This is a genomic window from Deltaproteobacteria bacterium (assembly GCA_026388415.1).
Classification (GTDB): Bacteria; Desulfobacterota; Syntrophia; order Syntrophales; family JACQWR01; genus JAPLJV01.
Map to the genome: position 1 here is coordinate 57672 of JAPLJV010000012.1, position 40478 is coordinate 98149.

A 40478-nucleotide genomic window follows, 5' to 3' on the forward strand; every position below is an offset into this window, starting at 1 on the left:
TCCATCCTGATCACCAGGGGCAATTTGACTTCCACCTCGGCAATGGCTTCAATCAATCCCTTTGCCAGGGTGTCGCAACGCAGGATACCGCCGAAGATATTGATGAAGACAGCCTTCACCTTGGGATCGGAAATGAGAATTTTGATGCCGTTTTTGACCATATCGGAGGTAGCGCCGCCGCCGACATCGAGAAAGTTGGCCGGTTCACCGCCGGCCAGCTTGATGACGTCCATAGTCGCCATGGCCAGACCGGCGCCGTTCACCATGCAGCCCACATTGCCGTCTAACTTGATATAATTAAGGTTGTGCCTGGCGGCTTCCACCTCCAGCGGTTCCTCTTCCAGAACATCGCGCAGCTCGGCCATTTCCTTATGCTTATATAGCGCATTATCATCGAAATTGATTTTCCCATCGAGCGCCACAAGCTGCTCTTCTTTCGTGATGACGAGCGGGTTAATCTCGACCAGCGAGCAGTCCTTCTCGACAAATATTTTATAGAGGGCCGCGATAAGCTGGGTCATCGGCTTTCTCAATCCGGCATCCAGATCCAGGGCAAAGACGATCTTGTTGATTTGAAAGGCGCGCAGCCCGACACTGAAGTCCACACGTTCCTTGATAATCTTTTCCGGTGATGTTCTGGCCAGCTCTTCGATCTCCACACCGCCTTCCCGGCTGGCAATAATGACGGGGCATTCGTTGGCGCGATCCACGGTAATACCCAGGTAGATCTCCCGGGCAATGTTCACTCCTTCCTCAACCAGCACCTTATTGACCTGCTTTCCCCCGGCGCCCGTCTGCGGCGTTATCAATCGCATACCGATCAAATCCTTGGCGATTTCTTCCACTTCGGCCGGCGTCGCGGCAGTCTTGATTCCTCCGCCCTTGCCACGGCCCCCCGCGTGCACTTGCGCTTTCACCACCAAGACACTGCCGCTGATGCCGGCTGCCACCTTTCCTGCCGCCGCCGCCGTATCTGCCACACCGCCGTTCGGGACAGGAATATTATAATTCCTCATGATTTGCTTCGCCTGATACTCGTGGATTTTCATTATATCCCCCCCTAATTAACCATTATTTAAGCGATTACGCCTTCCTTGACCAGACGATCGTATTCTGCCGCCGGAAAACCAGGAAATTCCTTGAAAACCAAAATTATTGTCAAGCAATATTCAGCCGGGGCCGACAACCTCAGGACATCAGCTTCTGCTTCCAGTTGCTCAACCACTGCAGCGCTTCCAGCGGGGTCATATTCATGATGTTCAATTCCCTCAGGGCAGTGAGGAGCGCCCCTTCATCATCCATAAAAAGGCTCAACTGGGCCTTGCCCTTGGCCGACCCCTTTTTGCCCTGGGCAATTTTCGGCATCCCCAGCTCGTCCAGCTCGCCCTTTTCCAGATTACGCAGGATTTCCCTGGCGCGCACGATCACCTCTTCCGGAACCCCGGCCAACTGCGCCACCTGGATACCGTAACTGCGGTTGGCCGATCCTTCTACAATCTTTCTCAAGAAAATTATCCGTTCTCCCATTTCCTTGACCGCGACATTGTAATTTTTCACCCCCTCCTTGGTGCGGGAAAGGTCCGTTAATTCATGGTAATGGGTGGCAAAAAGCGTGCGCGCCCCCAACTGTTTGGCATCGTGGATATATTCCGCCACTGCCCAGGCAATGCTGAGACCGTCGAAGGTGCTGGTCCCCCTGCCCACCTCATCGAGAATGATCAGGCTGCGGGAGGTCGCATGCTGCAGGATATTGGCCACCTCGGTCATTTCCACCATAAAGGTGCTTTGTCCTTTGGCCAGACTGTCCGCCGCGCCGATGCGCGTGAATATCCTGTCCACCACGCCAATCGAGGCCTTTACGGCCGGCACAAAGCTGCCCATTTGCGCCATCAGGACAATAAGCGCCACCTGCCTGATATACGTGGATTTCCCCGCCATATTGGGACCCGAGATGATCAGCAGCCTGTTACGATGCGCGTCCAGAGAGATATCATTCGGAACAAAGCCGTGCGAAAGGGGCATCCTTTCCACTACCGGGTGCCGGCCATCGGTGATGGTGATAGCATCCTCTTCATCAATATGGGGACAGGTGTACTTGTGACGTTCGGCAACATCGGCCAGCGAAGCGATGGCATCGAGATCGGCAATCAGGGAGGCCGTGTCCTGGATTCTTTTTATCTCGCCGGCAATTTTGCTTCTGATGGCGATGAAGAGGTCATATTCCCTTTCTTTCCTGCGGTCTTCGGCATGCAAAACGACATCCTCATATTCCTTCAGCTCCTGGTTGATATATCTTTCGGCGTTGACGAGGGTCTGCTTCCGGATATAACTGTCCGGGACCTTGTCGGCATTGGCCTTCGTAACTTCCAGATAATAGCCGAACACGCTGTTAAAACCGACCTTGAGAGAATTGATTCCCGTTTTTTGCCGTTCCTTTTCCTCCAGCAGCGCTATCCACTGCTTGCCATCCCGCATGGCGGCAATAAGCTTGTCCAACTCCTGATCGTAGCCTTCCTTGACAATGCCCCCCTCCCGCAGCGTAAAGGGCGGATTTTCGGCGATGGTTTTCTCGATCAAGTCGGCAATATCCAACATCTCGTCCAGGCCGGCGTTAAGCGAACAGAGACGGGGGGCCGAGAATTTTTGCAGGATCGTCCGGATACCGGGCAGAACCAGGAGGGAATTTTTCAGGGCGATCAGATCGCGCCCGTTGGCGACGCCCAGGGCAATGCGTCCGGCAAGCCTTTCCAGATCATAAATTGAGGATAAGTTCTTGCGCAGTTCTTCACGGAGCAGATGACTTTCCTTAATCTCGCCGACGGCCCCCAGCCTTTGCCTGATTTTGCCCGGTTCCATGAGCGGGTAGTTCAACCACCAGCGCAGGCGACGCGAACCCATGGCAGTTACCGTCGCATTAAGGACATGAAAGAGCGAGCCTTCCCGGCGGTTGTCGGCAATCGTGGTAAAAAGTTCGAGATTGCGCCTGGCAATGTCGTCGAGGACTAAGTAGCCGGCCGTCTCATACCACTGGATCATGTTGATGTGGGGGGGATGAGTTTTTTGCGTCTCCAGCACGTAGCGCAGCACGGCGCCGGCCGCAGCCGCGGCCGCCGGGCGCCTGTCAAAAGCCATTTTTTCGAGCTGCGGCCCCGGAAAATGTTGCGAAAGCAGAGAAAAAGCCTGATCGTGATCGAAGTAAGATTCCGGGACAAAATTCAGGCGGCGCTGTTTTCCGGCCTGGGAAAGGGCGTCAACGAGCGGCTGATCGCGCCAGGCCTCCGGCAGCAGAATTTCCCGAAAATCGAGGCTGGCCGCCTGGACCAGGAAAAACTCCCGATCCTCTCCTTGAGCGACCCGGAATTCACCCGTAGAAATATCGAGAAAGGCCATCCCCATCTGTTCCTGCACCAAAGACAGGGCTGCCAGATAATTGTTCTCGCCGGCCTGAAGATTATCAGTATCCACAGCGAGACCGGGGGTAACCACGCGCGCCACCTCCCTTTTTACCACTCCCTTGGCCAGTTTCGGGTCTTCCACCTGCTCACAGATGGCCACCTTGAAACCCTTTTCGATAAGCTTGGTTATGTAGGGAGACGCCGCATGATAGGGGAAGCCGCACATGGGGATACTGTCTTCCTTGCTCTTGCTTCTTGACGTCAGGGTAATATCCAGTACCTTGGCGGCCGTCACGGCGTCTTCAAAGAAGATCTCGTAGAAATCCCCCATCCGGAAAAAAAGGATGCAGTCCTCGTAACCGGCCTTGATCTCTACATACTGGCGCATGGCCGGAGGCAAACTCGCGAGCTCCATTATCCCCATTGATCATTCCTTCGTTTCAATAACAACATCATCTGTTACTTCCATGACCGTCTCGTATTCCGGAATGACAATGCCGCGCCGCACCATGATTTGGTAGATGATTTCACTGCGCTTTTCCAGATACTTAGATGTCCTAAACTGCTGATATTTAAGGGGACTGGGCAACATCACCGCTAGTCTGGCCGCCTCGGGCGCCGTCAGAGATAACGCCGGTTTTCCGTAATAATGGCGGGCCGCCGCCTCAACTCCGAACAGGCCGTCACCCCATTCCGCCACATTTAGATAAAGTTCGATAATCCTCTTCTTGGACAGCTTTCGCTCGATCCGCCAGGTGATGATCGCCTCCTTCATTTTGCGGATAATGCTTTTCTCCGGCAGCAGATAGAGATTCTTCACCAACTGCTGGCTGATGGTACTGCCGCCGACCCGGAACTTTCTCTTTTCTATGTCCTTGGCCAGGGCTTTTTGCATCGCCTCAAAATCGAAGCCCTCATGGGACCAGAATTTGTCATCTTCCGCAATGATCACGGCTTTTATAACATAAGGAGAAATTTGCGGCAAACTAACCCAGGTCTGTTGTATTTTTTTCTTCCGGCTCTGCTTTTCCCACTGTTGCAACCGGTATTCCATGAAAGACGTCCGGGGAGGATGCCACTTCTTCAGTCGGGCCACATCGGGGACAAAGAAATAATAGCCCACATAGCAAAAAGGCCAGGCCAGAACAATAAATAACATGATGCGCAAATATTTTTTAACCATCGCTATTCTTTCTTATCTCATCTCGCCCTTTTTTAAAAGTTTTTACCGTCGGCAAACGTAGTTTTTTATCACACTCCCGGCCCCTAAAAAAATGTTTTGACTTCGCGCCACATTTCCGGTAAAGGAGACAAACATTTCAGTGTACAGTTTGTCATCCCTCGTCAAAATCTGTGCACCGTTGCAGTAGTGGGGCAACCCCCGATTAAAAAAATGAGGAGGTACTTCATGATGAAACGGCGGATTTTTCCGTGGATGGGACTGATTGTCCTGTTCTTGTCGTTTGGCCTTGGCCAGGAAATACTTGCCAAGGAGGTTTACACTGTAAAACGCGGTGATACCGTGGCGCTGATTGCGGAAAAGTTTGCTGTCAGCCAGGAAGCATTAAAAGAAATCAACCATTTGCGCGGGAACAGCATCAAGAACAAGCAAGTTCTCACCATTCCTGCTACCGGAGCAAAACAGGGAACCAGACAAAGCACAGCCAAAGCTATAACAGCCTCTGCGCCTTTGTCGTCCTATACGGTCAAAAAAGGTGACAGTCTCTACAGCATTGCCAAAAAAACGGGTATTTCCGTTAGTGCCCTCAAAGAAGCAAACCACCTGCGCAGCAACGCGCTGAAACCCGGGCGAAAAATCATGCTGGCGAAAGCCGGTCCGACGCTGGAGAAGAAGGTTCAATCCGCGCAACAGTCCGATCTCGATGAAGAAGATGACGGCTTGCTCGATGAGCCCCTCGCCGCTCTTTCCCCGGTCGAAGCGGAAAACGCTCTCGCCTCCAGCGCCGAGCTGCTGGGTAAATGGCATAACCCTGAGGAAAAGAAACTCTTTGTGAAGGTAGCCACGGCGTTTCTGGGCGCCCCCTACCGCTGGGGCGGTGTTTCCCTGAAGGGTCTCGATTGCTCGGCCTTCGTGAAAAAAATATATGAACTTTTTGATGTCACTCTGCCCCGCACGGCCCGTGAACAGGCCTATGTGGGGGCCACTGTAGCCAGGGAGGACATGATCGAAGGGGACCTGGTTTTCTTTAATACCAGACGCTCTTTCGGCCACGTCGGCATCTACATCGGCAATAACGAGTTTGTCCACGCCTCATCTGGCAACAGGATCGTAAGAATTGACAACCTGAATGAATCCTACTTCAATAAACGCTTTGTGAAAGCCGTCCGGCTGAAGGGCCTGGACGAAGTTTTATAAAACTCCCGGCACGTTTTAAGTATTATCTTTGGCGTCTTTTTTCTTGCTTTATCCACCTGTTTTTTTAGCGCGACTGCTTCGCTATTCCCCACTGACGAAAAGAAGTTTATATGTCTTTCAGTAATAAAATCAAGGTAGGAACCCCCATCGTGGAGATGGACGGCGATGAAATGACCCGCATCATGTGGCAGATGGTGAAGGATAAGCTGCTCCTGCCCTATCTGGATATTAAGCTCGATTATTATGACCTGCACGTCAAGCATCGCGACGAAACAGATGATCAGGTTACCATTGCTGCCGCCGCTGCGATTAAAAAATACGGGGTCGGGGTAAAGTGCGCCACCATTACGCCCAACGCGGAGCGGGTGCAGGAATATCATTTGAAAACGGCTTGGAAGAGCCCCAACGGCACGATCCGGGGCATTCTGGACGGCACGGTATTCAGAAAGCCGATCCTCACGAAAAACGTCCGTCCCGTTGTCTCTGCCTGGCAGAAGCCGATCATCATCGGTCGGCACGCCTACGGTGACATGTACAGCAATGTGGAAATGCAGGTCGCCGGAGCCGGTAAGGCGGAACTTGTTTTTACACCCGCCGGCGGCGGGACGGTGGTACGGAAAATCATAAAGGAATTCCAGGGACCGGGCATAGTCCAGGGCATTCATAATACCGACGCTTCCATCGAGAGTTTTGCCCGGGCCTGTTTCACCTTTGCCCTGGATCAGAAGGTTGACCTCTGGTTCAGCACCAAGGACACCATCTCCCAGACCTATGACGCCCGTTTCCGCGACATCTTCGCCCAGGAATTTGAAAATAACTGGCGGGACAAGTACCACGCAGCGGGCATAACGTATTTCTTCACCCTGATAGATGACGCCGTTTCCCGCCTCATGAAGCATGCAGGCGGCATCCTCTGGGCGCTCAAAAATTACGACGGCGATGTGATGTCGGATATGGTGGCCTCGGCGAGCGGCAGTCTGGCCATGATGACTTCCGTGCTCGTTTCCCCGCAGGGATATTTCGAATATGAGGCCGCCCATGGCACGGTGCAGAAGCACTACTACCGGCATCTGGCGGGAGAGCGGACCTCTACCAACTCCATGGCCCTCATCTTCGCCTGGTCGGGTTGCCTGCGGAAGCGCGGCGAGCTGGACCGGACACCGGCGGTGGTCGAATTTGCGGACAAGCTGGAAGAGGCGGCCATCGCGACCGTTGAATCGGGCGTCATGACGGGCGACCTCCTGACGGTTGCCGAAGACGCTCCGGGTAACAGGAAAGTAGATACGGAGGCCTTTATTGACGCGATTGCCCGGAATCTGCAACAAAAGCTGTCATGGAAAAAGTAAATCTGCACAATCTATCTCTGCAGGAGATCGAAAATCTCATCCTGAGCCTCGGCAAAGAAAAATACCGCGCCCAACAGATCATGAAATGCCTGTACCACCAGGGGGCAACCTCTTTTGACGGGATGACCACGCTCGCCCAGGATTTTCGCAGCAAGCTCGCGGAGATCGCCGATATCGTGCAGCCGGAAATGGTTAAGGTCCAGACCTCCCGGGATGGCACTCAGAAGGTCCTTTTCGGGCTGGAGGACGGCTGTCTTATCGAAAGCGTACTCATCCCAGGGAAGAAACACTGGACGGCCTGCCTGTCCACGCAGGTCGGCTGTCGCATGGGGTGCAAATTCTGCCTCACGGGCGGTCAAGGGTTCAAGCGCAATCTGCAGCCGGCGGAAATAACCGGTCAACTGACCTGCCTCAAATTTAAAACCCCGGCCGGGCCGGATATCAATAACATCGTCCTCATGGGCATGGGGGAGCCGCTGGACAATTACGCCAACGTCCTGAAGGCAATTGCGATCATCACCTGCGACCCGGGGCCGGGCTTCTCCAATCGGAAGCTGACCCTCTCCACCTGCGGCTTCGCCCCGATGATCGGGCAACTGGGCCAGGACATCTCCATCAATCTGGCCGTTTCTCTGAATGCGGCCGACGACAAAACAAGAAGCTCCTTAATGCCGATCAACAAGAAATATCCGCTCGCGGTGCTGCTCTCTGCCTGCCGCGACTACCCCATGCCCGGCCGCAGGATGCTGACCTTCGAATACATCCTGATGGCCGGCGTAAATGACTCCCCGGCGGATGCAGAAAAGCTGGCCCGTCTTCTGCAGGGCATCCACTGTAAACTAAACCTGATCGCCTTCAATGAATTCCCGGCCGCAAAATTCCAAACGCCAAAGATTGATGACATCCGCAAATTCCAGCAGGTGCTGCTCAAGCACCATTACACGGTCATCCTGCGCGCCAGCAAGGGCAGCGATATTCTGGCCGCCTGCGGCCAACTGAGCGGCCAGGCAAAAGAACGGTTATAGCAAATTATTTGCATTTATTAGTTTTGCAACATATACAGCCGCATAAAAAGGAACAATTATGCCCATAGACAAGGAATTATTGGCTATTCTGGCCTGCCCCCGGTGCAAGGGAAAGATTTATATAAGTGAGACGGGAGACGGGATCATTTGCGACCATTGCCGCCTGCTCTATCCGATCAGCGACGATATCCCGGTTATGCTGATCGAAGAGGCAAGAAGATTGTAGGTACCAACCTAGGACCAATAATGGGTTAGTTCCTCGATAGAATGCTGGCGGCGTTTTGGCAAATCTTTTGCGGCGCTGTGCCGATTAAAATAGGAACAAAACAAACATGCACCCACTTCTTTTTTCGTTGAAGAAACGATACAACAAAGAAAAATTGCCCGATCCGTTCGCATACCTCTTCAAATGGTTTGGTCGCACCCCCACAGGGGTTTTCCAAGTCGGTGCTAACTCCGGGCAAGAGATCAAAGGCTTTATCGAACAAGGAATTAAAGCGGGAATTTTGGTCGAACCATTGCCAAGCGCCTATAAAGAACTAGAAAAAAGGGCTTCTTCCCAGCCCGGATATTTCACCGTAAAGGCCGTTTGCACGGATGTAGCAGGAAAGACATGCAATTTTTATGTTTCGAAGGGAGGGGGAGGCAGTTCCAGTCTGCTTAAACCGAGCGGCCATCTTGTGGCTCACCCGGAAGTGGATTTCGATTCGGCACCCATAACCCTGGTATCGACAACTGTTGACCAGATCGCAGCCGATTTCAAAACCAATGGGCATGCGGATATGGTTGCGCGCATAGATCTACTGTACATCGACACCCAAGGGGCCGAGCTAAGGGTCCTGAAGGGGGCGAATGCGTTTCTTAAACAGGTGCGCTACGTCTTTACCGAGGTCAGCAACAGCGGATTATATGAGAATGATGTGAGCCACAAGGAACTGACGGAGTATCTCGATTCGCATGGCTTCTCGCTTGTTTTCCTTTACATAAACAAGACCCGCTGGGGAGATGCCCTGTATGTTCACAACTCGATTTTTGATGCATAATGTCTGTGTCGAATAACCTGATACTCATAGATGGGGGCAATCCTTTGACTCTTGAGATATTCATTATTTGCCATAACCGCCCCGAACAGGCCAAAGAAGCAATTCAGTCGGTTTTAAACCAGAATTCTTCCGACTATCAGCTCATTATTTCAGACAACTCCTCCGATGACACCGTTGGGGAAATGGCGCGGACCCACTTCCCCTCGGTTGCGTACCGGCGGCGATCCTCCGCTCTACCAGCCCTTGCCCATTTCAACGCCTGTATCAGTGAGGCTGCCGCCGATTATTTTTGCCTGTTTCACGATGATGATACCATGCGGGAGGGTTTTGTCAGCAACGTTGCCGAGGCAATTGCCCTGCACCCGACAGCAGTGGCTTTTGGCACTAATGCGTGCGTTGTAAATATCCCAGCCAATACAAAGGAGCTGTCATTTTTATGCCTCGGCCGGTTTGAACAGATTTCTTCCCCGGAAGATCTGTTTCGCCGCTATTATGGCCGCTATCATACCGGCATTGCCCCTTTCCCCGGGTATGTTTACCGGACAGTAAAAATTGAGGGGAAACGCATCCCTGAGGATGGCGGTAAATATGCTGACGTCAGTTGGCTACTGACCATCGCTGCTTCCGGAAGGATTGTCTGGATTACAAAACCTTTAATGGATTACTACCTGCATGGCGGCAATGACGGTTTGCAGGAATCCCTGCGTGACCGCCGACGTCTCCTCGGTTTCTTGGAGCAAAACAAAACATTGTGCGGTAGCGCCGGGTTGGCCGATTACCGGTATTTCATCCACAAACAACTTGTTGCCTCGTTATCTGCCGTCCGATATGCGAAGCGCCTGAAAATCATAAAAAGGGAAATGAATAAACACCGCCTCTGCCGTTTATTCCGCGGTAAGGACTACTTTTTTATGATCAAGCGCGCTATCATTACAAACCTCATGAAACAAAAGGAGTGTGGGTGATTCGCGCCAGCATTTATCAAGAGGGGCATTCCAATAATTCTTTATTTTGTGCGGAAGATCCTGTTCACCAATACAATCCCACGTATACTCCAAGATTACTCCGCCAGGAATTCGCTGCGGTGGGTATCGAAATAAATACGGCAGACCTGCATAAAAGCGAAAAAATCGCCTTTGAATTACATGTCGAAGGCCGTCCACTGGCCGCAAGTTCAGTCCACCGCTACCTGATCGCCACGGAAAATCCCTACATCAACACCTTGAATGCTGATCCTGATTATCTTAAACAATTTAAACAGGTCTTCACCTGGGACAAGAGATTCTTTGGTCTGCCCAACGTCACCCCGGTTATGGTTCCCAATGAACTTTCGTGGGAGTCTTTTCCCAGCTTTGACCAGCGTGATATCTTTGCCTGTTTAATCAATGCCAACAAACGTTTCCCCAGAGAGCTGAATGTTGATTTATATCAGGAGCGCCTGCGGGTAATACGCTGGTATGAAAAAAATGCGCCGGGACTGTTTTCACTTTACGGCAGGGGATGGCATAAACCGCCGGCCGGCATTGATCTGGCCGGTAAACTGGCTCGCCGCCTGGGACGCTTGCGCACTCAACTGTACGGCCATAAACCATTCCCCAGTTATCGAGGCGAAGTGCTTGAAAAGAGAGCGGTAATGTCACGGTCTAGGTTTTCCTATTGCTACGAGAATGTTTGTGACCTCTCCAATTACATCACGGAAAAGATTTTCGATGCTTTTTTGTCGGGTTCAGTCCCCGTCTATTGGGGTGCAGATAATGTAACTGAGCATATCCCGGAGGAATGCTTTATTGACCGGCGAAATTTTTTCGATATGGAAGGGTTACACAACTACCTGATATCAATTGACCAAAAGCAATACCTGCGTTATCAGGAAGCAATTGAAAAATTCCTGCTGAGCCAGGAGGTACGGAAATTCAGTTCTGAGGCTTTTGTCAGTACCATTGTAACCGGGATAATTTCATTGGAAAACGGAGGCCATTGAAGCTTGTTTATGGTGCAATTAAACCGGGACTTATTCTTTTCTGGGACGTCCCAATACCGTCCTTGCTTTGGAGACGGATTTGAAATCTGTCCCCAAACTCCTTGCTTTTTTTGAGGACGGACGTCATAATAACTCACATGCCCTTATCGGACACAACGAAGAATGAAAATAATCAGCAACTTGGATCTGTTTTCATATAAACGAATGGTAATAAATGAGATGACTGAAGCAGAATTACGAGAACAGATTGCCGCGCTGGTTGCCGAGTTTCACCAGGTGAGAAGTGCAAATCAGACCTATACCCCCGGGAAAACTCCCGTCAGATATGCAGGACGAGTCTTCGATGAAAAGGAGATCCAGGCGGCGGTTGAGGCATCTCTGGACTTCTGGCTTACCGAGGGTCGCTTCACCGAGGAATTCCAGGCAGAACTTGCCGCCAGGGTCGGTGTCGAATATGCCATTCTGACCAACTCCGGCTCCTCGGCGAATCTTCTGGCCATCACCGCCCTGACCTCGCACCTTTTGGGAGAGCGCCGTCTCAAGCCGGGTGACGAGATCATTACGGTCGCCGCCGGTTTCCCTACGACAGTGAACCCGATTATTCTAAATGGGCTCATTCCCGTCTTCGTTGATGTGGATATTCCCACCTACAATGCCAGTACCGATCAGATCACTGAGGCAATCAGCCCGAAGACGCGCGCCATCTTCATAGCTCACACACTGGGCAACCCTTTCAATTTGGCGGAGGTCCTGAAAATCGTCAAAAAGCATGACCTCTTTCTCGTCGAAGACTGCTGTGACGCACTCGGCTCAACGTATGAAATCCCGGGGAAGGCGCCTGATTCACCGGCTGGCTGGGTCGGTTCCTTTGGCCACATTGCCACCTGCAGCTTTTACCCGGCTCATCATATCACTTTGGGTGAGGGCGGCGCCGTCTTGACCTCGGATGCTATACTGGCCCGAGCCGTCCAATCACTCAAGGATTGGGGCAAAGACTGTTACTGTGGCCCCGGAGAAAACAACGCCTGCGGCCGTCGCTTCTCAGGGAAATATGGCGATCTCCCGTATGGTTACGACCACAAATACGTCTATACCCATATCGGCTACAATCTTAAGGCGACGGACATTCAGGCTGCCATTGGTGTGGAGCAGTTGAAGAAACTGAATCGTTTCTGCTCCGCCCGGCGCGAGAATTTCAAGCACTGGACGGCTGGATTCCATAATTACGAAGACCGCTTCATCCTGCCCCAGGCCACGGAAGGAAGCGACCCCGCCTGGTTCGCCTTTCCGGTAACCGTCCACGCAGCAGCAGGTTTTGCCAGGACAGATTTGACCAATTATCTGAGCAAACATCTTGTCGAAACCAGGAACCTGTTTTCAGGAAATATTCTCCGCCAGCCAGCCTATGTGGACATCCCGCATCGCAAGATAGGGAAGTTGCCCAATACAGACCGCATCATGAATGACACCTTCTTTCTGGGGACATACCCCGGCCTCGGCAAAGAACAAATCGCTTTCACGATGCATGTCATAGACGAATTCCTAAAAACAAAATAATTGTACGCCCCTGAGCTTGTCGAAGGGTGAGGGAGAGATAGTTCAAAAATGTTCAATAATTTCTTCAAAAACAAATCCGTTCTCGTCACTGGTCATACCGGCTTCAAGGGGTCCTGGCTGTCACTTTGGCTCTCTGAAATGGGTGCCAGGGTTACCGGCCTGGCCTTGCCGCCGAATACCGCACCATCCCATTTCGAGCTTATACACCTGCCAGACCTGATCACCCACACGGAAGGCGACATCAGAAATGGTGGGATAGTCAAAACGGTCTTCGAAAAAGCAAACCCGGAAATCGTCTTTCACCTTGCTGCCCAACCCCTGGTCCGGGATTCCTACGATGATCCCAAAACAACTTTCGATACCAATATCGGAGGCGCCGTCAATGTTCTGGAAGCCATCCGCAGTTGTCCTTCCGTAAAGGCAGTGGTTGTTGTTACCTCGGACAAGTGTTATGAAAATAAGGAGTGGGTCTGGGGGTATAGGGAAAATGACCCCATGGGTGGCCATGACCCCTACAGCGCCAGCAAAGGGGCGGCGGAAATCGTCTGTGCATCGTATTTTCAGTCCTTCTTCGCCAAGCAAGCCCTTGGCCCTCACATCGGCTTTGCCACCGCCCGTGCGGGCAACGTCATCGGCGGCGGCGACTGGGCGAAAGACCGCATCATCCCGGACTGCATCCGCGCCCTGTCCAATGGCGAACCAATTGGCGTTCGTAATCCGCATGCCACCCGTCCTTGGCAGCATGTCCTTGATCCCCTCTCCGGTTATCTCCTGCTGGCGCAGCGTCTTCTTGAAGACCCTGAACGTTTTTCCGGATCATGGAATTTTGGACCGATGGAAAATGGCCATATAAGGGTGAACGATCTGGTAAATAAATTCATCGCGGCTTGGGGAGATGGGAAAACATTTGCGCTCCAATCCGGGACAAACGCTCCGCATGAAGCACATCTGCTGAGGCTTTGTATTGACAAGGCAATGAATGAGTTGCAGTGGATGCCATTATTGGGCGGTGGTGATGCCATCGATTGGACGGTGGGCTGGTATCAAGCCTGGCATACGAGCAATAAGGATTTGCGAAGTTTATCTCTGCGTCAAATCAGAAGCTTCAACGAAATCGCCGCAAAGAAAGGTTCCTGAATGACACAAAATATCCCCGTCGTAATTCTGTGTGGTGGCATGGGTACGCGTCTCCGAGAAGAGACAGAGTACAAACCCAAGCCAATGGTCGAGATTGGTGGAAAGCCGATTATTTGGCATATCATGAAGATTTACGCACATTACGGTTTCAATGATTTTATTCTCTGCCTTGGCTATAAAGGAAGCATCTTAAAAGAATATTTTTTCAATTATGACCTGATGTGTAATGACTGTACTGTTCAATTAGGTCAGGAAAGCAGGATTGCCTTTCAGAATAACCATCCGGAGCAGAACTTTAAGATAACGTTGGTTGATACCGGCCTTCATACCATGACGGGAGGCCGAATAAAAAGAATAGAACAATACATAAATACGGACACATTCATGGTTACGTACGGTGATGGTCTCGCAGACATAAATCTGGAGAAATTAACAACTTTTCATCACTCACACAATAAAATAGCTACACTTACTGCAACGAGGCCACCATCGCGATTCGGTATTCTTGATTTGGGTGACAATGGGAAAGTAAACCGCTTTCGTGAAAAAGTAGGAACCGAATGGATCAATGGAGGGTTCTTTGTTTTTGATCGAAAAGTATTTGATTATCTAGAACAAGATTCTACGCTGGAACAAGCGCCCCTGGAAAAAATGGCGGATGGGGGGCAACTTATGGCGTATCGTCATGAAGGGTTTTGGATCGGAATGGACACCTATCGCGAATACGAGATGTTGAATCAGATGTGGGATTTGGAAAAGGCGCCGTGGAAAGTCTGGTAAATTTTCTCTCCTGCGCCAATGAAATCAAGGGATAATTCATGAAGGTATCCGATTATATTATTCACTATTTGCATGAACAAAAAGTCAGCCATATATTTGAGGTCATTGGCGGGATGACTACCCACCTCACTGATTCGGCCTGTAAACATGAAAGAATGAACCTGATAAGCTGTCATCACGAACAAGCGGCTGCATTTGCCGCTGACAGCATGGCACGGGTTACGGGCATTCCCGGCATAGCTATGGCGACGAGCGGACCGGGGGCAACAAATTTGCTAACCGGGATTGCCGCCTGTTACTTCGATTCTTCACCAGCTATCTTTATTACCGGACAGGTGAATTTAAACGAACAAAAGCAAGACCGCCCTATCAGACAACTGGGGTTTCAAGAGACGGATATAGTATCAATGGCGCAATCAGTTGTTAAGGCTGCCTGGCGAATTAGTTCAGCCGAAGAAGTGCCGATGGTATTAAAGCAAGCCTTTTTTACAGCACTTTCAGGAAGACCCGGGCCGGTTATCATTGATATACCAATGGATATCCAGCGAGCAGATCTCAATAATGATGATTTTACTAGTCAGCCCCTGTTGCTTGGGAGTGTAGACGAAACATTGGTGGAAGAGCTTCTTTACGATCTCAGTCAAGCCAGGCAGCCGCTGATATTAGCAGGAGGTGGCGTAAATTCGGCACAGGTACGAGATTTGTTTAGAATATTTGTTGAGGCAGTAAACATACCTGTGGTGAATTCGCTGCTGGCAGTAGATGTATTGCCCTGTAATCATCCGCTACGGGTAGGAATGATTGGGACGTACGGTAATCGCTGGGCTAATCTTGCCATTGGAGAATCCGACCTATTATTGGTGTTGGGCAGCCGTCTTGATATCAGGCAAACAGGTGATGATACCAATGCCTTTAAAGGGCGCCGCAAAATTTATCATGTGGATTGCGAAAAAGGCGAGATGAACAACAGAGTAACGGGCTGCAAAGAAATATTGGCCCATTTACGACCTTTTTTGATATCGGCAATGAAAAAAATGCCCAAACAACAATCAAAGGATTACTCACGGTGGGTATTAAAAATAAATCAGTTGAAAAAAAAATGGGCAGATACGGCTGAGTTAAACAATTGTAAAGGCATTAATCCAAACAAGTTTATGCATCAACTATCTGATAAATCTAATTTATCTTCCGCATTTATTGTTGATGTCGGTCAAAATCAGATGTGGGCAGCACAATCATTGGACTTAAATGCTGACCAACGCTTTTTAACCTCTGGAGGGATGGCTCCCATTGGTTACGCGTTACCGGCAGCAATTGGAGCATGTATTGCCTATGACAAAAGGCCGGTCATTATGATATCAGGCGATGGTGGTTTTCAGCTCAATATTCAGGAGCTGCAAACTATCGCCAGCAACAATTTACCCGTTAAAATGGTTATATTGGATAACAAGTGTTACGGCATGGTCCGTCAATTTCAAGAAAGTTATTTTGAATGCCGGTATCAATCCACGTTCTGGGGATATGCGGCACCTGACTTTACCAAAATTGCCAAGGCCTATGGGATTCAATCACTCACTGTACAGAATGACGCAGAAATCGAATTTGCCTTGAAAAAAATGTGGGGTGATCCCCGAGCACCTTTCCTCATTAATGTGTTATTGGACATGAATACAAATGTTTATCCAAAAATCGCCTTTGGTTTTCCAATGACTGAAATGGAACCTTTTGCAAAACCGGTAAGCTTTGAAAAAAAATAAATTATCAAACCCCTTAGAGTTAGATTTAGATCATATTCTTCACCATACGAAAGAATTATGGGAGGAATTGCGGGGAAAGCAAATTTTCATTACTGGCGGCACAGGCTTTATTGGCTGTTGGCTTTTGGAGAGTTTTGCCTGGGCGAATGCTCATCTTGATCTTAATGCCTCCGCTCTGGTTCTTACCAGGGATTTCAATGCGTTCCAAAAGAAAGCGCCGCACCTTGCAACAAACCAGGCCATCACTTTTCGTATTGGCAATGTAAGGAATTTCACGTTCCCCGAAGGCGAATTTTCTCACGTCATTCATGCCGCCACATCAGCCAGTGCTCAACTCAGTAATGAAGACCCGCTGCTGATGTTTGATACCATTATCGAGGGAACAAGGCGTACCCTTGATTTTGCTGTACACTGCAATGCCCAAAAGTTACTCCTGACCAGTTCCGGGGCCGTTTATGGTAAACAACCATCGGATATGACCCATGTTTCAGAAGATTATTGCGGCGCACCCGATCCTACCAATCCAAATTCTGCCTATGGTGAGGGTAAGCGGGCAGCAGAACTCCTCTGTTCGCTCTATTCAAAAAAGTACGGCATCGAAACGAAGATTGCCCGCTGTTTTGCCTTTGTCGGCGCTTATCTGCCTTTGGATATCCATTACGCCATCGGAAACTTCATCCGGGATGGATTAAATGGCGGCCCCATCCAGGTCAACGGCGATGGGACGCCTTATCGCTCCTATCTTTATGCCGCTGATTTAGCCATTTGGCTTTGGACTATTTTATTTACTGGTAAGACATGCCGGGCGTATAATGTTGGATCGGAAGAAGATATGACCATCGCAGAGGTAGCAAATACGGTGGCACAGTGCTTTGAGAAACCGGTAGCGGTAAAAATTGACAAGATACCCGACTCACATAAACCAGCAGAACGATATGTGCCATTGACAAAACGGGTACAGGACGAGTGTGGTATCCACCTAGTCACGGATATTCGAGAGGGTATCAGAAGAACATTAATAAATCCAATGGACTTAAAAAGGGGAAGTACCTTAATGAATCGCAACATTCTCAAAGCTATGCCAGAGGAAACACTACGTTGTTTTTTTAATAACCGCTCCGTTCTCATAACTGGTTCGAATGGATTTGTAGCCAGTTATCTGGTCCCCCGTTTAATGAAGTTCGGTGCATTTGTGCATGGGATAGATGTTAAAGAATCTCAAAAATTGACAGATTGTGATTACCGATGTGCCAACCTGATGAACTTTGACTCGATTGCTAGTTATATTAATGAGTGTAGACCCTCTATCGTTTTTCATCTAGCGTCTCAATCATCGGTAGGGCTTTCTTGGAAAGAAGAATACGAAACTATTGATACCAATGTAAAATCTACCTATAATCTTTTTAAAGTACTGGAGCTGCTTTCCACACCCATAAGGCTTCTCTTAATATCCAGCGGCGAAGTGTATGGCGATATCGGAGGCAGAAAAGCTGTTGAAAGCGATAAGCTCAGCCCAATGAATCCATATGCCGTATCCAAAGCAATGATGGAGATGGTTGCCCATAGATTTCGCACTACAAACATACAATACGTAATAGCCCGCCCCTTTAATCATACCGGGCCGGGGCGGCCTGCTACTTTTTTTGACGCCGATATGGCTAAGCAATTTGCGGTAGCAAGAAATGAACGCCGGAACGTAGTTGATCTTAAGGTTGGGAATATTGAAAACATTCGCGACTTTTCTGACGTCAGGGATATAGTGGAAGAATACATTTTGCTTGCCTGCCAAGGAGAATCAGGAGAGGTTTATAATGTTTGTAGCGGCATAGAAACCAGACTTAAAGATATTATTCTTATTCTGGAGAAGATATCGGGAATTAAAGCGTGCATTACGATAGATGAGAATAGATTTAGAAAGAATGACTTGGCGTATTTAGTTGGATCAACGAATCTCGAATTTGAAGGAAGGCCTTTAGAACAGACTATGCGTGATCTATTTATGAGCTTTTTGACATGAAAGAGGTAACTCTTCTGCTAATGGGTGGCAATACCAGGGAGAAAAAAGCCTTTATGAAAAATCGTTGGTTCATACTTGCCCATTGCTTTAATATGGATGGAAGAGCCGCAAGCCATACAATCACGGACAAGATACCCTATTTTATCGAGAAAGGCATTGATCTCGTCGTCCTCAGCGCCCCCACGGGAACCAAGGACAGGCGTTTTCCCCATTATCAGATCATTTCACCGGCCCCTTCGGGAATCTGGTTTGAGATGAGGTACATCATCAAGAATAAGTTCAAAAATCAAACGGTTCAAAGAATATTAAAAGCCATTTTTACAGCCCTCTGCCTTCCCTTCTACGTTGCTGAAAAGGTATTTTTTCAATTTGACAGTCAGTGGTCGTGGTTTCTCAGTGCGTCCATGAAGGGCAGCCTGATTATTAAGAAGCACCGCCCCAACCTGCTGTATTCAAGTGCTGGCCCGCCAAGCACCCATTTGACCGCCTATATCCTGAATAAAATCTACGGCATTCCCTGGATGGCGGAACTGTATGATCCCTTGATAATCGATGATCCGGAACAAAGATGGCATAAATACTACTTTAATCGCTTAGTTGAGCGGGTTGTCTGCCATAACGCCTCCATCGTTGTGTACTTTACAAACCGGGCTCTGGAAAACGCCAATAAACGTCATCCTATCCGCAACCGGGGCATCGTCGTGCGACCCGGCGCCAATCCACCAGACTTTCACGGCGTACCGTACCACAAGACCGATAAAATCCATTTCGGTCATTTTGGATCACTGGATAAAACCCGAAATTTAGCCGTCTTGATTCAGGCTCTGTATGAATTAATCAAGCAATACCCCGAGCTGAGAAACCTTATAACCTTAGATGTCTTCGGCTGTGAATTGGATGTCGAATCCCGCCGGGCGCTTCGTGAATATCCATTGTCAGACGCCTTGGTAGAGCATGGCCGACTGGAATATGATCCGGCAACAGGTAAGACGGGTAGACAACGAGTTATGGAAGCTATGAAACAGACCGATGTACTCGTTGTAATCCATGGTGGGGAAGGAAGCGTCTGCCAGGAATATATCCCCTCGAAGCTCTATGAGTATTTGCTAACCGCACGTCCCATACTGGGGCTTGTGGAAGTTGGCACCGAGTTGGAAGATTTTTTACTTGCCAATGGCCACGTATCCGTCGCCAAGGATGACGTATCAACGGTGGAAGGGGCCGTTAAAACCTTTATTGATACCTGGAACAGCGGCGGCCTGGAGGACAATCAGACAAAATCTCCCTTTACGGTTGAAGCAACGGCCAATGCCCTGATGGAGGCCGTGTCTGATATTTCTCCGGCTACAGGAAGCCATGCCCATGAATCATAGGGCCGGCTCATTTATTCCCAACGGCAGCGGTGAGATAGAGACGTGATTAAGAACAAGACTCGTAACATCGTGCTGTTTTGTAAATCATATTCCAAGGATATGCTGCGTGCGCGGCGCATGGCGGAAAGCATCGAGCGCTTCAATGCTGACAACATCCCTCTCTACGTCTGTGTCCCATCAACCGACCTGAACAACTTTCAACAATGCTTCGGAGATATTCCCGCTTATTTTCTTACGGACGAGCAGATATTGAGCAAGACCTGCAACATTTACGGCCCGTTGCCGAAAGATTTCTCCACCGACTTGTTTCAGCAGTTGATTAAGCTCGAATTCTGGCGGATGGGTTTGTGCGAAAACTATCTCTGGATTGATTCTGATTCATACTTTATCAAAACCTTCCACAGAGAAAATTTTTTTCATGATGAGAGCACCCCTTATACGGTGCAACATCTGGCGCAAGACTTATTGGGCTTTGCCGCAAGAACAAAAAATAAAAAAATAACCCGTGATTTCGAGAATATGGCTATAAAATTCCAGAAACTGTTTCACCGGTCCGGCCCGCTTTATGATTTCGGCTGCTCGCCGCTCCTCTGGTCTTGCAAGGTATTACAAAGCTTAGAGGAAGATTATTTGAAGCCGAGCCAAACAACCATTTTTGCTTTACTGCAGGAATACCCCTGCGAAATGCAACTCTATGGAGAATATCTGCTTTTCAGTAAAAAAATACCCATCGTCCCGATAGATCCTCTTTTCAAGGTTTATCATTATGCCAAACAGTTCTTTGAAGCCCAGATGCAGGGTGAATCAGAGTTTTCGTTAGCCAAGCAATATCTGGGTGTTGTAATGCAATCGTACTGGGCAAAACTCCCGGAACAGAAAAAACCGCCGCTCGTAAGGTTAAAAAGATTCTTCGGCAAAATGGGCGAACAAATCGAAAGAGGGATCAGGGATATAAAGGTGTAAGTACCATGACTGACTCTGTAAATTTGGCCTTTCCGGCCCGACTGCTCTTTTTATTTCTTCGCGTCATCCCGACGGGGCTGCGAAGATATCTCTTCTGCCGCCTCGCTCTCGCTTACTATCAAATAGACCTCAGGCGACGCCTGATTACCCTGCACAACCTCAGCAATGCCTTCCCGGACAAGAGCATGGACGAAGTTCAGCGGCTCGCCAAGGGTGCTTACCGGAACATCGCTATCGTGGCCGCCGAATTTGCCGACCTGCCCTTCTGGACAAAAGAAAATATTAGTAATATCATGGATGTAGATGGGCTGGACCACTGCGAAGCAGCTCTCCGGAAAAACCGGGGTCTGCTCCTGTTCGGCGCCCACTTTGGCAACTGGGAACTTGGCGTCATCGCCACGTCGCTTTTATTGAAGCCCCTCGTCTTGATTTACCGTCCCCTTGATAACAGCGTTCTTGAAAATCTCGTAACCTGGATACGGCAATCTACGGGAAACAGATCGGTGGCCAAGAATTCAGCCATGTGGCCCATGGTCCGTGTTTTGCGGCAAAACGGCATTGTCGGCCTCCTTATTGATCAGAACGTGTCACATTATGAAGGGGTCTTCGTAAATTATTTCGGATTCCCGACCTGTACGACGAATGGCTTGGCCCATCTGGCGCTTCTCACGGGTGCTCCGGTAGTGCCGACCTTCATGGTGCGGAAAAATGATAATCATTACCACTTCGTCTTTGGTCCCGAAGTGGAAATCATCCGGACAGACGACAGAGAAAACGATATTGTCGAAAATACCGCTACCTTTACGGCAATTATCGAAGAGATGGTCCGGCAATACCCCGATCAATGGCTCTGGCTGCACGAGAGATGGAAGGAAAAAAAGGAACCTAGGTGAAAATAGCGGTCCTGGTAAAAAGATTTATTCTCTCCGGAGGAGCGGAGCGCTACGCGGTCGAAGTTACCCGTCGCCTCAAGGCAAGGGGGCACGAAATCCATATCTATGCGAGATCGGTGGATGAGTCGGCATTAGCGGGCATGCAGCACATTAAAGTGCCGAACAAACACACCTATGCGAGCGTGGCAAACTCTCTCTCCTTTGCCAGGGAAGCGGCTCAATTGCTCGCAGGAAAACAGTATGACATCATCCACTCCCATGAACGCGGCTACCGGCAGGATGTTCTTACCGTCCACACCTTTTCCTATAAATCGGGACTGGACCGATACTCCTGGATACGGCGGATGGATCAGAAGTACTTGAGCCCGCGGAGCTGGATCTATCTGTGGCTCGAAAAGAGGCAGATGACTTCGCCCCGACTTGTTGCCGTTTCCCCTCTTATTCGTGAGGATATCAAAAACTATTATCAGCGCACCAAAGGGGTGCAGGTCATACCGCCGGGCGTGGATGTCGACTGGTTTCATCCCGACCGGATTGCCGAATGTCGCGCAAGGAATAACGCGCAGCCAGGCACCGTGTCCAACGATCTGACGGTGCTTTTTGTCGGCTCGGAATTCCGCCGCAAGGGGCTCGACCATCTGATTCCGGCGATCGGCGACAAGATGCGATTGCTGATCGTAGGCCGCGGCGAACACCTGGAACAGTATCGCAAGCTTGCGGCCAGCTGCGGGGCAAGTAAACGGGTTGAATTTGTCGGCCATGTGGATGGGGACATGAGGAAGTATTATGCTTTGGCCGACGTGGTGGTCTTGCCATCGCTCAGAGAGGCCTTTGGCATGAGCATCCTTGAGGCTATGGCCTGCGGTCTGCCGGTCGTAGTAAGTCCCGCTGCCGGAGTTGCCTACCTCATTGAAGAAGGCAGGACGGGTTTTCTTGCCGGCGAAGCCGGCGCGTTGCATGGTGCTTTACTTCGCTTGCAGGATGGCACGTTGCGGAAAGATATGGGAAGGTTGGCGCGACTCGTTGCCGAGGAATACTCCTGGGACCGGGCCGCCGCCGCCTATGATGAAGTTTTTTCTGATGTCCTGAATACCAGGAAGGCAGCAAGCAAGAGAACTGTGGCACGCTAACCACCGGCAATATCGCTTAATGGAGCAAGCAGGGCGCTCCGAAACGCAGCACGAGAGCAGCAAGCGGCATAAGCAAGCGCCGCCAGCCGAAAACGGTCCCGGTCCGATTCCGACAATGACGCCACTCCTGCCATACATTTTTTTAATTCCGCAACCCTGCCCGAAGAAAAAAGCCACCCCAGGTTATGGTCACGAACACGCTGCGCGACGAGCCCTTCGTCTGACGCAATGACCATTTTTCCCGCCGCGGCAGCAAGAGAAAGCACTCCGCTGGAACCAAAGTGTTTCCGATAGGTCAGTAACACAGCATCACTGGCGCAGAAGCACAAGCTTTCCTCAGCAACAGAAACATAGCGATTCAGAATCTTTGCTGCTCCCTGTTTTTCCAATGTTAACAATTTATCCGATAATCCTCGCGCCGGGGAAACTTTTCCGGCGCATAAAAGGAATAATCGTGAATCAAGGGGCCTGTCCAGCATGGCTTGCACCGTCAGATGCAAACCCTTCCTCCGGTCCCCAACTCCGTAGTTAAGCAGCACAAGCCTGTCTGTCGGGATACCTAAAGCATTCCGCGCCTCTTTTTGGCTCAGAGAAAAATCCCCGTCCCAGGGATCGGGAAGAACATGAAATACCGGACCGGCATATTTTTCTTTTGCTACCACACATAAATATTCATCCAGAAAGAAAATGTTCTTAAACCACCGATCCGCACAGAGCCTTGCAAAACCGGCAGCCTTGATTATATTCCCGGGTGGCCATTGTGCGCTGGCCAGAAAACGGGGGCGAAGATACACCCCGGAGATGCGTCCCCGCAGAAGAGCAGGCGGCAGTATTCCCACTGCTGCCTTCCTCAGGCACAAAGAGGCAATGTGATCAAGGTTGTTCACAAAAACCTCCCGGGCGCCACTTTTCTTGAGACAATAAGCCATGGCCGTTATCGTGCTCCCGCCATGAAATTGACCGGCCTCAGAAAAAACGGAAATAAGGGAAACGTTGTTGATGATCGAGGACAGATTATCGTGAATCAACTTCACTGCTTCCGGGCGCATGTCCACCGCCAGGGTCAATCGGAATCCGGCGGCGAGCAAGTCTTCCGCGACATAGCGCAGCCAACTCACATGGTGGCCTTCCATGCCGGGCTCGAAGAGCATGATATGCGACTGAACTGATGCAGCCGGCAAGTTGCTACTCATAATGCCCCTTTTTCAATACCTGGATATTGAGCTTTCCTGGATAGCTCGCTCAATTTTGCGTACTTGAAATACTTGTTGACGGCATCCGCCATTGCCAGAGTAAAGCCCTGCCGGCCATCGAGGAAGCCAAGGCGAATAAGATAGCCATGAAAAAACACGAGTGCCGCCCGCACGGCAGCACCCCAGACCGAAGATCTTCGCCCCGCAGCAAAGGCCTCCTGGGCGCCAAGCGTCGAGTACCGATCGATTTTTCGGAGAAGTTCGCTGAGATTGCTTTCCGTATTGTGTTCAATAGGCACTGTCAGGGCAACGACACCGTTATCAACCGCAACGGCTTCATGGACCGAGACCGCGGTCATACGGCCCTGATCTTTGCGGAAGAGGCGGATGACCCGGTCCGGCCACCAGCCGGCGTGCCTGATCCATCTACCCTGAAAATAATTTTTCCTCGGGAAACTGTAGCTGACGGACGGCTCCGGTCGGCAAACGATTCCTATTATAACCGCTGCCGTTTCAGGCGGTATCCGCTCATCGGCATCCAGGATCAGCACCCATTCGTTGCGGCACTGGTCTACTGCCATTTGCTTTTGGGGACCGAAGCCGCGCCAATCTTCGCTGAATATATCACACCCAAAGGCGGCGGCGATCGCCACGGTATCATCCTGGCTCCCCGAGTCCACGACGACGATCTGGTCGGCAAAGGCCACGCTCTGCAGGCAGTTCGGCAATTTTCCCGCCGCATTCATGGTTATAATGGCCACCGAAAGGGGCACCGAGGAATTCATTTCGCTCTTTTTCCCATCAGATAATTGCTGTCCGGTTGTTTAGCCACAGCGTTTTTCTCTTAGCACTTCATCGAACGTTTTACCAGGTAGTGATCTGGTGTAAGATTGCCGCCGCTGCCGTTTTGTGGCCCTCATATCCCCAGTGAGTGTCGTTGGGCAGATAAACATCTACCCCACCGGCATCGATCCTTTCCTGCAACCATTTTTCTAACGGCGCCCAGCGGACTTCTCTCTTCCCCGGCAAACGCTTTAATAGACTACGGTACGGATATTCAAGGTTGTCTATATATTTATTGTACACTGTTGTTTTGTCAGGAGCAATCATCGTCACCATCTTTGTCCGGCCATTAGATTCAATTGCCTCCTGCAGATCTGCGAGCCGCTGTTCCACCTTGCCCCATTCCTCGGTCGAAATCCCGTCTTTCCACCGATCACCGTAATAAATAAGTATTTCATCAGAGCGACGGCAGGAAAAAAGGTTATGTCTTTTGAGATGGTACCGGAATACCTTGTATGAGCCATACAATCTTTTTACGTTCATTTTGATATAATGTATTGGTTCATCCATGCGCAGAGCAATTTTGGTTTGCCGTGAAAAAGGCTCAGGCGCCTGGTGCATTGGCCTTATGGGAATCCTATCGGAGAAGGCAGAGAGTTCTTTTATTCCTGCAGGTTTAGCAAAATGCAGTAAACAGGATTGGATGCCATTTTCAACCGCCTCAATGATAAACAACCGGGGGGGATATTGCCTGAATTGTGGCGCTCGGAGCAGTTCGTTGATGTCCACGTCATCCTGGTGGAATGTCAGAAGCGACAAGCCAGCGGCGTTAACAAAATAATTTTGCCACCCGTACTCGCTATTCATAGAAAACGAATCACCCACCACAACAACATCGTAATACCGGTCATACTTCGCTAAGGAGTTGGCTCTCGTAAAAAGCGGTTGCTTGAATTTTTCTTGCGGCAGATTCCAACCGAAATCGTTCTCCGCAAAGCCCCCGATCCGCGTAAGATCACCTGCATAGGGTTGCAGGGAAAAAGCAAGAAAGGTTAACAGCGCCCCAGCCAGCAGATAGATCGATAGGAATATACGAAGAAACAATGCCATGTTATCCTGTTCAAAATTGAAAATAGAGAAACTCGCTCACTGAAGACATGTTGGCCAAAGCGGCCAGGAAAAGAGTCGTCACAAAAAGAGCCCATGGTACGGACGGTGTCCACTTCGGCATCCAAGAATCAATTTTAATAGTATCATTTCCCATATAATCTCGCAACAGTTCCTGGCTGTTGGGGCTAAACAAGGTTAAGCAGAACACGAGCAGCAGGTGCGCCATCGGCGTTCTACTGAAGCTGCCGTGAAAAGAAATCGGCCAGGTGGTAAGGGTAAAGATACCACTCCATTCAGCAGGCAGCACTATTCCATCCAGGGCAAACAGAGTTTTATAAATGGTCCCCGCTACGGCCATGTTTTCGGCCCGGAAAAGTACCCATCCCAGGGTAACGTAAAAAAAGGTAAGGGACCAAGCCAACGTACATGAAAGACGCGTTTTTTTCTCACGCCCCGGGTTATGGGAACGTAATTTCCACCACCCATGGGCGGCAACAAGTCCCACTCCATGCCAGGCACCCCACCACAGAAAATTCCAACCGGCGCCATGCCATATTCCTCCGATAAGCATGGTAATAAGGAGATTAACCGTCATTCTCAAGTACCCGAGGTGGCTGCCTCCAAGAGGGATATAGAGGTAATCGCGCAGGAAGCGGGAGAGGGTGATATGCCAGCGATGCCAGAATTCAACCATATTCGTCGCTTTGTACGGGGAATGAAAATTTAACGGCAGACGGATGCCAAACATCCGGCTCAGACCGATAGCCATGTCCGAATAACCGGAAAAGTCGTAATAAATCTGAAACGTATAGGATAAAACCCCAACCCAGCAATTGTAGATATTGACGATTCCGCCCTGTGCCAGAGTAGTAAAAACCGGGTTGGCATAAGACCCAAAAAGGTCGGCGATAATGACCTTCTTGCAGAGGCCAAAAACAAACAGGGTTATCCCGACAGCAATATCTTCCTGAACAAGCAACTCCAGTTTTGCAGCCAGTTGAGGCATCATTTCCCGGTGACGAACGATCGGACCAGCAAACAGCTTCGGGAAAAAGGTTATGAACAAACAATAGTCAGTGAACCTGCATCTTTCCACCGGCATTCTATAGGTATCAATGAGAAAGGCAATTTGTTGAAAAGTGTAGAACGATATCCCTACCGGCAGGGCAAGGACAACGGGGTTAAGGTTTAAACCGGTGATGCTAACTACGCTGTCCAGGATAAAATACGAATACTTGAAATATCCAAGCAGCAGCACATTGAACAGAATACCGGCAGTCAGGAAAACTTTTCCATTTTTTTCTTTTCCCAAGAAAAAAGCCGTCCACCAGTTTATCAAAATAGAGATCACAAGCAGTAGTAAATATTCCGTCTTCCCGTATCCATAGAAAAACAGGGAAGCCGCCAGCAACCAGAGGAGGCTTAAGCACCAATACCCCATATTTTTTAAGGCATGGAATAAAACCAGCGACAGGGGAAGAAACAAGAAAAGAAATAGATAACTGTTAAAAAACATAATAATAACGCTCGGCGATGAGAAGTCGGAATGTGCTGGTTAGTCAAGCGACTATATGAAAGCCTCGCTTGTATGTCAATGACATATTGGGAACCGGATAGTGTTTTCAAACTTATTGAATAAATTACCCCATCGTGTTATGGAAGCGAATGTAAGCGAGGAAACATATGGCGATCAGTTTAGGACACATGTTGGAAGAAAGCTGTCGGCAATGGCCGGGGCACCTGGCGCTCCTTCAGGAGGAAGGCAGCCTTACCTATACTGACCTGGACCGGGCCGTTAATTCCCTCGGAAACAGGATGCGGGATGCGGGGCTGCAAAAAGGCGACAAGGTTGCCTTGATGCTGCCCAACGGCATCGAATTTGTCGTTTCCTATTTCGCCATCCAGAAAATCGGCGCCGTGGCGGTGACACTGAATGTCCTCTCCACGGCCTACGAACTCCGGCATCTGCTCGGCAACAGCGAGGCCCGGGGCCTGATCACGACCACCCTGAATGCTCAAAAATTGGCCGAGATAAGAAACGATCTCCCGCTTTGCACCTTCCTGCTCCTCCATGATGAACAAAATCCCGCTTCCTCGCCCTTCCGGAGCGCCATGGCAGCAGGCCCTTTCACGCTGGAGATGCCGGAGATAAAAGGCGCTGATCCGGCCGTGATGATCTACACCGCCGGTCTGACCGGCCATCCGGTCGGGGCCGTGCTGACGCAAAATAACCTGCTGGGACAGTCCTTTCTGCTGAAGACTATCTGCGGCACTACCGATCAGGACCGCGGTCTGGCCGTCATTCCCCTGTTCCATTCCTTCGGCGCCGTGGTCAATATGCTCTGCGTCATCCGGGTGGGCGCCAGCGTCGTCCTGATGGACAGCTTTTCCTTAGACGGTATTTTCAGCGCTATCGAAAGGAAAAAAATCACCTTTATCGCCGCCGTACCGCGTCTCTTTATCGGCATGGTCATGCAGCCCGAGGACAAGGAATCCGATCTTAGTTCCTTAAAACTTTGCATCAGTGGCGGGGCGGCCATGCCGGTGGAATTTTTCCCGCGCTTTGAAGCCCGCTTCGGCTTCAAGATCATGGAAGGTTACGGCCTTACCGAAGCCTCGCCGGTCTGCGCTTTCACGAGGCCGGCCGGGGTGCATAAACCGGGCTCCGTGGGCCCGGTGGTGCCCGACGTGGAGGCCAGGGTGGTTGATGATGCCGGGCGGGATTTGCCGACGGGAGCGGTCGGAGAACTCCTCATCCGCGGCAGCAATGTCATGCAGGGATACTACCATGCGGAAACGGCCACGGCCGAGGTGATCCGTGACGGCTGGCTTTATACGGGCGATCTGGCCCGGATGGATGAGGACGGCTACATTTTTTTAACGGGCTTGAAAAAGCGGATGATCATTACGAGCGGCTTCAATGTCTATCCCCGGGAGGTGGAAATTGTTCTCAATCTGCACCCCGCGGTCCAGGCGTCCTTAGCCGTGGGGAAGCCTAATCTCCTCAGAGGGGAGGTGGTCAAGGCCCTGATCGTAAAACATCCGGATATGGACGTGGATGGTAAAGAACTGGTCCGGCATTGCCGGCAGTATCTGACTTCCTACAAGGTGCCGCGGGATATTGAATTCGTGGAAAGTCTCGCTTAATGAACAATAACTTATAAATGACAGGCAATCTGTCGGAAAGGGATGGGAAAATATGAAAGATGTGGTCATAGTAAGCGGCGCCAGGACGGCGGTCGGTAATTTCGGTGGAGCCCTGAAGGGCGTGAGGGTAGTGGACATGGGCGCCCTGGTTATCAAAGAGGCGATTAAGAGGGCGGGATTGCGCCCGGCGGTCAATGATTTTATCAAATCCTGCCGCCCCAAAGGTCTGGGCGAGTTTGACATGACTGAAATCAACCGGAAGTTTTACGATTACGACGCCTCGCTGACGCCGACTTATTTTGACGAGTGCCTTATGGGCAACGTCATCTCGGCCGGGTTAGGCCAGAATCCCGGCCGACAGGCATGCCTCTACGCCGGGTTACCCGAGGAAACCAACGCCATCACCATCAATAAGGTGTGCGCCTCCGGTATGAAGGCCATCACGCTGGCCGCGCAGATTATCAAGGCCGGCGATGCCGATATCATCGTCGCGGGAGGCATGGAAAATATGTCGAACGCCCCCTATGCCCTGCCCGAGGCGCGCTGGGGATACCGCATGAATATGCCCTTTGGTCAGATCGTGGATCTGATGGTGAACGATGGCCTCTTTGAAATATTCAATAACTACCACATGGGCTTTACGGCCGAGAATATCGCCGCGAAGTACGGCATCACGCGCAAGGAGCAGGATGAAATATCGCTTTTGAGCCATCAGCGGGCCCGGGCCGCCATCAAAAACGGAACGGTCGCCGACGAAATCGTACCGTTCGTCATCCCCCAGAAAAAAGGCGACCCCACGGTCTTTGCCGTGGATGAGCGGCCAATGGACACGAGCATGGAGAAGATGGGAAAAATTCCCCCGGCCTTTAAAAAGGACGGTGGCACGGTAACGGCGGGCAACGCCTCCGGCATCAACGACGGCGCGGCCGCAGTAGTAGTCATGAGCGCCGACCGGGCTAAAGAATTGGGCCTGAAACCCTTGGCCAAAATCAAAGGTTATGCCTCCGGCGGCGTGGACCCCGCCTATATGGGGCTGGGGCCTATTCCGGCCACGCGCAAAGTGCTTGGCAAGCTGGGCCTGAGCGTAAAGGATATGGATATTGTGGAATTGAACGAAGCCTTCGCCTGTCAGGCGATTGCCTGTATCCGGGAGCTGGAAATAGACATTGATAAATGCAACTTGAACGGCAGCGGCATCTCCATCGGCCACCCCGTGGGCGCCTCGGGCGCGAGGATTACCTACAGCCTGGCCATGCAACTGCAGAAGCAGAATAAAAATCTTGGTCTGGCTACCCTCTGCATCGGCGGCGGGCAAGGCATGGCCATAGTACTGGAGAGGATGTAACTAAAAAGTTCCCTCCCCCTTGCTTAAAGCACCCACTTTTGGCGACGGGGGAGGGTTAGGGTGGGGGTGTAAAGCCATATAATCCCAATTTGTTATCCCCCCCCTCCCCTTAATCCCCTCCCGCCAGGGGAGGGGAACATTAATTTTCCAAGGATTCGATAATTTTTCATCTGAAAGGAGAACAAATGTCATACGATAATTTACTATTGACCGTAGAAGAGAGTATCGCCACCATCACCTTCAACAGACCCAAGGCCATGAATGCCATGAATTCGGATACCATGCTGGAACTGCGGGACGCTGTTACGGCCTGCAAAAATGATGCTGCCGTCAAGGTCCTGATCTTGACCGGGGCAGGTGAAAAAGCCTTTGTAGCCGGCGCCGATATTTCGCAAATGCAGAATTTGCGGCCCGCTGAGGCCCTGGCCTTCATGGAACTGGGCAATGAAACCCTGCGCCTGATCGAGACCATGCCCAAACCAGCCATCGCGGCGGTCAACGGCTTTGCCCTGGGCGGCGGCTGCGAAATTGCCATGGCCTGCGACATCCGCATTGCCTCGGAAAACGCCCTGTTCGGACAGCCGGAAGTATCTATCGGCCTTATCCCCGGTTGGGGCGGCACACAGCGCCTGCCCCGTCTGATCGGCATGGGCCGGGCCAAGGAAATGATCATGAGCGCAGCGCCGATAGACGCCAAGCGAGCCTATGAGATCGGACTAGTAAACAAGGTAGTGCCCCTCGATCAGCTCCTGGCGGAAGCCAGAAAATTTGCCTTGAAGCTGACGACTCTGCCCGGTTTCTCCCTCAAGATGATCAAGCACGCGGTCAATTTCGGTTATGACCTGGCCCTGGATAACGCCATCCGGCTGGAGGTGGAATGCTGCGCCCAGTGCTTCAGCACCGATGATCAGAAGGAAGGGATGAAGGCCTTCCTGGAAAAGAGAAAACCAGTTTATACGGGACGTTAGGGCAACAATGATTGTAGGGGCGATGCATGCGTCGCCCCTACGGGAGGAAACTTATGCCGCAAGAACTTATAGATTCGCTGGTCGTAAAAAACGACACCAAAATCGTCTTTCTCATCATGGATGGTCTCGGCGGCCTGCCCATGCCCGGCCGGGACCAGACGGAACTGGAGGCGGCCCGTACGCCTAATATGGACACACTGGCCAGGAAGTCCATTTGCGGCCTTCTCGATCCCGTGGGATACGGGATCACACCGGGCAGCGGCCCGGCCCATTTCGCCCTGTTCGGCTACGACCCCGTCACGACTAATGTGGGGCGCGGCCTGCTTTCGGCCACGGGCGTTGATTTCCCCATGACTCCGCGAGATATTTTCATGCGCGTCAACTTTGCCACCATTGATAAAAAAGGGCTGCTCCTGGACCGGCGCGCCGGTCGCATCGCCACGGAAGAAAGTGAGCGCCTGTGCCGGAAGCTTCAGGAACGAATCCGCTTGTCTTCCCCGGAAGCAGCAGGGGTAGAGGTCTTCTTCCGCACGGAAAAGGAATACCGGGGCATAATCGCCCTCCGGGGTGATAATCTCCGGGAGGAAATCGCCGAGACGGACCCGCAGCAAACCGGTGTAGCGTCTCATCCCCCTCTCGCCCTGATACCGGAGGCCGCCAAAACATCGGTCATCCTGACGGAATTGATCGCAAAGGTAAAGGAAGTCCTGGCCGATGAACCAAAGGCCAACATGATCCTGCTGCGCGGTTATGGGAAGTACCAGCAATTCCCGAGTATCGGCAGCCGGTTCGGCATCAACCCCCTGGCCATCGCCAATTATCCCATGTACCGCGGCATTGCGCGTCTACTGGGAATGGAAGTTAATCCGCTGACTTATACCATTGCCGAAGAATTTGCGGCGCTGGAGCAGAATTTCCAGCAGTTCGACTTCTTTTTCATGCACATCAAGCCCACCGATTCCAATGGCGAAGACGGCAATTTCGACGGGAAGGTGAAGGTTATTGAAGAGGTGGATGCGCTGCTGCCGCGCCTGACAGCCCTCAAACCCGACGTCCTCGTGGTGACGGGCGACCACTCCACGCCGGCGGCTCTGAAATCCCACAGCTGGCACCCCGTGCCGGCGATCCTGGCCTCTCCGACCTGCCGGCCGGACCGGGTAGAGCGTTTCGGCGAGCGGGACTGCATCCAGGGAGGCCTGGGCCGGATGCCGATGATGCATCTCATGTCGCTGGCCCTGGCCCACGCCCAGCGGCTGACCAAATTTGGAGCGTAACCAACGCCGCTGACGAAGTCGTAAGAAGGTCGCAGGCAAGGCGCACGAGCCCTGAGGAATGAGGCGTACTTTTGTACGCTGCAATGACGAAGGGTGAAGCGCAACGCAGCATCCGGCCTTCTTAGTAAGTTAGAAATTATCCCGTTTATCGGGGCTACGACTTCGTCCTTCTTTCGAGCTCCTCCGCCCGTAACTGCTTGCGCAAGACTTTGCCCACGTTGGTCTTGGGCAATTCCGTCCGGAACTCTATCTCTGTCGGCAGCTTGTATTTCGCCAGTTGGGTCTTGCAGAAATCCAGCAGTTCCTCTTTGGTGGCCGTCATGCCTTCCTTCAGCACCACAAAGACCTTGATGTTTTCGCCCCGTTTCCGGTCGGGGATACCGATTGTGCAGGCCTCCTGAACCCGGGGATGGCGGTAGAAGACCTCGTCAATATCGCGCGGATAGACATTGAAACCGCCCGTGATGATCATGTCTTTTTTGCGGTCCACTATATAATAATAGCCGTCTTCATCCACCGTGGCAATATCGCCCGTATAGCACCAGCCGTCGCGCAGGGCATTGGCCGTCTCCTCGGGCATGCCCCGGTAACCCCTCATCACCTGCGGCCCCTTGACGATAAGTTCGCCCGGCTCGCCGCGGGGCACATCAATAAGACCCGTTTCGAGATCCACGATGCGGCTGAGGGTGTCGGAGATAGGCACCCCGACGCTGCCCACCTTCCGGGCGCCGCCGGCAAAGGGATTGACATGGGTTGCAGGGGAAGTTTCCGTCATGCCAAAGCCCTCGACGATAACCGCGCCCGTAATCTTTTCAAAGGACTCTATCACCTCCACAGGCAAGGGAGCACTGCCGGAAAAGGCCCCCCGGATGCAGCTCATATCTGTCTTCTTGAGGCCGCGATGATGCAATATCCCGATATACATGGTCGGCACTAAAGGCACAAAGGTCGGGCGGAATTTGCGGATGGCCTCCAAAAGCGGTCCCGGCTGCGGCTTGGGGACTAATACCTGTGACCAGCCCATAAAAATAGCAAAATTCATGGCGATAGACATGCCGAAGACGTGGAAATAGGGCAGCGCCGCCAGCATGACCTCCTCCCCTTTTTTAAACTTGGGAAACCAGGCGGCACATTGCTGCGCCTGACAACTGAGATTGCGATGGGTAAGCTCCACCCCTTTCGTGACGCCCGTTGTGCCTCCCGTAAACTGATAAACGGCCACATCGTCGAGGCCGATATCCGCCGTCGGCGGCACGGGTTCATGGCGTTCGAGGCAATCCTTCCAGCGGTACACATCGGGGGCATCTTTGACATCGGCGGCTAATTTTCTGCTTTTAGCCACGAGCGGGAAAAGAATATTTTTCGGAAAAGGCAGATAATCACCGATGGAGGTGACAATAATCTTTTTGATCGCCGTCCGGGGCCGCAGGTCAATCATGCGGTTAGCCAGTAGATCAAGAGTTATGAGGACTTGGGCGCCGGAATCATTAAATTGGCGTTCCAGTTCATAGTCGGTGTAGAGGGGGTTGTTCATAACCACAATACCCCCGACTTTGAGAATGCCATAATAGGCGGCCACACAGGGAATCAGGTTGGGGAGCAGGACCGCCACGGCATCGCCTTTCTTGATGCCGAAAGCAACCAGGCAGGCGGCCAGGCTATTGGCCATGTCCCGCAATTGACGGAAGGTGATCCGGTACCCCTCGAAAATGAGCGCGGTTTTATCGGAAAACTGGTCCGCCGTCCGGTCCAGAATGTGGGGCAAGCAGATGTCTTCGTAAGCGATGTGCTCTGGGACACCCTCCTCATAGGATTTTAACCATGGTTTATCCTGGACGTTGATGGACGACATAGTTTTCCCCCTTTATTATTGAAAATCTCCCCCCCCCCCCCTCCTTGCCAAAGAGGGGAATAAACAAACTACATCCCCCTTTAGCAAAGGGGGACTGAGGGGGATTGGATAGGCTGAGACTGCTTTGCACAACTCCCTTATACGTCATTCCGGTGGAAACCGGAATCCAGGAAGCGCTTGATAATACTGGATACCGGCCTTTCCCCGTCAAGCGAGGACTGAAAAGAGCGCCGGTATGACATAATTGCTGGTTTTATGTAGTTGTGCAAATGTCTCAGGCTTTCCGGCGTTAGACGAATAACAGGTGGGGGCATAACCTGCCGACGGGTTATGCCCCCGGAGTCTATCAGAAACTCATAGAACACTGGGCGCCCAGGATGAGCGCATTATTATTGCTGTAGTCGCCCTTGACAAGCCCAGCGGAGGAATTGTTGATATCGGTGGCCTTCATGAAGAGGTATTCCACGCCGAGATCCAGGGCCGAATTCTTGGTCGGTTTGTATTGCACTCCCGTGGCCACCGCTATCCGGTCGCTGTCGGGCAACGATACCATGCGGTGCTCGGCATCGGGAACCGGCGTCTGGTCAAAGGCCAGGCCAAATCTGAACTTCCAGTCCTCGCTTGCCTTGTAGTTCGCCCCAAAAGCGGCGCGCCAGCTGTCCTTGAACTGGGTATCGAGCTTCTTAACGGTAGCTCCGATTGTGACATTATAGATGTTAACTGCTTCCACGCTGCTCCAGCGGGTCCATGAAATATCACCCAGCAGCTCCCAGCGGCTGCCCAATCCTTGCGTAAAGCTCACAATCGCAGTATCGGGCAGTTCTATGTCACCCGTTGCAGGAGCATTTGCAGCAGTATTTGACCCAGGAGGCAACGGCGGCGTCGGTAGCGGACTGGAAGTAGACAAAGTCCCTTTCAGGGTGTGCTTAACCGACGACCGATAGGATACCCCGAGCCGCGTGGCAGGCGCAAGCTGCAACAACACACCCGCGTTCCAGCCCCAGGCGTAGTCGTCCGCCTTGAGCGTCCCCTGTATCCCGGATATCGTTTGAGATATATACTCCGCTTTCATATTCTGCAGGTTCGCACCGACGCCGATCGATATCATGTCGTTGACGCGATAGGCCAGCGAGGGGTTCACGTTTAACGTCTCGACGGAAAACTTGATGGACTGGTAACGGCCCCAAAAGCTGCTCTCGTATTCCGTTGCCAGACCGAAGGGCGCACTGATGCCGAGACCGACGTACAGGTCTTTGGTCAGCACCGAGGAAAGAAAGGCGTTGGGTATTAAATTCCAGCCGCCACCATCGCCGCCATCAGTACCGGTATTAGGCCCATAAACAGCCGCAGGAACTGGAATGGTGCTTCCCGTGTTACTGAACTTGATACTCGGCTTCACCGCAGTTAGACCGAGGGAAATCTCCTGGGCCTGGAGCTTGGTCATGCCGGCGGGATTGAAGAAAATGGTGCTGGCGTTCTCGGCTACCGCTGCCGAACCGGCGTAGGCATTGCCGATCCCGCTGGCATTCTGTTCAAACAGTTGGAACCCCGCTGCCCAGACGTTGCCGGAACACAGGAGCGCGGCCAAAAACGCTACGGCACAAATAAACGATCTTTTACCCCTCATTTGTTTACCCCCCCTTAAAATTAGTTGTATTTTATTCAACTCCCATAGATTTCCAGACTATCTCCGCAATGTCCAGGGCCGCCATGCTTTCTTCTTTCTGCCGGTCCTTGATGCCGTCCGATACCATGGTCAGGCAGAAGGGACAGGCCACCGCCACCGTCCCGGCCTGCACGGCAATCGCCTGATCGGTCCTCATATCGTTGATCCGCTCGCCCTGGTCCTCTTCCATCCACATGCGGCCACCGCCGGCCCCACAGCAGAATGCCTTATCCCGGTTCCGCTCCATTTCCACGAACTCCATCCCGGGCACCGCCTGCAGAATGGTCCGCGGCGCGTCATATACACCATTATACCTGCCCAGGAAACAGGAATCATGATAGGTAAACCGTCCCGCCACGGGTTTTTTCAGGCTGATCTTGCCTTGTTTGAGCAAGTCGGCAATGATCTCCGTATGATGGTAAACCTCGAAATTACCGCCGAAATGCGGATAATCTTTCTTTAAAGCGTTGTAGCCGTGGGGACAAATGGTAATGATCTTCTTGACCCCATAGCCGTTCATGGTTTCGATATTGGCCTGTGCCATGGCCTGATAGAGGTATTCGTTACCGCCCCGCAGGGCCGAATCGCCGCAGCAGCCTTCCTCGTTGCCCAAAATGCCGAAGCTGATCCCCGCCGTCTGGAGGATCCGGGCCAAAGCCACCGTCACCTTCTTCCCGCGTTCATCAAAGGAACCTGAACAGCCGACATAGAAGAGGTATTCCGCGCCCTGGTCTTCGGCCAGCGTTTTTATTCCCAGTTCTTTCGCCCAGTCGCCGCGCTGATGGGCGCCAATCCCCCAGGGATTGGAGTTATTTTCCATGTTCCGGTAGGTCAGTTGCAGCTCGGGGGCGAAATCGGCCTCCGTCAGCACCTTGTACTGCCTCATACCGATAATCTTGGGCACATGCTCGATCAAGGCCGGGCAATGCTCCATGCAGTACATACAGTTGGTGCAGGCCCATAACTCGTGGAGATCAATCACTTCTCCGGGCAGCACCTTGTCTTCACCAACCGGGCCGGCAGCCTCTTCCGGAGCCGCGTCGCCGCCCTCCACCTTTTTATCGGCGGCGGCCTTTTGAGCCGCCACCGCTGCCGTCGCCTTGGAGAGCCAGTAGGTCTTCAGATCCTGGATAAATTTCTTGGGGGAAAGGGGCTTCCCGGAAAGATAGGCCGGACAACCGTCCTGACACCGTCCGCAGCGCGTACAGGCGTCGGTGTCAAATATCTGTTTCCACGACAACTCTTCCAGTTTGCCTACGCCGAAGGATTCGGCCGTCTCAAAGTCGCGAATCGGCTCCAGATAGCCCACCGGCTTCAGGGAGGAAAAGAACAGATTGGCCGGCGTGGTAACGATGTGGAGCAGGCGGGAATAGGGAATGTAGGCGATGAAGCCGAGGGACAGGAAGGTATGGGTCCACCAGGTAATCTTGTGCAGCAGTTTGGCCGTTTCCGGGTTCAATCCGCAAAAGGCCCCCGCCAGTGTCCAGCCACCAAAGGACCAGATCTCCCAGGGCTGCCGGTTGACGTGGATCCGCAGCGCTTCGATGAAAAAGCCCGTAATGATGATCGCCCCGATGAGCAAAAGGACGATTACATCGTCGGGCGTATTGTCCGGTTTTCCTTTATATCCGAGACCTTCGGGCTTGGTGACGTACCTCCGGAACAGCGCCATAGCTATCCCCAGCAAGACAGCCAGACCGAAAATCTCCATGAGCAGGGAAAAAACCAGATAAACCTTCCCCGTCAGAAAGGCAACGCCGAGAGGTTCGGCAACATGGAACTCCACCGCGTCAAAAAAAGCCCCGAAGATCAGGACGAAAAACCCGAAAAAGATCAGGCCGTGCATGATGCCGGGGTAGATTTCACGGAAGGTCCTGATCTGGAACAAACCGTCCACCAGGAGGCGCTTAAGCCGTTCCTGAATGTTGTCTAATCTGATCTCCGGCTTGCCAATGGCCTTCCACATCTGCCACCTTCTGTAAACACCATAGGCGCAGATGGCCAGAGCCACGGCAGCCAAAACAAAGAGAATCCCCTCAAAATGCTCGGCATTCCAGAAGACTTCCCGGCCTTCATTTCCCACGTAAAACTTTGCCTTTTCCATTTTTTATTCTCCTGTCACTTTTCCCCTTCCCCGTCAGAAAAACAAACACCCTATATTAAGGGGGATACAGGGGGATTTAACTCTTATGAATGCTACCGCAAATCCCCCCTACCCCCCCTTTTACAAAGGGGGGGACCATTTGCCTGCAAACCCGACGTTACCTATCCCACCAATGTCCGGCACTCTTTGACCAGTTCCGGCACCACTTTGAACAGATCATCAACGATTCCGAAATCGGCCTTGGTGAAGATGGGCGCCTCGCTGTCCTTGTTGATGGCCACGATGTATTTGGATGAGCTCATCCCGGCCAGGTGCTGGATAGCGCCCGAAATGCCGCAGGCGATATACAGGTTCGGAGAAACCACCTTTCCCGTCTGCCCGACCTGATCGGAGAGAGGCCGCCAGCCGGAATCCACGGCGGCCCGCGAGGCCCCCACGGTGGCGTTCAGTATCGCCGCCAGTTCTTCCAGAACTTTGTAGTTATCCGGTCCGCCCATGCCCCGGCCACCCGAAACAATGATATTGGCTTCCGTCAAGTCAACCTTGCCGGCCGCATCCTTCTGCACTTCCAGGACCTTGGTCTTCAGTTGCGCCGGATCAAGAGCGGCATCAAAGGATATGGCCTCCCCCGCCCCGGCTTTTTCCACCGCCGGAAATACATTCGGCCGCAGCGATGCCATCTGGGGATTGGTCGTCGTCACTACCTCGGCGAAACACTTGCCGGCGTACATGGGCCTGACTGCGACCATGCGGCCATCGGCAATCTTGATCTCCGTGCAGTCGGTCGCCAGTCCCGTGGCTAATTTCCCGGCCAGGCGCGAGGACAGATCCTTCCCCTGGGAAGTAGCGCCCAGAAGCAGGATGGCCGGATCTTTCTCCCGCACAATTTTGGCTACGGCCGCCGCATAGGCATCCGTCGTATAGGGCTCAAACAGCGCATTATCGGCCACATAAATCTTGTCCACGCCGTACTTGGCCAGTTCGCCCGCCACCTTTGCTACTCCGCTGCCCAGGAGAACCGCGCCGACCTCTTCTCCCGACTGGTCGGCCAGCTTCCGCGCTGCGCTCGCCAGCTCAAAACTTATTTTACGTAAAACGCCGTCTCTCTGCTCGGCGACTATCCACACACCTTTTGCCATGATTGTATCCTCCTATGTCTTAAATAACCTTCGCCTCTTCCCTCAGCAACTTCGCCAGTGCAGCCGCCTTGGCTGCCGGATCGTCGCCGCTGATGATCTTCCCGGCTGCCCGGGCCGGAGGCGGTACCAAACGGAGCACCCGCGACTTCTTCTCTACCGCTACACCGAGCGCGGCCGCATCCTTGACATCCACGGGCTTCTTTTTGGCCTTCATGATGCCGGGCAGCGAGGCGTAGCGAGGCTCATTCAACCCCTTCTGAGTGGTAATCAGACAGGGCAGAGGGCTCTGGATCAGGAGCTGGGCGCCTTCAATCGGACGCACAGCCTTGAGGGCTGCGCCTTCCACATCCACTTTGGTAACTACGGTAATCTGCGGGATGCCGAGCAATTCCGCCAGGATGGAACCAACCTGCCCGGAATCGTCATCAATGGCCCGCTGACCGCAAAAGATAATATCGTAGGGAACGGCCTTAATGGCCGCCGCCAGGGCCGAGGCCGTGACATAAGAATCGGCGTCCGCCAGGGTCGGGTCACTGATGTGAATGCCCTTATCTGCCCCCATCGCCAGGGCGGTCCGAATCGTCTCCATCGCCCGCGCCGGCCCGAGAGAAATAACCGTCACCTCGCCGCCATTTTTTTCCTTCAGCCGCAAGGCCTCTTCAACACCATACTCATCATAGGTATTCATCACCCACTTGATACCCGCCTCGTCTATGCCCGATCCATCAGACTTAACCCGTATTTGCGCCTCCGTATCGGGAACCTGCTTAATACATGCAATGATATTCACTTGTTCCTCCTTTCTGGGATACAGCCCGGAAAATATTTTCTCGCGCTGCATCTATTAAGTTGTAGCTATCATGTAACCATGTCCTTACCTGTTTTAGACCCTTAAGTCAACAGGCAAGTTGCTGTCAAGTAAATAATTAGTAAGTTAGAAATTATTTTCTGCGTTTTTTGCAGAATATGATTTCGTTAACTTACGAGCCTCTTGCAAAATGAGCATTGTTACGAGGGTTATCACGATTCCCTTGCTGTTTTTCTGCCGTTCTCACTTCAGAGAGGGTGACTGGTTATTATTTACCCGTATTTTCGCAAATAGCCCATATTGATGGGCGCACCT

The 40478-nt window shown here is 51.8% G+C and carries 32 protein-coding genes (1 of these 32 only partly in view); 20 read left to right on the plus strand and 12 right to left on the minus strand.

Annotated elements, in window-relative coordinates:
• The 3 genes from sucC to mtgA all read right to left on the minus strand — a co-directional run.
• Window positions 1-1049, minus strand: partial view of an ADP-forming succinate--CoA ligase subunit beta gene (sucC, locus tag NT140_03120; GenBank protein ID MCX5830873.1) — the 5' portion only. 115 nt of this gene lie to the left of the window's left edge; only the first 1049 of its 1164 coding nucleotides appear in the window; its start codon is at window positions 1047-1049; the stop codon falls past the left edge of the window.
• 139 nt (window positions 1050-1188) lie between these two features.
• Entirely contained in the window at window positions 1189-3819 is a 2631-nt protein-coding gene (gene mutS, locus NT140_03125; GenBank protein ID MCX5830874.1) for a DNA mismatch repair protein MutS, read from the minus strand.
• A 3-nt stretch (window positions 3820-3822) separates the two neighbouring features.
• Entirely contained in the window at window positions 3823-4578 is a 756-nt protein-coding gene (gene mtgA, locus NT140_03130) for a monofunctional biosynthetic peptidoglycan transglycosylase (protein ID MCX5830875.1), read from the minus strand.
• 225 nt (window positions 4579-4803) lie between these two features.
• Between mtgA and NT140_03135 the strand changes: the two genes are divergently transcribed.
• From NT140_03135 to NT140_03210, 16 genes are all read left to right on the plus strand, one after another.
• Window positions 4804-5772, plus strand: coding sequence for an NlpC/P60 family protein (locus tag NT140_03135; protein ID MCX5830876.1), 969 nt, complete (start codon window positions 4804-4806; stop codon window positions 5770-5772).
• Window positions 5773-5882: 110 nt separating this feature from the next.
• Window positions 5883-7118: an NADP-dependent isocitrate dehydrogenase gene (locus NT140_03140; GenBank protein MCX5830877.1), complete on the plus strand. Its 1236-nt coding sequence runs from the start codon at window positions 5883-5885 to the stop codon at window positions 7116-7118.
• A complete protein-coding gene (gene rlmN / locus NT140_03145) occupies window positions 7106-8143 on the plus strand; it encodes a 23S rRNA (adenine(2503)-C(2))-methyltransferase RlmN (GenBank protein MCX5830878.1) in 1038 nt (345 codons plus the stop codon). Before NT140_03140 ends, rlmN begins: the two co-directional genes overlap by 13 nt.
• 58 nt (window positions 8144-8201) lie before the next feature.
• Window positions 8202-8369: a Trm112 family protein gene (locus tag NT140_03150; protein ID MCX5830879.1), complete on the plus strand. Its 168-nt coding sequence runs from the start codon at window positions 8202-8204 to the stop codon at window positions 8367-8369.
• Window positions 8370-8475: 106 nt separating this feature from the next.
• On the plus strand, window positions 8476-9186 hold the full coding sequence (locus NT140_03155; GenBank protein MCX5830880.1) for an FkbM family methyltransferase: 711 nt from the start codon (window positions 8476-8478) through the stop codon (window positions 9184-9186).
• A 44-nt stretch (window positions 9187-9230) separates the two neighbouring features.
• Window positions 9231-10151, plus strand: a complete 921-nt coding sequence (locus tag NT140_03160) for a glycosyltransferase family 2 protein (GenBank protein ID MCX5830881.1) — start codon at window positions 9231-9233, stop codon at window positions 10149-10151.
• A gap of 119 nt (window positions 10152-10270) precedes the next feature.
• Window positions 10271-11167 (plus strand): glycosyltransferase family 10, encoded by an 897-nt coding sequence (locus NT140_03165; protein MCX5830882.1) that lies wholly within the window; start codon window positions 10271-10273, stop codon window positions 11165-11167.
• 219 nt (window positions 11168-11386) lie between these two features.
• Window positions 11387-12724 (plus strand): lipopolysaccharide biosynthesis protein RfbH, encoded by a 1338-nt coding sequence (rfbH, locus tag NT140_03170; GenBank protein ID MCX5830883.1) that lies wholly within the window; start codon window positions 11387-11389, stop codon window positions 12722-12724.
• A gap of 48 nt (window positions 12725-12772) precedes the next feature.
• The gene (gene rfbG, locus NT140_03175) at window positions 12773-13861 is read left to right on the plus strand and encodes a CDP-glucose 4,6-dehydratase (protein ID MCX5830884.1); all 1089 of its coding nucleotides are present in this window, start codon (window positions 12773-12775) and stop codon (window positions 13859-13861) included.
• A 12-nt stretch (window positions 13862-13873) separates the two neighbouring features.
• Complete coding sequence (gene rfbF / locus NT140_03180; protein MCX5830885.1) at window positions 13874-14641, plus strand: glucose-1-phosphate cytidylyltransferase; 768 nt, start codon at window positions 13874-13876, stop codon at window positions 14639-14641.
• A 38-nt stretch (window positions 14642-14679) separates the two neighbouring features.
• Window positions 14680-16398 carry a thiamine pyrophosphate-binding protein gene (locus NT140_03185; protein ID MCX5830886.1) on the plus strand — a complete coding sequence of 573 codons (1719 nt, stop codon included), beginning with the start codon at window positions 14680-14682 and terminating at the stop codon, window positions 16396-16398.
• Window positions 16385-18415, plus strand: a complete 2031-nt coding sequence (locus NT140_03190) for an NAD-dependent epimerase/dehydratase family protein (protein MCX5830887.1) — start codon at window positions 16385-16387, stop codon at window positions 18413-18415. Before NT140_03185 ends, NT140_03190 begins: the two co-directional genes overlap by 14 nt.
• A gap of 53 nt (window positions 18416-18468) precedes the next feature.
• A complete protein-coding gene (locus NT140_03195) occupies window positions 18469-19788 on the plus strand; it encodes a hypothetical protein (protein MCX5830888.1) in 1320 nt (439 codons plus the stop codon).
• Window positions 19789-19830: 42 nt separating this feature from the next.
• Entirely contained in the window at window positions 19831-20751 is a 921-nt protein-coding gene (locus NT140_03200; GenBank protein ID MCX5830889.1) for a DUF6492 family protein, read from the plus strand.
• Window positions 20752-20756: 5 nt separating this feature from the next.
• Window positions 20757-21644: a lysophospholipid acyltransferase family protein gene (locus NT140_03205; protein ID MCX5830890.1), complete on the plus strand. Its 888-nt coding sequence runs from the start codon at window positions 20757-20759 to the stop codon at window positions 21642-21644.
• A complete protein-coding gene (locus NT140_03210; protein ID MCX5830891.1) occupies window positions 21641-22774 on the plus strand; it encodes a glycosyltransferase family 4 protein in 1134 nt (377 codons plus the stop codon). Before NT140_03205 ends, NT140_03210 begins: the two co-directional genes overlap by 4 nt.
• On the opposite strand, the gene NT140_03215 is transcribed toward NT140_03210, so the two are convergent.
• The 4 genes from NT140_03215 to NT140_03230 all read right to left on the minus strand — a co-directional run bounded on the left by NT140_03215 (window position 22771) and on the right by NT140_03230 (window position 27376).
• Window positions 22771-23967 carry a glycosyltransferase gene (locus NT140_03215; protein ID MCX5830892.1) on the minus strand — a complete coding sequence of 399 codons (1197 nt, stop codon included), beginning with the start codon at window positions 23965-23967 and terminating at the stop codon, window positions 22771-22773. The two genes, NT140_03210 and NT140_03215, sit on opposite strands and share 4 nt — an antisense overlap.
• The gene (locus tag NT140_03220; protein MCX5830893.1) at window positions 23964-24752 is read right to left on the minus strand and encodes a glycosyltransferase family 2 protein; all 789 of its coding nucleotides are present in this window, start codon (window positions 24750-24752) and stop codon (window positions 23964-23966) included. Before NT140_03220 ends, NT140_03215 begins: the two co-directional genes overlap by 4 nt.
• Window positions 24753-24831: 79 nt before the next feature.
• Window positions 24832-25860, minus strand: a complete 1029-nt coding sequence (locus NT140_03225) for a hypothetical protein (GenBank protein MCX5830894.1) — start codon at window positions 25858-25860, stop codon at window positions 24832-24834.
• A 10-nt stretch (window positions 25861-25870) separates the two neighbouring features.
• Window positions 25871-27376: an MBOAT family protein gene (locus NT140_03230; protein ID MCX5830895.1), complete on the minus strand. Its 1506-nt coding sequence runs from the start codon at window positions 27374-27376 to the stop codon at window positions 25871-25873.
• A gap of 167 nt (window positions 27377-27543) precedes the next feature.
• Here NT140_03230 and NT140_03235 point away from each other — a divergent pair, with 167 nt between their 5' ends.
• The 4 genes from NT140_03235 (at window position 27544) to NT140_03250 (ending at window position 32594) form a co-directional block, all read left to right on the plus strand.
• A complete protein-coding gene (locus NT140_03235) occupies window positions 27544-29007 on the plus strand; it encodes an AMP-binding protein (GenBank protein ID MCX5830896.1) in 1464 nt (487 codons plus the stop codon).
• Between the two features lie 52 nt (window positions 29008-29059).
• A complete protein-coding gene (locus NT140_03240) occupies window positions 29060-30352 on the plus strand; it encodes an acetyl-CoA C-acetyltransferase (protein ID MCX5830897.1) in 1293 nt (430 codons plus the stop codon).
• A gap of 185 nt (window positions 30353-30537) precedes the next feature.
• Window positions 30538-31320, plus strand: a complete 783-nt coding sequence (locus NT140_03245) for an enoyl-CoA hydratase-related protein (GenBank protein MCX5830898.1) — start codon at window positions 30538-30540, stop codon at window positions 31318-31320.
• Between the two features lie 53 nt (window positions 31321-31373).
• Window positions 31374-32594, plus strand: a complete 1221-nt coding sequence (locus NT140_03250) for a 2,3-bisphosphoglycerate-independent phosphoglycerate mutase (protein MCX5830899.1) — start codon at window positions 31374-31376, stop codon at window positions 32592-32594.
• Window positions 32595-32748: 154 nt separating this feature from the next.
• Here NT140_03250 and NT140_03255 read toward each other — a convergent pair whose 3' ends face one another.
• From NT140_03255 to NT140_03275, 5 genes are all read right to left on the minus strand, one after another.
• Complete coding sequence (locus NT140_03255; GenBank protein ID MCX5830900.1) at window positions 32749-34446, minus strand: long-chain fatty acid--CoA ligase; 1698 nt, start codon at window positions 34444-34446, stop codon at window positions 32749-32751.
• A gap of 346 nt (window positions 34447-34792) precedes the next feature.
• Window positions 34793-36073, minus strand: a complete 1281-nt coding sequence (locus tag NT140_03260; protein ID MCX5830901.1) for an OmpP1/FadL family transporter — start codon at window positions 36071-36073, stop codon at window positions 34793-34795.
• A 31-nt stretch (window positions 36074-36104) separates the two neighbouring features.
• Window positions 36105-38216 (minus strand): heterodisulfide reductase-related iron-sulfur binding cluster, encoded by a 2112-nt coding sequence (locus NT140_03265; protein ID MCX5830902.1) that lies wholly within the window; start codon window positions 38214-38216, stop codon window positions 36105-36107.
• Window positions 38217-38377: 161 nt separating this feature from the next.
• Window positions 38378-39355, minus strand: coding sequence for an electron transfer flavoprotein subunit alpha/FixB family protein (locus tag NT140_03270; GenBank protein ID MCX5830903.1), 978 nt, complete (start codon window positions 39353-39355; stop codon window positions 38378-38380).
• Between the two features lie 19 nt (window positions 39356-39374).
• Window positions 39375-40145 (minus strand): electron transfer flavoprotein subunit beta/FixA family protein, encoded by a 771-nt coding sequence (locus tag NT140_03275; GenBank protein MCX5830904.1) that lies wholly within the window; start codon window positions 40143-40145, stop codon window positions 39375-39377.
• Between the last annotated feature and the right edge of the window lie 333 nt (window positions 40146-40478).

What these genes read in the sequence shown, in the direction of transcription:
- mutS (MCX5830874.1), bottom strand. Translation starts at nt 3,819, where the DNA reads ATGGGGATAATGGAGCTCGCGAGTTTGCCTCCGGCCATGCGCCAGTAT.
- mtgA (MCX5830875.1), bottom strand. Translation starts at nt 4,578, where the DNA reads ATGGTTAAAAAATATTTGCGCATCATGTTATTTATTGTTCTGGCCTGG.
- NT140_03135 (MCX5830876.1), top strand. Translation starts at nt 4,804, where the DNA reads ATGATGAAACGGCGGATTTTTCCGTGGATGGGACTGATTGTCCTGTTC.
- NT140_03140 (MCX5830877.1), top strand. Translation starts at nt 5,883, where the DNA reads ATGTCTTTCAGTAATAAAATCAAGGTAGGAACCCCCATCGTGGAGATG.
- rlmN (MCX5830878.1), top strand. Translation starts at nt 7,106, where the DNA reads ATGGAAAAAGTAAATCTGCACAATCTATCTCTGCAGGAGATCGAAAAT.
- NT140_03150 (MCX5830879.1), top strand. Translation starts at nt 8,202, where the DNA reads ATGCCCATAGACAAGGAATTATTGGCTATTCTGGCCTGCCCCCGGTGC.
- NT140_03155 (MCX5830880.1), top strand. Translation starts at nt 8,476, where the DNA reads ATGCACCCACTTCTTTTTTCGTTGAAGAAACGATACAACAAAGAAAAA.
- rfbH (MCX5830883.1), top strand. Translation starts at nt 11,387, where the DNA reads ATGACTGAAGCAGAATTACGAGAACAGATTGCCGCGCTGGTTGCCGAG.
- rfbG (MCX5830884.1), top strand. Translation starts at nt 12,773, where the DNA reads ATGTTCAATAATTTCTTCAAAAACAAATCCGTTCTCGTCACTGGTCAT.
- NT140_03185 (MCX5830886.1), top strand. Translation starts at nt 14,680, where the DNA reads ATGAAGGTATCCGATTATATTATTCACTATTTGCATGAACAAAAAGTC.
- NT140_03195 (MCX5830888.1), top strand. Translation starts at nt 18,469, where the DNA reads ATGAAAAATCGTTGGTTCATACTTGCCCATTGCTTTAATATGGATGGA.
- NT140_03205 (MCX5830890.1), top strand. Translation starts at nt 20,757, where the DNA reads ATGACTGACTCTGTAAATTTGGCCTTTCCGGCCCGACTGCTCTTTTTA.
- NT140_03215 (MCX5830892.1), bottom strand. Translation starts at nt 23,967, where the DNA reads ATGAGTAGCAACTTGCCGGCTGCATCAGTTCAGTCGCATATCATGCTC.
- NT140_03220 (MCX5830893.1), bottom strand. Translation starts at nt 24,752, where the DNA reads ATGAATTCCTCGGTGCCCCTTTCGGTGGCCATTATAACCATGAATGCG.
- NT140_03225 (MCX5830894.1), bottom strand. Translation starts at nt 25,860, where the DNA reads ATGGCATTGTTTCTTCGTATATTCCTATCGATCTATCTGCTGGCTGGG.
- NT140_03230 (MCX5830895.1), bottom strand. Translation starts at nt 27,376, where the DNA reads ATGTTTTTTAACAGTTATCTATTTCTTTTCTTGTTTCTTCCCCTGTCG.
- NT140_03235 (MCX5830896.1), top strand. Translation starts at nt 27,544, where the DNA reads ATGGCGATCAGTTTAGGACACATGTTGGAAGAAAGCTGTCGGCAATGG.
- NT140_03240 (MCX5830897.1), top strand. Translation starts at nt 29,060, where the DNA reads ATGAAAGATGTGGTCATAGTAAGCGGCGCCAGGACGGCGGTCGGTAAT.
- NT140_03245 (MCX5830898.1), top strand. Translation starts at nt 30,538, where the DNA reads ATGTCATACGATAATTTACTATTGACCGTAGAAGAGAGTATCGCCACC.
- NT140_03250 (MCX5830899.1), top strand. Translation starts at nt 31,374, where the DNA reads ATGCCGCAAGAACTTATAGATTCGCTGGTCGTAAAAAACGACACCAAA.
- NT140_03255 (MCX5830900.1), bottom strand. Translation starts at nt 34,446, where the DNA reads ATGTCGTCCATCAACGTCCAGGATAAACCATGGTTAAAATCCTATGAG.
- NT140_03260 (MCX5830901.1), bottom strand. Translation starts at nt 36,073, where the DNA reads ATGAGGGGTAAAAGATCGTTTATTTGTGCCGTAGCGTTTTTGGCCGCG.
- NT140_03265 (MCX5830902.1), bottom strand. Translation starts at nt 38,216, where the DNA reads ATGGAAAAGGCAAAGTTTTACGTGGGAAATGAAGGCCGGGAAGTCTTC.
- NT140_03270 (MCX5830903.1), bottom strand. Translation starts at nt 39,355, where the DNA reads ATGGCAAAAGGTGTGTGGATAGTCGCCGAGCAGAGAGACGGCGTTTTA.